Consider the following 57,470-nt stretch of genomic DNA (forward strand, 5'->3'; position numbering starts at 1 on the left):
AACACTGGACTAGCCATTGCACCAGCGCCTCAGATTATGCCCATTTTTTCGGCATCAAGGTGTGAATAAGATGGGGGAGAGTTGCGCTAGCTCAGTGGTATCAAGGGCTATAGAAAACTGCTTAAAAAACAAACAGCTGATTAAACTCATGCCCAATTGCGCGGTATCAGCCTGTGTATAACCTGCGGATACTGGGCGCAAAGCTAGACTAATACAGGTGTTGCTGCGTTTGTATAAATTTTAACCAGTTAACCTAACTCAGCTAGCAGCTTTGGATTGGGCTAAAACAGCTTGCCAAGTTTTACCCAATTGGCGGGGAAGCCTGTGTGGAAGCGGTGTGGATAAAGTGGGGGCAGTTAGCGCTAGCCCACAGCCAGTCTGGCGGCTAGCTAATTTGTTTATAAAATAGTCAATCACCGCTGGCCGCGTCTCATAACTTAGGGGCACAGTGCATAGTGCAAAAGGGTTTAGGCGAGTGCTGGTGTCTGGCTAAACTTTCTTGCAGCCTAGGAATCCGAGCTTAAATCATTGGCTTATTGTGTATGAGGATGCCTAAATGCAAATTTTTTCGCAGGTTATTCAGCAGCTAAAACTAACCGTGGTTGCCTTGGTGGTGGCCGGCTCGGCGATGGCCGTAACTGAGGCGTTGGCTGCTGAACCTATCCAGTTAGAAACCTACAAACCTACTGCTGCAGAGACAATTTTTCCCGTCACCAGTAATTTAATCTGGGCTGAAAATGAGGTGTTATTAATTGATGCTCAGTTTGCCGCGCGGGATGCTCAGGCCCTGGTGAAAAAAATTAAAGACAGCGGAAAATCGCTCAACACTATCTATATCAGCCACGGCGATCCAGACTTTTATTTTGGTCTGGCGGTGATTACTGATGCATTCCCTGAGGCTAAGGTAGTGGCCACCCCAGCAGTAGTGCAGCATATCCAGCAAACCCAAGCCGCTAAATTAGCCCATTGGGGGCCAGAATTAGGCACCCAAGCACCTGTACGAATTGTTACGCCAGAGCCCTTAACCGAAGATCATCTGCAGTTTGCCGGTCACCGCATTGATATTATTGGCTTAACTAGTGCTACTCCAGAGCGTACTAGTCTATGGTTGCCCGAGTTAAAAACCGTGCTGGGTGGGGTGCTGGTTGATGCTGGTGAACATGTTTGGCTGGCCGATACCCAAACCCTAGAGTCACGCAAAACCTGGGTACAATTATTAGATCAGCTACTGGCCTTGCAACCCGAGCAAGTTATTCCTGGGCATTACAGCGGTACTTTACCCCAAGGCGATGCCGCCTTACGCTTCACTAAAGAGTATTTGACCACCTTTGAGCAAGAGCTGACCCAAGCAAGCAATGCCGATCAATTAATCCAGGCCATGCAGCAACATTATCCACAACTACCGGGCAAAGAGGCGTTGGCCTTAAGTGCTAAAGTATTAAAAGGTGAGATGGAGTGGGAGTGATGTAGCTACTTTCTATCGCTGCGACTATTTAACAGCTAGTAAAAAAGAGCAATCTGCTTTAGAAGGGATGCTCTTTTTTATTGGTCGGAGAAATAACCATGGGTGAGTCAGCGGTAAACCAAGATAATGCAAAAACCGAACAGCTAGCCTTCCAAGACTGCTATGCCGAGGATTTTAGTCATTGTTATGGTTGTGGGCGCAATAATAGTGCTGGGCACCAGCTTAAAAGTTATTGGGATGGTGAAACCACTGTGGCCTACTTTACGCCTCAGCCTTATCACACAGGCGGTGTGCCAGATAAAGTCTATGGCGGATTAATTGCTTCGTTACTGGATTGCCACGGCACTGCCTCGGCGGCCGCCGCCGCTTATCGGGCAGAAGGGCGCGATATGCACAGTCTACCGGCTATGCGTTTTGTTACGGGTAACTTGAATGTTAGCTTTGTCGCGCCGACGCCTTTAGATACGCAATTGGAAATACGGGGTGAAATTGTTGAGATCAAACCGCGTAAAGTAATTGTCGATTTAACCTTAAGTGCACAAGGCAAAGTCTGTGCTAAAGGCCAGATGATTGCCGTTAAGCTGCCTGATTGCGCTTGGTAACTGTTAAGCTGGCAGGTTTTTTTGACTAAAGGTGGCGATGGCTATGCGCGATGATCCAATATTAAACCTGAACTTGACCCAGCGTTATGCCCAGTTGGGCAGTCAGTTTTATGCTGAGCAGCCGCCTAAGCCACTGGCTGATCCACAGCTGGTGGTTGCCAGTGAGTCGGCGTTAGCTTTATTAGGGCTAACTGTAGCCGAGGCCCAAACCCCAGCATTTTTAGCGCTGACAGCTGGACAGTGGTTGCCTAGTAATGCGCGCCCCTTAGCGATGGTTTACGCCGGGCATCAGTTTGGTGGTTACTCACCAAGATTGGGGGATGGGCGTGGATTATTGCTCGGTGAGATAGAACACCCCGCCGGCGAGGTGTGGGAGCTGCATTTAAAAGGTGCAGGGCTTACGCCATTTTCCCGGATGGGCGATGGTCGTGCTGTGCTGCGCAGCTCAATACGTGAGTTTTTAGCCAGTGAATATTTATTTGCTTTAGGTATTCCCACCAGCCGCGCTGCTACTGTCACTGCCTCGGCAACGCCCGTATGGCGCGAGCAGCAAGAAACCGCAGCCACCCTGTTACGCCTAGCCCCAAGCCATATTCGCTTTGGTCACTTTGAATATTTTTACTACACCCGGCAACTGGATGAATTGCAGCAGCTGCTGGATTTTACGATCCAGCAGCATTTTGCCGAGTGTTTAGCTGTTGATAATCCAGTGGCGGCCTTTTTTTCGGAGGTGGTGGTATCCACTGCGCGGATGATCGCCGAGTGGCAGGCTTATGGCTTTTGTCATGGGGTGATGAATACCGACAATATGTCGATTCTCGGCTTGACCTTTGATTACGGGCCTTATGCCTTTTTAGAGCAGTATCGGCCTGAGTACATTTGTAATGCCTCTGATCATCAGGGGCGTTATCGCTTCAGCCAACAACCGGCGATTGCCGAGTGGAACCTGACCGCGTTAGCTGAAACCTTAACCGAACATATTCCATTAGCTACCTTGCGTCAGGAGTTAGCGCGCTTTATGCCGCTGCAGCAAGAGTTTTACCTGCAGCGGATGCGTCAACGCTTGGGCTGGCAGGGCGAGCAGGCGCAGGACAGTGCCCGTATTGAACAGTTACTGGGGTTATTGGCAACCACTGAGTTGGATTATTCTCGGTTTTTCCGCGATTTAAGTGAGCGACCTGCAGCTGCGTATTTGACTGATCTACAAGCGCAGCTTGAACAGGAACTAGGCGTTGATCTGGAGAGCTTTAACCAGTGGTGTGATTATTATGTACAGCGCACCGCAACAGTTGATGAGCAGCAGCGTCAAGCCCAGATGCAGGCGGTTAATCCGTTGTATGTATTGCGTAATTATTTAGCACAGTTAGCGATCGAAGCAGCAGAACAGGGAGACTATCAGCCAACTCAGCGGCTGCATCAGCTCTTAACCCAACCCTTTGTTCAGCAAGCAAATGCTGATGCCTATGCAGCGCCTGCTCCTGCCTGGGGCCGCGCTTTATCTATCAGTTGCTCGTCGTAACAGCTCAAAGCGCTTAGCGCCAGACAGTTAGCATTAGAAAGAAAAGTGTTGTTGCTGGCGCTGCTTAAGACCGCGGTACAGTCGGTCCCAATTGGCCAGGGTGTGGATCCCTTGCTGCTCCGCTAGATGGAGTAAAATCAAGCTGAGTTCGGCGGTGGCTAAGGCATCGGCACTGGCATTATGGCGCTGTAAAATATTCAGTTTAAAGTGGCTTAGGCATTGATCAAGACTGCACGAGTTGGCTTCTAGCTGCGGGCTTAGCGCCGGCGCGAGTAATGCTAGATCATAAAATACATGTTCTAACTTATAGTTGAGTAGTTGTTTAGCTTCACGTACGAGTAGACGCTGATCAAAATCGGCATGAAAAGCCAAGAGTGGGCTATCGCCAACAAACTCTAAAAAGCGCAGTAAAGCAGTCGCAGGAGCAATACCCTTGGCGAGTTTACTAGGCGCTAACTGGTGGATTAGCACACTTTCGGTTACCTGTTGATCAGCCCGTTGGAGAGTACAGGCAAACTGCTTGCCTAACGGAATCCCACCTTGCTCAATGGCTACTGCCCCAATTGATAAAATACAATCTTTTAAGGTGTTGAGGCCGCTGGCTTCTAAGTCAACAATCACCCAGCGTTGTCGTTTAAGTGGCGTTTGGTCAATGGCTTTGCCAGGAGTCAAATTGGCCACGCGCCGCTGTTTGGCAAGCGACAGTTCGACTTGGGTTTTGCGCCAGGGATTCCACCAACTCACAACTTATACCTAAAGGTTAGACTACTTTGCAGACGCTGAGCTTGGCGAAAGGATTCGCGTAAAATTCGCCGATCTAAATGGTTAAGTTCGTCAGGGTAAATACGATTAGAGTAAGGCAATTGATGGCGCGATTGTTGCTGATGCTGCTGCATCCTAATCAGTTGAATAAAATGATAGGCCTCGGCGTAGGCATCGCCATCTAAGCGTTCAATAACTCGCTTTTGTACCAGTTCACGAATTCGCTCGAGGGTATTAGCCGTTTCAATACCGTGGCTTAAGGCTAGTACCCGAATGCCATCGACAAAGGGCGTGAGGCCTTTGGTTTTTAAGTCGAGGGTATCTTTTTCAGCACCTCGTTTACTCAACTCAAAGTCGCGGAACAGGCCACCTAAGGGGGGGCGATGTTGCAGCGCATTATTGGCTAATAAGCGTTGAAAGGCTTTGTTATGGCGAATGCTTTCCAGTAAGTCTTTGCGTAAGCGTTTAACCGCGCTGTCTTCGCCCCAAATCGCTCGAAAATCAAAGTAGATTGTGGAGTACAGTAAGTTTTCTGGCGTGGCATCGCGCACACATTTGCTAAAGCGCGTGGCCCACTCACTGGCCGATAAACACAGCTCAGGGTTGCCCGCCATGATATTGCCTTTGCATAGGGTGAAACCGCATTTATCTAACGCCAGATTAATTTCTTTGGCCAGTGGCAGCAATTTGCCGCGTATCGCATTGGCTTGTTCTTGGTTATCAGCGGCAAATAAAATCCCGTTATCTTGGTCTGTATGCAGGGTTTGCTCTTTACGGCCTTCACTGCCAAATACCAGCCAGGTAAAGGGAATGCCGGGATCGCCATATTGCTCAAGACACAGCTCGATGACTCGGCAGACACTGTGATCATTGAGTAAGGTGATGAGGTGTGTGATTTGCTCGGGGCTAGCGCCATGGGCAATCATGCGCTCGACCAGCACATTTACTTCTTGGCGTAGTTCAATCAACTTATCTAGGCTGGAAGCATGGCGAATGGTGCGAGCCAGATGGACCAAATCCATACGTTGTAAGGCAAACAAATCACGCTCGGAAATAACCCCAACTAACTTCCTGTGATCGACTACACAAATATGTGCAATGTGTCGTTCAGTCATAGCCAGTGCCGCATCAAAGGCACTGGTAGCAGAGGGCAGATAAAAAGGATCGGGCGTCATGACTTGGCTAATGGGTTGCTGTAAATCAGCCTCGCCGGTGGCAATCACCCGGCGCAGATCACGTAAAGTAAAGATGCCAATTGGGTAATCCTGTGCGTCGACAATGGCTAAGCTGCCAATTTGTTGCTCATGCATTCGCTGCACTGCACGATAGAGCGGAAAGTCAGGTGTGCAGCTAATCGGCGAGCGCAAGGTAAGCTCTGCTAAGGTAGCCTCCATGGTGTGTTGCGCACCCAAACTTTCTACCGCTTTCAGTTGCACTTGCTGGGTTGCTTGATCAAGCAAGCTGCTGATGCCGCGTACGCAAAACTCGCGAAACACCGTGCATTGTTTAACCAGCTCAACAAAGGCGGACTTTTCTAGAAGCAAACAAAAACTATCTTCTGCGGCTAGATGGGTGGTACGGGTTGGACGTTCAGCGAGTAATGCGGCAATCGGAAAACATTCGCCAGTGGTAATTTCAAAGGTAGTTTCAATGGCTGCTGCAGCAAGATCTTGGTCTTTTTGTGGGATCGAGCGGGCACCCACAATGCGCCCTTGTTGCACAATATAAAAGTGCTCAATTAAGCCGTCGTCAGGGGCGATAATAGGGTCGCCCTGGGCAAAAAAGCGTAACGTGCAGTGATTCACCAAGTAATTAAGGTGGGTGATATTCATCTGACTAAAAGGCGGATACTTGCGCAAAAATTCCAAAATACCTTGGATGTTTTGTTGCACTGCAGTACGTCCTGTCTGAGTAAAGCTATCACTGCTAGTCATGCTGCGCTCCGGATTATTGTTATGGTTTTTCTGCAGCGCAAGAGTGTAACAGCCTTCAGCTTTGGGCTGAAATACGCCAAAAGAATAAGCAGCTGTAACAAAAACAGCCGCAAAAGCGGCTGTTTTTTAACACCTAGGTGAGAACTTAGAGACCGTTTTTCTCTTTGAACTCACGGCGGCGGCGATGCAATACTGGCTCGGTGTAGCCGTTAGGCTGCGCTTTACCTTGCAGAACCAGCTCTAAAGAAGCTTGGAACGCAATATTGTCATCGAAGTTAGGTGCCATTGGGCGATAGATTGGATCGTTGGCGTTTTGACGGTCAACGACTTCAGCCATGCGCTTCATGGTCTCAACGATTTGCTCTTCAGTCACGATACCGTGGCGTAACCAGTTAGCCATGTGTTGGCTAGAGATACGCAGGGTGGCGCGGTCTTCCATTAAGCCGACATCGTTAATATCAGGTACTTTCGAGCAGCCGACGCTTTGGTCGATCCAACGTACTACGTAACCTAAGATACCTTGGGCGTTGTTATCCAACTCTTGCTGAATTTCTTCGGCAGTCCAATCGGTATTGGGTGCTAACGGAATAGTTAAAATATCGTCTAAAGAAGCAAACTTACGGGCTTTTAACTCGTTCTGACGGGCAAATACGTCAACTTTGTGGTAGTGCAGAGCGTGCAGTACCGCTGCTGTAGGTGAAGGAACCCAAGCAGTGTTTGCACCAGCCATCGGGTGGCCAATTTTCTGCTCTAACATGGCTGCCATCAGATCAGGCATAGCCCACATACCTTTACCAATCTGCGCTTTGCCTTGTAAACCTACTGCCAGACCGGTATCAACGTTCCAGTCTTCGTAAGCGCCGATCCACTTCTCACCGCGCATTGCAGTTTTGCGTACCATTGGGCCCGCTTCCATGGAGGTATGGATTTCGTCACCAGTACGATCTAAGAAACCGGTGTTAATGAATACCACACGCTCTTTGGCAGCAGCGATACAGGCTTTGAGGTTAACTGTGGTGCGGCGTTCTTCATCCATGATGCCCATTTTCAGGGTGTTGCGCTGCATGCCTAATACGTCTTCGACACGCTCGAATAGCTCGTTAGCAAAGGCCGCTTCTTCTGGGCCGTGCATTTTTGGTTTAACAATGTACACGCTACCGGTGCGGCTGTTGCCACGGCTGGTATTGCCATTGAGGTTATGCAGGGCAATTAAGCTGGTGAATAAGCCGTCCATGATGCCTTCAGGCATTTCGTTGCCTTGCTCATCGAGGATCGCAGGGTTAGTCATCAGGTGGCCAACGTTACGTACGAACAGTAACGAACGACCATGCAGTTTAACTTCTTCACCGTTTAAACCGGTGTAGACACGGTCTTCATTCATGGTACGGGTAAAGGTTTTGCCACCTTTGCTGACTTCTTCAGCTAGGTCACCTTTCATCAGGCCTAACCAGTTGCTGTAAACCAGAGTTTTATCGTCAGCGTCTACTGCAGCAATGGAGTCTTCACAGTCCATAATGGTAGTGATCGCAGCTTCCATCAGGATATCTTTAACCCCAGCGGCATCGGTTTGACCGATTGGGCTGTTGGCATCAATTTGAATCTCAAAGTGCATGCCGTTATTTTTCAGCAGGATCGTCGTTGGAGCTGTGGCTTCGCCTTGGAATGCGATCAGTTGTTGATCGTCGCGTAAACCGGTATTGCTGCCGCCTTTAAGGCTAACGATCAGCTTGCCATCTTCGATGCGATAGCTAGTGGCTTCAGCGTGTGAACCTGCAGCTAAAGGTGCGGCTTCGTCTAAAAAGGCACGACCAAAAGCAATAACTTTGTCACCGCGTACTTTGTTATAGCCTTGACCTTTTTCAGCGCCGTCGGCTTCGCTGATTGCATCAGTGCCGTACAGTGCATCATATAAAGAGCCCCAGCGCGCGTTGGCTGCGTTGAGCGCAAAACGTGCGTTAGTAATTGGCACCACCAGTTGTGGGCCAGCCATACGGGCAATTTCTTCATCTACGTTTTGCGTAGTGGCTTGGAAATCTTCGGCTTCGGGTAGTAAGTAGCCGATTTCCTCTAAGAATGCTTTGTAAGCAACAGGATCGTGTGCTTGACCTTTACGCGCGAGATGCCACTCGTCAATTTGTGCTTGTAGCGCATCACGCTTTTCTAAAAGAGCACGGTTTTTTGGTGCTAAGTCTTTTAAAACTTGGGTTGCACCTTCCCAAAACGCTTCGGCGGTTAGGCCGGTGCCTGGGATAGCTTGATTATTGATAAAGTCGTACAGGACTTTGGCGACTTGAAGGCCACCTACTTGAACGCGATCTGTCATTGTTGTCTCACTTTGCTGTGGAAACGCCGGAAAAAATAATTAACGACCCAAACAGGCCATGTAGTGACGTAAAAAGCATACTACAGGAAATAATATGAAAAAACAGCGACTAAGCAGGAAGCGCAACAAACTGACAGGGATTGTCAAAAAACAGGCAAAAAAAACTCCGAACTTCAAATTGGGGAGGAAAGTCCGGAGTTAAGCCGAACCACTAGGGGATTGGTTCGGTATCTGCCAACATTAAACACATCAAGGAGCTTAAGCATTAATCCGTAACACTCAGGTAGTAAGAAAAGCAAAGTTAGAAAAGGTTCAGCAGCTTTATAAAAAGTTACATTTGTCCCGATTAACGGATTAAATGCAGCGATTTGACCCTGTAGCTAAGCTAAAATGATATTAATTTAATTCGTATCTAATGGAGGTAGCGGCATGCAGAGTAGTCAATTAGTAGGTGCGCTGCTAGCGCAATTAAAAGGGCAGCCATTGGCTGAAATGGCGCAAAGTTTAGGGATAAGTAGTGAGCAAACTGAATCTGCCGTTGCTACGGCGCTGCCGCTATTGGTGGCCGCTTTAGGACAAAATGCCAGTCAGCCGCAAGGAGCTGCAGAGTTATTTAGTGCGTTGACTAAAGACCATAGTCAAGTAGCTAGTGGTAATGGCTTAGGCGAGTTATTGGGTGGTTTAGCTCAGCAGCTATTAGCCGGTAACTCAGGACAGAACCAAGCAGCGGGCGGTATTTTAGGGCATATCTTTGGCAATAAACTACCCCAAGCTGAAGCCCAATTAGGCCAAGCCACAGGTTTGAGTACGGGCTTGGTTGATCAGTTATTGAAGCTGCTGGCGCCAGTGGTTATGGCATTTTTAGCCAAGCAGGTAATGTCGGGCGGCATGGATGCGAATGATCTAGGTAAAACCCTAGGCGCAGAGAAGGCGCAAATTCAACAACAGGGTGGTTTAGGCAGTGTATTGGGCAGCTTGTTGGATCAAGACGGTGATGGCCAGTTTGGATTAAGTGATCTAGTTAAGCTGGGTTCGAGTTTTCTGAGTAAACGTTAAGTTATTAATCCTAGCCGCTACCAACACGCGGTGTCGCCTGGTAGCGGCTAGGCCAGTTTAAGGTGTTGCTTGAGTTCTGGCTTGCAGTGCCAAAGGAACTTTGTTGGTTAAGGTTTTGTTTAGCTTTTTGCGGTTTAGTCGCTGATAACCACCCAGTTGTTGGGGGGTGAGTCCTGTATTTGTGATTGGCTGATCGGCTGCAGCTTTAACCATCAATTGGCTGGCTGCTGTGACTGCTTGTTGATAGCTTTTTAGGCTATTTAAGTCGTATTGGCGCAGATCCAATTGCGGACGTAACCAGTTGCCCCAATAAAACTCTAAATACTCAATAGGCGTATTGCCTGATCGAGGTTTTTCATAGGCGGCGCCTCGGGTGAAATACACTAAGGCGCGGTAGGAATCATTGTCTAGCTGTTGTAGCCCTAATTGTTTGGGTAACTGCTGGGGCTCAATCGCTTGATTAGTGCCTGAACGTAGCCAGACTTTATTGGCTTGTTGCATGCGCTGCCAAAAGTGCTCAAGGTCTGGGCTGTCGCTAAAGTCGGCACTGACTCTAACGTGCATCGTTAATTCAGGCCCTGCGTCTGGGTGCTCCCATAAACTAGTAAAAGTATGGTGGCCATCGGTCAGATAGAGTTGTTGCTGAGGGCCGATCACCACGGTTTTCATCGATTGTGGATCGCTACCTACAGCGGCCTGACAACCAAAGCTAGTCGGATCTTGTAGGCTGGCTTTGTTGCTGGCGTGGCTGAGTCCTAACTGACCATTGGTTTCACAGTATTCCTCAAGGACTGCCTGTGGCGCTTGGGCAAAGCGGGCCAGTTTGTAATACACCTGATCGTAGCCAATGGCCGCTTGTGTTGGCAGCAACTGGTTAAGTTGCACCTGAATAATTGTTTCGCTGGCCGAATGGCTTGAGTCAGTAACGCTGGCGTAAAGCGGTAACGTGCTTAAACTGCCGGTTAAGAGGATGGCAAGAGTCAGGTAACGCATGGGGGTTTCCTTAGTTTAAGCAGTGAATCAAAACACATACTGTGCACGTAAACTGAGGGCATCGCCGGTCTTATCTCCGACTTTATTGCTAGGCTCAGAGGTTTTAACCTTGACGTAATTTGCCGAAATTTTAACCGCTTCATTGGCGTACCAGTTAACACCAAAGGTGTGACCTTTTACCTTGTTATCTAAGAAGTCGCTTTCTTTAACTTTGATCTGATCATGGCGATAGAATACTTCCCACGCGCCTAAGGATTTATCGTTGGGTTTTATTTTGTCAAATTTACCACCGTCCAATTTATAACCGCGCGACTCGCCGGTTAGGGTATAAGCGATTTGGCCATAGTAACCATCTGCTTTGCGGTCATTGCGTTTAACTTTGTTGCTATTGTCGGCCTTTAGGTCACGGCGCAAGTACTCACCTTGGAGCGATAAAGGACCATGGGCCCAGGCTAACTCTAAGCCCCATGCACGATCACTATCAAAGTTGGCGTTTTTAATTTTCGGCGCCAGCTCTAGGCGATTACCATTGGCACTGTCTTCAGAGGTGCCGCGTACACCAAGACGGGTTCGGATGCGTCCGTCAAACTCATTGCCTTGGCTATTGGCGTAACTGGCGCCAAAGTGTAAGACATTGCCAGCACTAGCAAAGGGCGCATACACCACGCGCAAGCCATAATTATTTTTGTTTTTACCATTAGTGTCTTCTTGGTTTTTAGGGCGATTGACACTGGCTGAACCATAGAGCACTTGATTACTCGCACTGATTTGTAACCCCATGCCTTCTTGGTGGTCATTCACCCAAGGTGCTAGGTCATAGATCATTGAGCGCTCAATAGCGGTAATCCATTTGGAGCTGGTGGCCGACTCAAGACCAAAATCTGGATCAAAGCGGCCAAACTTGAGGGTCACCGGATCAAGGCCTAGGTAACTAATCGAGGCCTCTTTCCATGAGGTCTCACCATCGTCAGCAAAGCTCACACTAAAGTCATAGCCCCAAACACTATAAACTTTACCGGAGGCCTCAAGACGCGCACGGCGAAGATAAGCTTCATCGGCGCGTTTACCATTTTTAGTCATGACTCCATTAAAGGAGTCCATGTCTAGTTGTAAGCGGCCACCGAGCTGAAAGCTAAAGGCATCATCAACTGTTTTTACTTCAAAACCGCCTTTCGTTTTAATCACTAAATCTACGCCATCGGTGCTTACTGTGCCAGCATAGAGTGGGCTAACAATGGCGAGTGTCAGCAATGAAAGTGGTAGACGACAATGGGCAAAGCGGAACATACAGCATCCTTAGAATAGTTATCAGGCAGATAAAATTTTAGATGCTGATGCTGCAGGGAAAAGATGACGCGAGGGTGACGTTTAGATGTCAGTTGAATGACAGTCCGCCATTGCCCCACCGCTAACAGCGCGGTGAGGCAAGTTGAGTTAAGCGTTAGACTAGGCTTTTACCTTTCTTTTTGGCTTTGCGGATATCTTTAATGAGTCCTGCGCACAAAACGATCAGAACGCCGGTGGCCAGCACCGGCCACATTAAGACGTAAATAGTTAATCCTAAAGTTGACATGTTAGCTACTCCTTATGCGTTGTTTTGCTCTTGGTGAAATTCAATGACTCTTTGATCAATGGTCGCAAAATCAAATGGTTCGGCTTTGCTGAGTAAGGTGATTAGCGTACAGACGACGGCACTGGCGCCATAGGCCGTAAGGGAGCTGAGCAGCACTGTGTATTCACGCAAAAAGTTAACTGAGTAAGGGGCAAAAATGGCCGCCGCGAGCACACCGCAAATCAGGCCAACGGTTTTGCCGAAAAAGCCAAAGGTCATGAGGCCAATCACTACCCCACCGCCAATCGCTGCCATTAACTCAAAAAACACGCCCGTGGCACCGGTAATCGGTAGCCAGTTAAAGCGTACGATCAAAAAGAGTAAGAAAGAGACCGCAACCGATAGGGTGAACGCTTTGTTAGTGACCTTGTTCCAGTACAGGCTCACAATCACTGGGAACACGATAGAACCCCAGAGGGCGCCAACAAAAATGAGCATGGATAAAATATCTAGCTTTAAGCTAGCAAACACCACACCCAAGGTGGTGGCGATAATCATGGTCATGCGTCCAATCCAGAGCATTTTTTTCGGACACGGACGATTTTTGGTGATTTGCTTACCATAAATGTCGGTCATGACGATGGCTGATAATGCTGATAAGTCAGAGTCTGCAGTGGAGGACAGAGAGCCAATTACCATGATAAACAGCAGGGCCACCATGAAGGGGGGTAAATAGGTTGCAGCCATTTGTGGAATTAGGTTGTTGAGGTCGCCATCTACTGGAATTACGCCAGCAAATAAGGCCAATAGCCCCAACATTCCAAGCCCAATGACAATTGCGCCATAGCCGATGGTGGCAGTAATAAAGCTGGGTTTAATTAGGTCTTCACGCACAGCAAATAGGCGCTGTGCGATGGTTTGGTTACCAATGGCATAGGCCAGAACGGCGACAAAAAATGGCGCGCCTTGTTCTAAAATAGCGGTGGTAGAGAAGAAGTTGGCTTGATCAGCGGTGAGGTTTGGCATACCGGCCTCAAATAGTGAGGGGCCACCTAGTTTAAAAAATAGCACCGGAATAATAATTACCGCTGCTGCAATCATCGCGACTAGTTGGCCAAAGTCGGTAAAAACAGAGGATCTAAAGCCAGACCACAGGGTATAAGACAATACGCCAAAGCCGGCAATCATAACGCCTTGGGTAAAGCTTAAGGGGGAAAGAATATCGACTAAGGCACCGGCAGCAGTAAAGTTCACCATGAGGCTAATCACGCTACCGACAATGTTAGAGCCGGCGAGGACCATTTGGCTGGCCGTACCGTGGCGGGCGTGCATAATTTCAGCCAAGGTGTGGGCATCAGGGGCTAATTTCCGAAAGCGCATGCCAAACGGGTAAATAAATAAAATCATTAGGGCACCCCAGAAACCGTAATGAATAGCTCCCGACAAGCCATATTTGTAGCCTGAGCTAGCGGCAGCGTAGAACGAGGCGGCCCAGATCCAGGTGGCGGTCATACTGGCGGCAGACATACCAAAACCAACGGAACCATTGGAAACCATGTAGCCATCCACATTTTCTTCTTTTTTACCAATGCGTAGCGTGAGTAAAAAAGTTATGCCATAAAAGGCGAGTAACAACAGCAAAGCGCCGGTTGTAGAAAATTGAAACATTTTCCATCACTCCTTAAATACCGCGTTCATCCAAGCAGGATGTATTCTGCGTGCGGTAACACGTAGAGCTGTCCTAAAGCGCCAAGGCGCGCCAGGAAGCATAAAGAAGTTACAGAAAGCTGAAGTTGCAAGCGGTTAGCCTACGGATTCAGAAAGAGGCAGTAAAAAAGGCTTCACACCCAACTGTGAGCAAAATGGCTAACTAGCACTTAGCTAGTATTAGCAGGTGGTGGGCTTAAGGGATGTTATTGGTGGCGCCGCGGGCGACTTTATTAATCTCTCTTAAGCAAAAGTATTCCCTATCCATTTTACCGGTAGCTGCTAAGACCTTTTTTAGTATCTCTAAAACTACACAAAGGTAGGCAGTTTTCCTGTAACGGTTAGCTGGATTTAACCAGTAAACACGCGAGCTTTATTCGTCAGTTATTGAGTCGCGAAGCGAAAAACTATACCAGCAAAAATCCGTGATGGCTAAAAAATGATCCTTGCTGGCAAGTTTTAGGCGGGAAAGTAACCAGTTAATTAAGCACTGTGCTGGCGCCAAGGGCGGGTCCAGCGTTCAGATAAAATGACGCCGAAAATGGTCATACCGCCGCCAATAAAGTGATATGTAGCCAGCTGCTCAGATAACATCAACCAAGCAATCACCGCCGTAATAATTGGGCCTAAATTAAAAAAACCGGCGGTGCTGCTTGGGCCTAAATGTTTAATCCCAGTCATCCATGCCAAGGGCGCGGCGATTGAGGCAAATACGCAGGCGTATAAAATCAGCGGCACGTTAGCGCTAGTTAATCCTACCTTAGGCGACCATAAAAACAGCGGGAATAAGATAATCACCGCCACTAACACCTGTAGGTAAAGCATGGTCATGGCTGACAGGGGAATTTGCCATTTTTTTAGCAAGGTGCTGTAGATCGCATAGGATAAAGTAGCGATTAACATCATGGCATCGCCCATGTTGATACCGTGGCTTAGCAGGGAGAGTAAGTCGCCTTCAGAGATAACGAGTAAGACCCCAAGAAACGACACAATTGAGCCAACTAATGCCCCCATCGTGAGTTTTTGACCAAGTGCCAAAATGGCTAAGGTTAAGGACATCATGGGCATTAACGAGAGGATAATTCCCATATTAGTCGCCGAGGTTTTAGGTGCGGCAAAATAGGCTAAGCTTTGATAAACCGCCATTCCCAGAAATCCTAAAATAAAAATTTTGCCCATATACGGTTTGGCTGTGGACCAGCTGCGTAGCGCGGGGCGCAGTAAAAAAGGGGTGAGCAACACGGCAGCAAATAACCAGCGATAAAATCCGATTTCCGCGGGATTAATTGCACCTACGGTGAGTTTGTTGACTACGGTGTTACCAGCCCAGAACAAGACCGCCAGCAAGGGAAATGCGTAATACATAGAGCCTCAGTTGTCATTAAAAGAAGAATGCCCGCTATTATGCGCCTGTCTTAATTAAAGCCTATACTGATTTTCAGACAGAGCAGCGTGAATTTAAGACAGTATGCAAAAAAAATACCTTAGCATCCCAGAAATCAGTGATTTACCCAGTACGGTATATTTTCGCTATGACGAGTTCGGTGCCGATACCCATGCCGCGCCTCATCAGCACAGTTGGGGACAGCTTAATTATACCGCGCGGGGCGTCATGCAACTGGAGGTGGAAGGCCAAGTGTATTTATCGCCGCCCAGTTATGCGGTCTGGGTGCCACCGCATCATCAGCACAGCTGTTATAACCGTGAGGCGGTAATTTATCGCTCGGTATATATTGCTGCCAGCGCCTGTGAGCAGCTGCCGCTTCAGCCCTGTGCGGTCGCAATGAGCGATATTTTAAAGGCAATTTTGAATGACTTTGCCCTGCGCGATGTGAAACAGCCAATGACTTTAGCTGATCAAAATTTAGCACAAGTGTTATTGGATCAACTGCAATTAGCGCCAATCGAACAGGCGTATTTACCCTATGGCAGCTCACCGCAGGTTAATCAGATTTTGCATAGCTTACGTTTGCAGCCAGCCAATAATGCCACCTTAGCTGACTGGGCTGAGCAAGTATTTGTCAGTGAGCGCACGCTGGCACGAACTTTTTTGCGTGAGCTGGGCATGAGTTTTGGTGAGTGGCGTCAACGTTTACGTTTTTTAGCCGCGTTAGAGGGTTTAGAGCAAGGGCAGAGCGTTAAAGCGTTAGCCTTTGACTTAGGCTATAGCAGCTCCTCAGCATTTATTAGTATGTTTCAGCGTCATGCAGGCTGTACTCCCGAGGCTTATCGGCGCCAACAAAACTAAGCGATGACTGCCGTCAGTGGACCAGAGGGTCTATACTGTTGGCGTTGTGTTGGGCGTTAATGCCTAACTGTTAAGTTGCCGTTAGCCCTTAGGAGTGAGTATGTCCTCAGAAATTTTATATCGCCCACGTCGATTAAGACGTACTGCGGCGATTCGTAACTTGGTGCGTGAGCAAAGTTTTAATCTGGATGATTTGATTCATCCCATTTTTATTGATGAAGGTTTAACTGAGCGTCAAGCAATTGACTCCTTGCCAGGTATTTGTCGCTTTCCTGAGTCTGAGTTAGCTGCAGAAGTCGATGAGCTGTATAACTTAGGCATTCGCTACATTATGCCGTTTGGTATTTCCCATAAAAAAGATGAAGTTGGCAGCGATACCTGGAATGACGATGGGTTGCTGGCACGAATGGTACGCACCATTAAACAAAGGCATCCGGATATGGTGGTCATTCCGGATATTTGTTTTTGCGAATACACCAGTCATGGGCACTGTGGTGTGGTGTGTGATGGCGAAGTAGATAACGACGCCACGGTGGCTAACTTAGTTAAGCAATCAGTAGCAGCCGCGCGGGCCGGTGCCGATATGCTGGCGCCATCGGCAATGATGGATGGTCAGGTAGCTGCTATTCGTCAGGGCTTAGATGAGGCAGGTTTTAGTCATGTGGGAATTTTAGCTCACGCGATTAAGTTTGCTTCGGCCTTTTATGGTCCTTTCCGTACCGCGGTGGATTGTAATCTATCGGGCGATCGAAATGGTTATCAGGCGGACTTTGCCAATGGTCGTCAGGCAATGGTAGAAGCCGCGATTGATGAGGCCGAAGGTGCAGATATTTTAATGGTTAAACCAGGTACACCGTATTTGGATATTGTGGCGCAACTGCGTCAGCGTACCGACCTGCCGATTGCCTCGTATCAGGTGGGGGGAGAATACGCAGCGATTAAGTTTGCCGCCTTAGCTGGTGTACTAGATGAAAAACGTACGGTTTTTGAAACCTTAATTGGTTTCAAGCGCGCTGGGGCTGACATGGTGGTGAGTTATTACACCAAGCAAGTCGCCGAGTGGTTAAAACAAGACCAAGCGTAAGTTGACGTTTAAGCAGCAAAAAGGCATCCATGTGATGCCTTTTTTATTAATCTAAGATTAGCGTTGATTATCTACGCTTTAGATAATGGGTAATGCGATTGAGCAACATACCATACAGCGGTACAAATAAGGTCATACTGATCGCCAGCTTAATTACATAATCGACTGCCGCGATTTCCACCCAGTGTTCCGCCATAAACGCATTGCTGCTTTGCCAAAAGGCGACCCAGAAGAACACAAAGGTATCAACTAAATTACCAATTAAAGTCGAAGCTGCAGGAGCAACCCACCATTGGGGCAGTTGCCGTAGTCGATCAAAAACAGTGATATCCAATAACTGGCCGACCACATACGCTGCGAAACTGGCCAGAGCGATACGGAACACAAAACTATTAAACTGCAACAAGGTGGCGGCTCCTTGAAAGCTGCCCTCATGAAACAGTGCCGAGACTAGGTAGGATGCCAAGAGAGCCGGCAGCATGGCCCAACCCACTATTTTGCGTGCGGGTTGTTTACCAATTAAACGCACTGTGAGATCAGTGGCAAGAAAAATAAAGGGAAAGCTAAACGCGCCCCAGGTGGTTTGCCAGCCCAGTAACTCCATGGGGAACTGCACCAAATAGTTGCTGGCAATAATAATGAGAATGTGCAGAGTAGCGAGTGCCAGAATTAACCGGCGTAAAGCAGCGTTATACATACCACAACCATTTTTAATGGGGGCGAGGGAACCCAGAATTGGCGCGCAGTATAACCAGTAACGGCTAAGTTGTTAATCGACAAAAATATAGACAGTTTATTTAAAGTTATTAACTAAGTTATCAACAGGGTTACAACGCTGAAGTTTAGCTGGCTGAGCTGGCATTAGTGGGAGAAAACTAAAAGACTGTGTATAAGTGTGTTGTGTATAAAATGGTAAAACTATTTAACGGCTGCGACAATTATTCACTGAGTGTAATTAAAGCTATATTGATCAGCGACTTACTGGTTTTGTACACAGTGTAGTTAACTAATTATAGGGCGGACTGGAGGCGAGTCTGCAAGCATTGCATGATTGGTTGTTTTTTGAGCGAATGCTAGGGAGGGCAGAGGATGTGGGCTGTTGCGATTTGTACTAAAGCTTTTAACAGAGTTATCCACAAAGAATAGGGATAACTCTGTTAACCGGTTACATTAGCTTATTTCTGTGGGATAGAGCGTGGTGCAATCATATTTTCTGGACGTAGAATTTCCGCCAGTAATTCTTCATCTAACAGGTTTTCTTCACGCACTAACTCGAGGACACCACGGCCAGTTTCTAAAGCGATTTTGGCGATGCGGGTAGAGTTTTCGTAACCAATATAGGGGTTAAGTGCGGTGACTAAGCCAATGGAGTGTTCTACTAGCTCACGGCAATGTTGCTCATTGGCGGTAATGCCTTCAATGCAATGCTCGCGCAGCATATCCATCGCACGCTTGAGTAAGCGAATCGAATCAAAGGTTTTCCACGCAATCAGGGGTTCCATCACGTTGAGCTGCAATTGTCCTGCTTCAGCGGCCATGGTGAGAGATAAGTCATTACCAATAATTTCATAGGCTACCTGATTTACAGCTTCTGGAATCACCGGGTTAACCTTGCCTGGCATAATAGAGCTGCCGGGTTGACGGGGCGGTAGGTTAATTTCGTTAATCCCAGTACGTGGGCCACTAGAGAGCAAGCGTAAGTCGTTACAGATCTTTGAAAGCTTCACTGCAGTGCGCTTGAGCATGCCGGATAACAGCACAAAGGCGCCCATGTCATAGGTGGCTTCAATTAAGTCTGTCGCGGCTTTTACCGGATGCCCACTGATTGCTGCAAGGCGTTGAACCGCTAAGCCTTGATAGCGAGGATCGGCATTAATCCCAGTGCCGATGGCGGTACCGCCTAAGTTAACCCAAGTTAACAGGTCGGGCACTAGCTTATCGAGGCGATTTAAGTCTTCCCCAAGGTTAGTGGCAAAGGCATTAAATTCTTGGCCAAGCGTCATAGGCACCGCATCTTGCAGTTGAGTGCGGCCCATTTTTAATACGCTGGAAAATTCTACGCCCTTGGCTTGAAAGGCATTCATTAAGGCTTTAAGGCTGGTCAGCAAGTCTTGATAGCCAAGCAGTAACCCTACGCGAATGGCCGTTGGATAGGCATCGTTGGTGGATTGCGCCATGTTGACGTCATTATTGGGGTGTAAAAACTGGTACTCGCCTTTAGCTTTGCCCATGGCTTCCAGGGCTAAGTTAGCAATGACCTCGTTGGCATTCATGTTGGTGGAGGTGCCGGCGCCACCTTGGATCATATCGACAATAAACTGATCGTGATGCTGGCCATCAATGAGTTGTTTACAGGCGAGGGTAATGGCTTTGTGCTTATCGGCTGATAAGTAACCGAGCTGATGGTTGGCATCAGCTGCGGCTTGCTTAACCATAGCTAAGGCGATAACAAAGTTAGGGTAGTGGGCCAGAGGAACGCCTGATAAGTTAAAGTTATTGCAGGCACGTAAGGTCTGAATGCCGTAATAAGCATCCGCGGGTACTTCTAGGGTACCCAGTAAGTCTTTTTCTAAGCGAGTATTGGCAGAAGACATGAAGCAACCTATTTCACGGTTAATAAGTAAGCCGCTATTTTACGTGAGCTACCAGAGAAAGGCTAAGCAACTCAGCGGCGGGTTGGGGCGTAACGTGTGAGTGTCGACCTGTATCAATAGAAAAACAACAACTAGGCGAAAAGTGCGCTGGTATTAGTTTTTTATTCGTCAGGGGTAAAGGGCTAGCGTAAAAACTCTTGGCTAAAGGTTTTAAAGGTCGGGTGTTTAGCATCACGTAGCCATTCAAAACCGACCATTTCTTTGGTTACCAGTACTGCACCTTGTTGCTGCATACGCTGCAGTGCGTAGTGAGTGTCTTGCGGCTGGCGTGCTGAAATGGCATCCACCACTACAAAGACCTGTTTGTTTTGCGCCAACAGCTGTAAGGCGGTTTGTAAAATACAGGCGTGGGCTTCAATACCGCAGAGCACAAACTGTTGGTACTGCGCCAGTGGATAGTGTTGGCTAAAGTCAGCGCTGGCTAGGCAAGAAAATACCGTTTTATCAACCACAGTGACCTGCTCTAGATAAGGTTGCAGAGCCGCAACCGTAGGTCCAATGCCTTTGGCGTATTGCTCGGTAGCGGCAATCGGCACCTTGAGCAATTGGCTGAGTTTTAGCAGCCATTGGCAATTAGCCACTAACTGTTGGGGCTGATCAACTGCGGCCACTAGTTTGTCTTGCATATCAATTAAGAGCAGTAAGCTTTGTTCGGTTGTCATTAACATGGGGCAGTCTCCGTAGATGATGGCTTAAGCGCGCTAGACATAAAAAAAGCGGTACCGTTTAGCACAGTACCGCTTTTGAGTCGCTGGTTGTTACCTGAGCACTGGTTTAGAACTGCTCGGCAGCAAGTTCGTATAGGCTGGTGCTACCGGCACAAATGCTCGCCTCTAGACCTAGAGTACGTGGCATTAAGCGCTGGAAGTAGAAAGAAGCAGTTGCCAGTTTGCCACTGTAGAATGCTTCGTCTTCCGCAAGTTTAGCTTGAGCTGCAGTCGCCATACGTGACCACATCCAAGCATAGGCGGTGTAACCAAACAGGTGTAGGTATTCAACTGAGGCTGCACCTACTTCGTTCGGATTTTGCGCCGCTTCATTGATTAACCAGTTGGTTACTTTTTCTAGACGCTCAAGGGCTTCTAGGGTCTCTTTAGCGTACAGCGTGCCAGGTTGGGCAACGCTTTCACGAACCAAGTTAGCGAAGATTTTTACAAACGCGCCGCCATTGGAGACGACTTTACGACCGGCTAAGTCTAAGGCTTGGATACCGTTGGTACCTTCGTAGATTTGCGCAATACGTACGTCACGTACTAGCTGCTCTTGGCCCCACTCGCGGATATAGCCGTGACCGCCGAATACTTGCTGACCGTGAACACAGCTTTCTAAACCGTTATCGGTGAAGAAGGCTTTAGCAATTGGAGTTAACAAGGCAACCATGTCAGCTGCTTGTTTTTGCTCTTCTACGTCAGTGCTGAACTTAGAGATGTCTAATTGTTCGCCCACTAAGCAAGCAAAAGCCCGACCACCTTCAGTTAAGGCTTTCATGGTGAGCAGCATACGACGCACATCTGGGTGCACCATGATTGGGTCAGCGGCTTGATCTTTGTTCTGTGGGCCAGTTGGCGCACGGCTTTGGATACGCTCGTTGGCGTATTCCACAGCACTTTGGTAAGAGGCTTCAGCACAACCGATACCTTGAATACCGATTGATAGACGCTCGTAGTTCATCATCGTGAACATTGCAGCCAAACCTTTGTTTACTTCACCAACGAGGTAACCGGTGGCACCATCAAAGTTCATCACGCAGGTGGCAGAAGCTTTAATACCCATTTTGTGCTCAATCGAGCCACAGCTCACTGCGTTTTGCTCACCCAGTGAACCGTCTTCTTTGACCATCACTTTAGGTACTAGGAACAAGGAAATACCACGGGCACCTGCAGGTGCATCCGGTAGTTTAGCTAGCACTAAGTGAATAATGTTTTCGGTCAGGTCTTGCTCACCACCGGTGATGAAAATTTTGCTCCCGGTAATTTTGTAGGTGCCATCAGCATGGGGTTCTGCACGGGTGCGAATAATACCTAAGTCAGTACCAGCGTGTGCTTCGGTTAAGCACATAGAACCTGCCCAGCGGCCTTCGTATAACGGCGGTAAGAATTTTTCTTTTAATTCTTGGCTGGCGTGTGCATCAATGGCTAAGCACGCACCAGAACTTAGGGCTGAGTACAGCGCAAAGCTGGAGTTAGCAGAGTACAGCATTTCTTCAAACTGTACGGATAGCATTTTTGGCATACCCATACCGTTAAATTCTGGGTTACCACCTAAACCAACCCAGCCACCTTCAATGTAGGTTTGGTAAGCTTCTTTAAAGCCGGCTGGCGTGGTTACTACGCCATCATTCCACTGTGCGCCTTCTTCGTCACCACTACGGTTTAATGGCGCAATCAGTTGACCAGTAACCTTTGCTGCTTCTTCTAAGATCGCATCGGCCGTATCCACATCAACGGTTTCTGCTAAGGCAGGTAAGCGAGCCCAAAGTTTTGGCGCATCAAATACTTCATGAAGAACAAAGCGCATGTCGCGTAGCGGAGCATTATATTCAGCCATAAATCATCCTACTTTTTTTCAGGTGCTGGTTAGTAATGGCCAGCACGTGGTACATAAGGCGCAGCTCATCTGCGCCTTTCGTATTAGTCTAGTTTAGCATCATCGGTTTCAGTTTTTGGCGCCGTGCTAAATTTTAATAGGTGGGTGCGTTCAACTAAGATATACAGCACCGCACCGGTCGCCAAGCCCCAACCCGCACCATAAACAGCCAATACCACACCCATGGTGCCGGCAATGCCGCGCTCGGTGTTATTGGTGAGCTGCTCAAAACCTACCATTAAACAGATGTAACCTGTTAGCAGCAAAGTCAATGATAAGGCGATGGGTAATACCGGTTGGAAGAAGGTGACCAAGGGCAGCAAAAACAGTGCAATAAAGCCAGAAATCCAGAACGTACCCGCGCCACTGTAGATCGACTCCATTGCGTGACGGCCATGCTTATAGCGCTCAGCCATGGTTGCTGCAATGGCAGTCCAGATCGGGCCAGCTAAACCTGGATAAGGCGCAAAGAAAGCGTGCAGGGCATTACGGATTGCGGTAACTAAGTGCACACGGTCAATGTTGTTCTCGATTTTTTCATCGCTACGTAGTTCATCAGCCCGCTGCATCAGCGACTGTCCGACAATAATGTCACCAAACGCAATCACGTAAGAAATAATCGCGGTTGGAATTGCCAGCATAAATACTTTGGCGTCTGGGAAACCAACAGTAAAGGGCAAGTAGTTCCACATTTCTTTGAAGTTAGGGGAGGTAATGCCAAATTGGATATCGGGCATTTTGTACTCACCCACGGCGATACCGATAAAGATCGCAATCAACATGCCGGGAACCATGCCGTAGTTAACGATTTTTTTCGCAAATGGAAAGCGATCGGTTAAGCCACGGAAAGAGACCGAGAACATCAGGTACAGACACACCAAGCTACCAATCACCAAGGAAATGGGGGTATTAGCTAGGCGGCCGCCAGTTGAAATTTCACCCATGAGCGCGGCAATACCTGCGCCAATAATGATGCCACTTTTCATTGAGTTAGGAATAAACCGCACCAAGGCACTGCCGAGTCGGGTGACACCTAACACTAAAAATATAATGAAAACCAAAAATTGTAGTGCAAACAATGCCTGAATGGCTTCAGGGCCTGGCTCATAGTTACCTAAAAACAGTAGGACTACCGGAATTCCAGGCGTAACCCAGCCAGGCACGTAGGGGGTACCTAATAATGCCGGTAGCATAAAACCAATTCCGCAGACCACGACGTAAGCGAGGGCAACGTCATAGGGTAAGCCGAGGTATTTTTCCAATAGTGGAATCATCCCCAAGCTAACCACAAACATAATCAAAGCTTGGAACATTTCCGCGGTTTCCCAGCGGTAATGCACAAAGGGTAAGCGTACCTTAAATGGGCCAGCTTTCCAGTAGGGTTGCTCTTCCCCGTGTTTGCGTTGATATAACTGCATATTCATCTCCATTTCTGCCTAGGCTAGTGGGTTACTAGCACTTGAGCCTTTATTGCTTATTGTTGGTTTGTTATTGAAGAGCTCACACAGAATTGCTTAAAGCTCTTTTGCGATTTCTCGCAACAGATACTTTTTCGTTTTGCCTGTGGAGGTTTTAGGTAAATCATCAAAAATGATGGTTTTTGGAACCTTGAACGCAGCTAAGTGTTGGCTGCAAAACTGTTTAATATGCTCACTGGTAATATGCGAAAACCCAGCTTTTAAGGTAATAAAAGCGCAGGGGATTTCCCCCCATTGAGCGTTGGGTTGGGCTACTACCGCCGTTTCTAGTACTGCAGGATGGCGGTACAGCACGCTTTCTATTTCTAGGCTGGAGATGTTCTCTCCGCCAGAAATAATAATATCTTTGAGTCGATCTTTAATCTCGATATAGCCATCAGGGTGACGCACGGCTAAGTCGCCACTGTTAAGCCAGCCATTGGCCAGTACTTGTTGAGTGGCTTTAGGGTTTTTTAGATAGCCCTTCATCACTGTATTGCCGCGCATAAAAATCTCGCCAATAGTTACGCCATCAGCAGGAGTAGGGGCTAAAGTTTTTGAGTCCGCGACCATTAAGTTTTCCATAGTCGGATAGCGCACTCCTTGGCGAGCCTTGACTTCGGCACGTTGATCGGCGGGGAGTAAATCCCAGTCGTTATTCCAAGCACAATAAGTGGCAGGACCATAAACTTCAGTCAGCCCATAAACGTGGGTGACTTGAATGCCCATTTGTTCGGCATCATGAATAATTTTGGCCGCAGGAGCAGCGCCAGCCACCATGACACTCACTGGATGCTCAATCGCCGCTTTGGCGGATTCAGGCATGCTGATGAGGGCATTTAAAATAATCGGCGCTCCACAAAAGTGGGTCACTTTTTCTTGGCGAATGAGGTGTAAGATCTTTTGTGGATCAACGCGGCGTAAACAGACATGTACGCCGGCCAACGCGGTAATAGTCCAGGGGTAGCACCAACCATTGCAATGAAACATGGGCAAGGTCCAGAGATACACGGGGTGCGTACCTAGGCTCCAAGACATTTGATTGCCCGTGGCATTTAAAAAGGCGCCGCGGTGATGATAAACCACGCCTTTAGGGTTGCCGGTAGTGCCGGAGGTGTAGTTTAGCGAAATTGCCTGCCATTCATTTTCTGGCAGTGACCATTGAAAGAGAGGGTCGCCTTCGGCTAAAAAAGCTTCGTAATTAAGGTCGCTAACTGGTAAGCCATCGCCATATTCAGGGTCATTCACATCGATAATTAAGGGCGGGTGCTGTAATTTAGCGCAGGCCGCTTTAACGGTGTGATGATATTCTCGGTCAGCAATCAGTACCTTCGACTCAGCGTGCTCTAGCATAAAGGCAATCGCATTGGCATCCAGTCTGACATTTAGAGGATTAAGCACTGCGCCAGCCATAGGAATTGCAAAATGAGCTTCGAGCATTTCTGGAATGTTCGGCAGTAATACCGAGACGGTATCGCCTAAGCCAATACCACGCTCAACTAAAGCCGAGGCCAGTTGTCGACAACGCTGATAGGTTTCAGACCAGGTACGGCGAAGCGCCCCGTGAACGACCGCAGGGTAGTGGGGGTAAATAGCAGCACTACGCTCAATAAAGCTGATCGGGCTTAATGCAAGGTAGTTGGCAGGGGTTTTCTCGAGACCTAGCTCGTACATCGACATAAAAAGCTCTAGGAACCTACTAGCAAAACAGCAGTTACTTCTATGGGATAACAGACTTCATACAGAGATTTCCGTAAAATCTATCTGGCCATAGGCTAAGAATAGGGTACTTATATGCTATTTTCGGTGCATTATGGTAGTTAAACCAAGGTTTTATAGGTGTTGTACTATAAGGTTTTTTAAGTGAGTAACCATGGATATTGAGTGCCCTGTAGCCGCTGAAAAACGCGCTGATAAGATGCTGGAATTTTTGCGTCTGCAACGCTCAGCCGCCGTGCCAACTCTATGTTTGGCCGCTTTAGAAAACTATTGTTTAGCCAGCCCAGCGGTGCAGCAGGCGGCGTATTATGTTTGGCAGCCAGAACAGAGTGACTATCTTCCAGTGACTAATCAGGCGCCACAATTACTTGAAGACTATGCCCCAGATTTATCTGCTGCCGAGCTTAGACAGCAGCTGCTAAATGCAGCGGCTACGAGCAATCAGGCGCCACAAAGTGAGTGCTTGGAGGCTAAAGGCTGGTTGTTACAGCGCTTTGAATTTGCCGCGTCTGGTGAAGGGTTGCTGGTGATTCAGTTAGTTAAGCCAGATCAGCGGCAATGGGTGCAAGGATTAGTCGCCAGTTTAGTCGCAGTTCAGCAAGCGAGTGAGCAGTTATTGCAGCAGCAGTGTGACTTGGTTAAAGATCCACAGCCAAGTTTGCGGGTGTTGGCTAATGGTGATCTGGCCGAGCAAAATGTGGCGCTGCAAGGCTTGTTAACACAAACCCAAGCCGAGTTAGCGCAGTTACTGCCCAGTAATCACCGCGCGTTAGTGCGCTCAAGTTTATTGCAAGAGCGCGCCATTGAAGAGGTGGAGTTCAGTTATCAAGATACAATACTGCACTGGACCTATATTCCAATCTTAGATCAGCAGCAGGTGCTGGTGCGGGGTAAGGATGTCAGCCAAACGGTCAAGGTGAATCGAGAGGCCGCCCAAGCTTGGCGTCTGTACCGATTGATTACTGAAAACAGTATGGACTTGATTTCGCGCCATGCGCCGGATGGTTGTTTTATTGATGCCTCACCTGCATCTTGGAGTTTACTTGGCTATTGGCCAGAAGAAATGCGCGGTATGCAAGGTTTATCGCTGTTTCACCCAGATGACGCGGCGCAGATGCACAGCGCCTATAACGCCTTAAGTCAGCAGGGCTATTACACCATGACTTGGCGTGCTCGGCATCGTGAGGGCCACTATGTCTGGTTTGAAACGGCAAGTCGGGCAATTCGCGAAACGTACACCGGCAGTGTGGTAGAAATTGTCAGCATTTCCCGTGATATTACGCGGCGAGTATTGATTGAAGAGCATCGTCAGCGGCTAGCTGAAGTGGTGCAGGCCAACACCGACTTAATTTTGTTTTTAGCCCCCGATGGTTGGGTCAGTGGGGCCAATCCCTCGGCGCAAAAAGCCTTGCAGGTTGCAGCCGAGCAAACCTTTGCCATTAAGCAGGTGTTAGCGGCGGAAGATTATCAGCGGCTACGCACCCTTGGCTGGCAGCAAGCAGAAACCACCGGGGTGTGGAGCGCTGAAGTGCGCTTACAGCCACTACAGGGGCGTACCAGTTTTCCTGCTTCCTTGGTGTTGTTGGCGCATCGTGGACGGACCGGTGAGCGCTATTATTCGTTGGTGGCACGGGATATGACTGAGCGTGAGCGCCATGAGGTGGCGCAGCGTAAACATCAAGAAGAGCTGGCCCATACCGCGCGCTTAATTACTTTAGGTGAGCTGACCTCTGGGATTGCCCATGAAATGAATCAGCCGTTGGCAGCCATTATGAATTACGCCAATGCCAGCTTGCGTTATCTACAGCAAGCTACAGAGGATGAGTCATTAGCAAAAGTGACCCAAGGTTTACAGCGGATTAACGAACATGCCCAACATGCCGCTGAGGTGATTAAGCAGTTGCGAGCTTTGTTGCGTAAAGAGCCAAGACGGTTGCAAGCGCTGTCGGTACAGCAAGTGGTGCATGAAGCGGTGCGCTTATGTCAGTGGCAGGCGGGCAGTTGGCTAATCAGTATTACCACCGAATTACCTGAGCAATTACCGGCGATCTATGCCGATCGAGTGTTATTGGAGCAAGTGCTGCTTAACTTAATTCGCAATGCCATGGAAGCGAACCATCAAGCCTTGCCCAATAGCGCCTCAGAGATTCAGGTGCGTGCCAGTTTAACTGAGCAGCAGCAAATTATGATTCAGGTCAGTGATCAAGGCGGTGGTGGGCAACAGGCGAATCTTGAGCAGTTATTTACTCCCTTTTATACGGAAAAAAAGGATGGATTAGGGCTTGGGTTATCAATGAGTCGTAGTATTGTTGAAGGCTTTGGCGGCGAGCTGAATGTGCGACGCTTGAACAGTGGCGGCTTAATGTTTAGTTGCTGTTTACCGCTACGTGAAAAGGCAACAACTGCGTCATTGCTGACAAAGTGACCTCTGTTGAAAATCAAGTACAATGGCAATAGATGTTATTTATCTCGCTGTCACCGGTCATAAGGACGCCGTAGGCTGGTACAGCGCTATCTTACTAATTGAGTAAAAGGTTAAGCATGACCCAACAAATAGTGTATGTCGTAGATGATGAGCAAGGAATGTTGGACTCCACCGTTTGGTTGTTAGAGTCCATCGGCCTAACAGTGCATGCTTTTACCAGTGGCCAAGAATTTTTGCAAAAGTGTGATCCTAACGCCTGTGCCTGTGTGATTTTAGATGTGCGGATGCCGGGGCTCGGCGGATTAAACGTACAAGAAAGCATGCGCCAACAAAATATTCACTTGCCGGTTATTTTTGTGAGCGGGCATGCGGATGTGCCGATAGTGGTACGCGCCTTTCGCGCCGGCGCTGTCGACTTTATTGAAAAACCCTATAACGAGCAATTATTGCTCGACAGTGTCCAGTCGGCTTTGACCGGTCAGGCCTATAGTTATACTGCCGATGCCCGTTTAGCAGTGATTCAGCAGCGTTTAGATAGCTTAACTCCAAGGGAGAAAGACGTCTTGCTGCCCTTGGTTAAAGGTTTTACTAACCGGGAAATTGCTGAGCAGTTATCGGTCAGTGTGAAAACCATTGATCTTTACCGCTCACGGGTGATGAAGCATATGCAAGCCAGCACTCTGCCTGATTTAGTGGGCATGGTGATTGCAGCAGGCTTAGTTGATCCGCTTAATTTGCGCGGCTAAGCATCGGGCTGTGCTGCCTTAAAGTCTTTCAATGCTGCTAAACGCGCGGCCTGCAAAGCTTCACCTAAGGCTGCGCCTTGATAGCCCTGGGTTAATAAGGCTTGGGGGCTTACCGCTTTGACCGCTTGAGCTGCGGCTAATAAATACTGGGCTTGTGGATAGGCGCGATCTTCAAAGGTATAGCGGCCCCTGGCATCCATTTCACAAGCTGCAACAAATTGCGCTAGGCGCTCTGGACGACGGTAAACATCAAAGGCTTGCAGTAGCTTTAGCAAGGTCTGCGGGCGCAGTTCTAGGGCGCGATGACAGTGGGTATGGTACTCACTGACTAAAAGCGCCATCTGGGCAATTTCGCTGGGCACTTTAAGTCGTTGATTCACTTGTTTGATTAACGCTAAGCCACGGCTTTCATGGCCTAGATGGCGAGGCAGAATATCAGCTGGGGTTAAGCCTTTGCCTAGGTCATGCAGTAAGCAAGCCCAGCGTACAATCAATGGTTGCGCAAAGCGTGCGCACTGTTGTAACACCAAAAGCGTATGCAAGCCGGTATCCACTTCTGGATGAAACTCGGCTCGTTGCGGAACGCCAAACAGTTGATCAACTTCCGGGAGCAGCACCTTAAGTGCGCCGCAGTCACGTAGTACCTGTAGATACACGTCTGGGCGTGGTTCCATCAGTGCGCGTCGAGTTTCTTGCCAGACTCGTTCTGCGGTTAGGTGATTGAGCTCACCTGATTCAGCGAGTTGCTGCATCAGATACAGGGTTTCTGGCGCCACTTGAAAGCCCAACTCGGCATAACGTGCAGCAAAGCGTGCTACCCGCAATACTCGCAAAGGGTCCTCAGTAAAGGCTGCGGAAACATGGCGTAATACACGCTGGGCTAAATCCTGCTGGCCATTGAAAGGATCAATAATGGTGCCATCGGCGGCTTGAGCCATGGCGTTAATAGTGAGGTCGCGGCGACTTAAATCTTGCTCCAGGCTAACATCGGGTGCGGCATGAAAGGTAAAACCGCCATAGCCATGCCCGGTTTTACGTTCGGTGCGGGCCAGGGCATATTCTTCTTGGGTGGTAGGGTGTAAAAACACAGGAAAATCACTGCCTACTGGCTTAAACCCCTGAGCTAGCATTTGTTCTGCACTGGCGCCGACCACCACCCAGTCAACATCTGTTACGGGGCGTTGCAATAAATAATCACGAACTGCGCCGCCCACCTTGAAAATTTGCATCCTCGCCCCCATATTGTGTGAACAGTCATCATAGAAAAAGATAATTTAAACCCAACTGTAGAAAAACTGTCATTGCAGGTTGTTATCTTGCTATAAATAGCTATGATGCTAAAAGTTTATCGATTGTTGGTTGTTGATAGTTTTAGCCTATTAAAGCGATGCCAACATTCAATTATCCAAAGCACGTTAGGTTAAGTAGTATAACTGCCATAACGTTCTTAACCCCAAAGGAGTCAGAAATGTCCTACATCAATAGCGAAGTAAAACCATTTAAAGCACAGGCTTACCACAACGGTGACTTCATTGAAGTAACTGAAGCTGACCTAAAAGGTAAGTGGTCTGTAGTTTTCTTCTACCCAGCAGACTTCACCTTTGTTTGCCCAACTGAATTAGGCGACTTAGCGGACAACTACGAAGAGTTCAAAAAACTAGGCGTAGAAATTTACTCAGTATCTACTGATACCCACTTCACCCACAAAGCGTGGCACGACACTTCAGACACTATTGGCAAGATCCAATACCCAATGATTGGTGACCCAACTGGTCTGATTACTCGCAACTTCAACGTCATGATTGAAGAAGCAGGTCTAGCAGATCGTGGTACCTTCGTGATTGATCCAGAAGGCAAAATCCAGATCGTTGAAGTGAACGCAGGGGGTATCGGCCGTGACGCTAAAGAGCTTCTGCGTAAAATCAAGGCGGCTCAGTACGTTGCTGCTCACCCAGGTGAGGTTTGCCCTGCTAAGTGGCAAGAAGGCGAAGAAACACTAGCACCTTCTTTAGACCTTGTAGGTAAGATCTAAGTAGGTCAGGTTGAGCTTAACCTAGGTTAACTTAATCTAACTTACTGATTTTCAGTAAGTGTCCGAATGCCCGGGCATGAATGGCTCGGGCATTTTTGTATCAAAAATTTGTGGATTGAAGACGAGGAGTCATCATGTTGGACGCTAATTTAAAAACTCAATTAAAGGCCTACCTAGAGAAGGTGACGCAGCCCTTCGAGATCGTTGCGTCCCTTGATGAAGGTGCCAAGTCTGCTGAACTAAAAAGCTTGCTTGAGGAAATCGCGAGCTTAAGTGACAAAATTACTCTGCGTTTAGATGGGCAGGATGCGCGTAAGCCATCGTTTAACTTAAATCGCATTAATGGCGATATCAGCTTAACGTTTGCTGGTATTCCTATGGGCCATGAATTCACTTCTTTGGTTCTGGCGCTGTTACAAGTGGGCGGTCATCCCTCTAAGTTGGCGCAAGATGTGATTGAGCAAATCAAAAATTTAGACACTGAGATGCAGTTTGAAACTTACTTCTCATTGTCCTGCCAGAACTGCCCTGATGTGGTACAGGCACTGAACTTAATGGCGGTGCTTAACCCAAAAATTAAGCATGTAGCGATTGATGGGGCATTGTTCCAAGAAGAAGTCGAGCAGCGTCAAGTGATGTCGGTGCCTATGATTTTCCTAAATGGCGAGATGTTTGGCCAAGGCCGAATGGGCGTCGAAGAAATTTTAGCCAAAGTAGATACCGGTGCCGTGGCCCGTGAAGCGGAAAAAATCAGCCAAAAAGAAGCCTTCGATGTATTGGTCGTTGGTGGTGGTCCTGCTGGTGCTGCTGCAGCAATTTACGCTGCGCGTAAAGGCATTCGTACCGGTGTTGCGGCTGAACGCTTTGGTGGACAGGTGCTCGATACGATGTCGATTGAGAACTTTATCTCAGTTCAAGAAACTGAGGGACCAAAGCTGGCGCGAGCAATGGAGGAACATGTGCGTCAGTACGAAGTGGATATTATGAATCTACAGCGTGCCACACGTTTAGTTCCAGCGGCTGAGAAAGGTGGCTTGCACACCCTTGAGTTTGAGTCGGGCGCTCAGTTACAGGCTAAGTCAGTGATTTTGTCCACGGGTGCTCGCTGGCGCGAAATGAATGTGCCGGGTGAGCAAGAGTATCGTACCCGCGGTGTAGCTTACTGCCCGCACTGTGACGGTCCTTTGTATAAAGGGAAGCGTGTTGCGGTGATTGGTGGTGGTAACTCGGGCGTTGAAGCGGCGATTGATTTAGCGGGTATTGTGTCTGAGGTGACGCTGATCGAGTTTGATACCAAACTGCGAGCGGATGAAGTATTGCAGAAAAAACTCGCCACCTTGCCAAACGTGACTGTGATTAAAAATGCCCTGACCACGGAAGTAAAAGGTGATGGCAGTAAAGTGACTGCGTTGGTTTACAAAGACCGTGCAACTGAAGAGTTACACAACATTGAGCTAGAAGGTATCTTCGTGCAGATTGGGTTGCTGCCAAATAGTGAGTGGTTGAAAGATACCGTAGAGCTGACCAATCGGGGTGAGATTGTGGTGAATGACCGTGCTGAAACCAGCATTCCTGGGGTATTTGCCGCAGGTGACGTGACTACTGTACCTTATAAGCAGATTGTGATTGCAGTAGGCCAAGGTGCAACTGCTTCTTTGAGTGCTTTTGACTACTTGATTCGCTCGTAACTCAACTAGCGTATTAATTAATCCCGCTACCTCTCGGTGGCGGGATTTTTTTGTAAACAATAATCGGCTTATAGTTTACGCAGGGTAAGAATTTGTTCACTGCGGCCAAAAGGGCCCTGACAGTCATGCAGTACCGAGCTGGTTAAGCCTGTGCCATCAGTGCCATATTGCTGCACGGTTTCTAGTCCGAGCCACTGACCTTGGGGCAAGCGGTGCAGATGAATTTGCAAGTCTAAGTTTGGAAAACCCCACACAAATTCACCTTCTTGGCGCGGAACTATGCCATTAGCGGTGTCAACTAGGCCCATTAGATGGCTAAAATCTGAGGTGTTTTGCCCAGCGACCATGGCCACGGGAGTGTTAATCCAAACAATACCTTTACCGGCACGGCGTTCAGGGTTCGCACGTGTTTCTATCGACTGAATAAAACCACCTGCCCAGCGCTCCATCCCTTGCCATGCAGGATAATCTTCAGGCTGTAAAATAGCTGGATCCTCTAAGCCGGCTACGTTGCTGCTATCTTGAATCTGAATTCGCCAGGCGCGGGCGACAATACAGGTGCGGCCATTGGCGGCCATGGTCGATTCCAAGAGCTCAATGGTTTTACCTGGGCGAATCACCTCGGTAGTAATGGTAAATTCAGTGAAGGGAATTAAGCCAAAAATATCTAAGCTAATACGAGCAATCCGTAAGTCATGATTGCTCGAAAATTGCTCCAGTTCTGTGCATAAAATCCCGGTAGCCGGCGCCATATGTTGCTCGTGGGGATTCCATGCACCTTGGGCATGTGTAGTCGGTTGATAGTGGGCAATCACTTGAGATTGGTCTGCATTGGTTTCACGTTGAATAAGCTGATAGTAAGCCGCCATCTAGTAGATCCTTATTGTTATTGGAAAAAGCCTATAAAAGGCTAGCAACTATCCTAGAGCTTAACCTTAACGTAAGCAGGGAGGTATTGGCGGAAAGTAAAAGCGCGGGTGCAAGCAGGCAGGGCTGCAAGTAATGCTAAATTAGCTGGCGTGAAATATGATAAGAGATTAAAACAGGCGAGAGGTATCGCTAAACATTGCCAGAATTGGCTTTGAGATGGTGGGCCCACACGGACTTGAACCGTGGACCAAGGGATTATGAGTCCCCTGCTCTAACCAACTGAGCTATAGGCCCAACTCAGGGCGTAGATTATACAGACTGCTAGAAAAGACGCAAATAAAAAACCCTCGACGAGTCGAGGGTTTTGACACTGCAGAGAGTGGCTGCAGGCTAGCGCAGCAAAGGGCTGCCTACAGTTTAACTCTTAGCTTTCTTCAATGAAGGTACGTAGGTGTTCACTGCGTGAAGGGTGGCGCAATTTACGCAAGGCTTTAGCCTCAATTTGACGAATCCGCTCGCGGGTAACATCGAATTGCTTACCTACTTCCTCTAGGGTGTGGTCAGTATTCATGTCGATCCCAAAGCGCATGCGTAACACCTTAGCTTCACGCTCGGTTAGGCCTTCTAATACGTCACGGGTGGCTTCTTTAAGGTTCTCAATGGTCGCCACATCAATTGGCGACTGCATGGTAACGTCTTCAATAAAGTCACCTAAGTGTGAGTCTTCATCATCACCAATCGGAGTTTCCATAGAAATGGGCTCTTTAGCGATTTTTAGGACTTTACGTACGCGATCTTCACTCATTTCCATACGTTCGCCTAACTCTTCAGGAGTAGGCTCGCGGCCCATCTCTTGTAGCATTTGGCGGGACACACGGTTGAGCTTATTGATTGTCTCAATCATGTGCACTGGAATTCGAATGGTGCGTGCTTGGTCCGCAATAGAGCGCGTAATGGCTTGGCGAATCCACCAGGTAGCGTAAGTTGAGAATTTGTAACCACGACGGTATTCGAACTTATCCACTGCCTTCATCAGACCGATGTTACCTTCTTGGATCAGGTCCAAGAACTGTAGGCCACGGTTGGTGTATTTTTTTGCAATCGAAATTACCAGACGTAAGTTGGCTTCCACCATGTCTTTTTTTGCTCGGCGAGCTTTGGCTTCACCAATGGACATGCGGCGGTTGATGTCTTTGATTTCCGCGATAGAAAGACCGGTTTCAGTTTCAATATCAATCAGTAACTGCTGATGGCGACGAATATCTTCTTGCAACTCAGCAATAGCTTCAGCGTATTTGGCTTTGCTATTGGCAAACTTGTCGCTCCACTCTAAGTTGGTTTCGTTATTAGGGAAACCTTTGAGGAAGTCAGCGCGTGGCATCCGAGCATCACGTACACACAGCTGAGCAATTGCACGCTCTTGGCTACGAATATTCGTCAGTGATTCGCGTACGGTTTCAACCAGTGCGTCGTATTGCTTAGGAACCAGCTTAATTGGCATAAATAGCTCGCCCAGCAAAGCTAAGGCTTCATTGGCCGCTTTCGTTCCGCGTTTGTGCTTTTTCAGCACTTTATAAACTTGTGCCAGTTGCTCTTCAATTGCACCAAAGCGCTCTTTGGCAACTTCAGGATCAGGACCGCCATCGGTGGCTTCTTCTTCCTCTTCGGCTTCTTCCTCTTCGTCCTCATCTTCATCATCGCTGTCAGCTTTTTCTTTGCTAGGCGACTTTTCAGCGGGCGCTTGGGTAGCAGGTTCAGGAATGCTATCGTCCGGATCGATATAGCCATTGAAGATATCGGTTAGCTTAGTGCCTTCTTCAATGGCGCGATTAAAGTCTGCGAGTACGCCATCGACGGTGCCGGGGAAGTGGGCAATGGCTGCCATCACTTCGCGAATGCCTTCTTCGATGCGTTTAGCGATTTCAATTTCGCCTTCGCGAGTTAGTAGGTCAACCGTACCCATTTCGCGCATATACATACGCACAGGGTCGGTGGTGCGGCCAAGCTCTGAATCTACAGCCGCTAACGCAGCCGCGGCTTCTTCAGCGGCTGCTTCATCAGTACTACCCTCAGCAAGGAGTAACGCATCGGCATCGGGTGCTGTTTCAAACACATTGATGCCCATGTCGTTAATCATGCGAATAATATCTTCAACCTGTTCTGGATCAGAGATATCTTCAGGTAAATGGTCATTCACCTCAGCGTAAGTCAGGTATCCCTGCTCACGACCACGGGCGATTAGTTCTTTAAGACGTGATTGTTGGGCTTGTGAGGACATATCACCCTATCCAAAGTCGGTTGGCCGATAAAAATGTATAAAAGCATTTTACCATAAAAGCTTATAAATTTCCATTTGGGCCAGCGTGAGTAAAAGAAGCGCGTCGCTCAAGTAGCGTGCGTAATTCATTTTTTTCATCAGCACTTAATTGGTTAAAAGATTTGAGCAAGAGCTGATTTAAACGTTGCTCTTCTTGTTTGCGTGATAACTGATTGATGGTGTCAAAAAAAAGTTGTTCAAGGCTTTCATCAGAAATTAACCATTCTTTTTCAGCTAAGTTTTTCAGTAGGCGGCCTTGTTCAGTGCCATGCCAGCGAGCAATGAGTTGAAAGCTGGTGAGTTCAGGCTTTTTCTGTAACGCGCTGAGCAGCGACAAGAGTAACTGCCCATAAAAATCATCAGCGTGAGTTGTGCGCTCTTGTTGCTCTAGCTTTTGTGCTAGTTCTGGGCGATGTAGTAACGCACGTAAGGCCATAATTTCTGGCGGATCTACTAGCTTTTGTGAGGGGGCGCGATAATTAGAAGCCCGTGGGCGATAGTTGACTCTCTGTGGGGTTGTAGGCTCTGCTGGCATCTCTTGGGATGCTTGCCAGTATTGACTGTAATCGTGATAGTCCGCGCTAGGTGGCAGCTCGTTCTGTGACGAGTCTGTGTGTTGATTGATTATCGATGAGCCAGTAGCAGGCAGAACCGATGACTCCATTGGTAGGCCGGTTAGCTGCTGCAGTTGTTGTTGCAGAAGAAGCTGTAAGTTAGGGCTGGCCACTTTAGCGATTAAAGGATTAGCCAGCGCTGCCAAGTGCGACTTTCCTTCGGGCGTGCTGGGGTCTGCTTCTTGTTGCAGGTGCTGAAAAAAATATTCCGAAAGTGATTGTGCCTGTAAGTTGAGTCGTTGCTTAAAACTGTCTAAGCCTTCTTGACGAATCATGGTGTCAGGATCTTGGCCTTCAGGTAAAAACAAAAAGCGTACATAGCGCCCATCAGTTAGGCTAGCTAAACTAGCTTCTAGTGCGCGCCAAGCGGCTTTGCGACCGGCTTGATCGCCATCAAAACAGAAAATAATGGTCGGTACTAAGCGAAACAAACGCTTAATGTGTTCTTCGCTGGTGGCGGTGCCTAGCGTTGCCACTGCATTGCGTAATCCTTGCTGGGCGAGGGCAATGACATCCATATAGCCTTCAACCACAATAATTTCATTCAGGTTGCGGCTGTATTGGCGCGCCTCGTATAGCCCATAGAGTTCTTGATTTTTATGGAATACAGGGGTTTCAGGTGAGTTAAGGTATTTAGGCTTGTCGTCACCGAGAACTCGGCCACCAAACCCAATAATCCGCCCGCGGCTGTCGCGAATAGGAAACATAATCCGGTCACGAAAGCGATCATAGCTGCGTTGGCTGTCAGGATTATGAACCACTAGTCCTGCTTCAATCAAAAGGCTGCGTTGGCTTTCATCGTTAGCCAGCGCTTTGCTTAGATTGTCCCAGCCAGGCGGTGCTAAGCCAATGGCAAAGTCACGGGCAATCAGGCCTGACAGGCCGCGCTGTTTTAAATAATTAATCGCTGCTTGGCGTGCTGGATGTTGTCGCAGAGCAGTTTTGTAAAATTCATTGGCTTGCTCTAATAGGCCGTAGAGCGGTGAGGTTTTAGGCTGCTTTGGCGTCTGGGACTGGCTGCCAGCGGCCTCACGCTCAACCTCTACGCCAGCACGGCGCGCCAGTTCTTCTACTGCTTCGGGAAACTCTAAGTGATCATGTTCCATCAAAAAAGTTAGGGCATTTCCGCCTGCGCCGCAGCCAAAGCAGTGGTAAAACTGTTTGTCAGGGCTGACGCTAAAGGACGGTGTTTTTTCTTGATGGAAGGGGCAGCAGGCGCTGTAGTTTTTCCCGGTTTTTTTTAGGGCTACACGAGAATCAATAATCTCTACAATATCGGTGCGATTAAGAAGGTCATCAATAAAGCTTTGTGTGATTAAACCAGCCATAGCTCACCTAAATTGATAATGAATAGCCTGTAGTTGCGAGAAATATAACAATAAAATAGAGCCGTTGGTTCAGCCGATTAGTGGCGCACAGCTACTTGAGTGTATTGTGAATAGTAACGGAGGAAGGAGGAAAAGCCATTGTGGAACTGGCCATTCGCTTGGTTTATTGAGCGCTATAAACGCCAAAAACCCGGACTAAGCCGGGCCTTTAGTGTGTCTCGAGGACGCTCTATTAATAGAGGCGCTCGCGACGACGTTGTTCGCGCTGAACCTTTTTCGCGTGACGCTTAACTGCGGCGGCTGCTTTACGCTTGCGCTCTGCGGTTGGCTTCTCGTAAAACTCGCGGCTGCGTACTTCAGCAAGCACACCGGCTTTTTCGCAGGCGCGTTTGAAGCGACGCAGGGCTACGTCAAAGGGTTCGTTGTCTTTTAGTTTGACAGCTGGCATCCAGATCGTACCTTCATCTAATTTAACCGGTGGGAAGTGTAATGTTTTGTATAGAAAAACATACACCGTGTATTTAAGGATGCAAATTCTACCTAGCTTTTTTACTAAATGCAAAGAACTCGATAAATAAAGCGGTAGCTTGCAGCGCAGTGGCGGCTTATTATGCCTATTTATTTCATTGAGTAGGCAAAATAGAACCATGTTGGTTTTAGGTATCGAAACATCCTGTGATGAAACAGGGGTGGCGCTGTACGACAGTCAGCAAGGGTTATTGGCTGATGCGCTGTTTAGTCAAATTGATTTGCACCGCGTGTATGGCGGTGTCGTACCTGAATTGGCATCCCGTGATCATGTGAAGCGCTTGTTACCTTTAATTAAGCAGGTGTTAGCCGAGGCCAATAAACAAGCACAGCAAATAGACGCTATCGCTTATACCGCAGGCCCAGGTTTAGTGGGGGCGCTGTTGGTAGGTGCTTCTTGTGCTAAGGCTTTAGCTTTTGCTTGGCAGGTGCCAGTTTTGGGTGTGCATCATATGGAAGGTCATTTATTGGCCCCGATGCTGGAGTCTAAACCGCCGCAATTTCCGTTTATTGCATTACTGGTTTCAGGTGGACATACCCAGTTAGTACGAGTAGATGGTATTGGTCAGTACCGCGTCCTAGGGGAGTCAATTGATGATGCGGCCGGTGAAGCTTTTGATAAAACCGCCAAAATGCTGGGATTACGTTATCCCGGTGGTCCTGAAATCGCTAAGCTCGCTGAACAAGGCCAGCCAGGGCGCTTTAAGTTACCGCGGCCAATGACGGATCGTCCGGGTTTGGACTTTAGCTTTAGTGGTTTAAAAACCTCAACCTTAACTGCATGGCATAAGGCTGAGCAGTCAGGTGTTGCCAATCAGCAAGCCAAGGCGGATCTAGCCTATGCTTTCCAAGAAGCCGTGGTGAAAACCTTAACCATTAAGTGTGAGCGCGCTTTAGAGCAAGAAGGATTAAAGCGCTTAGTAATTGCCGGTGGGGTCAGTGCTAATCAGGCGTTACGCCAAGAGTTAGAAGCCATACTTGCTGCCCGTCAAGGTGAAGTATTTTATGCCAGACCGCGTTTTTGTACCGATAATGGGGCGATGATTGCCTATGCTGGATGCCAGCGTTTATTGGCTGGACAAGTTGATGCACCGGGCACTAATGTGCGAGCCCGTTGGCCGATGGAAGAGTTGCCTGCGCTTTAAAAGCGTCGTTCAGCACCATGCAATAAATCTTTAAGGTTTTGTCGGTGTCGCCAGACAATCAGTAGACTGAGTAAGGTGACTGGCACTAAGGCTTCTGGTTGGCGCCAAGCCAGAAATGGCAAGCTTAAGGGCAGCGTTGACATGGAAGCCAGTGAGCTGGTGCGGGTTAAATGAAAGGTTAAAATCCAAGCCAGGATTGCAATCAACGCTGCGGGCGGATAAAGGCCAAGCAGCATACCAGCACCGGTTGAAATTCCTTTACCACCGCGAAAATTAAAAAATATTGGATAGAGATGGCCAACGACTGCGGCTAGTCCAACCCAGGCTTGGGCTTGAGTGGAATAGCCAGATAAATAAGCTAAAAATACCGGTAATAAACCTTTGCTGATATCACCAAGCAGGGTCAAAATAGCGATACGTTTACCAGAAACACGAAATACATTAGTGGCGCCTGGGTTGCCTGAGCCTTTGAGACGCGGATCAAAGCCGCCATAATGCTGACTCAGCAAAATAGCAAAAGACACAGATCCAAACAGATAGGCAAATACGATCAGTAGCCAGAACATGTATAACTCAGGGGTTAGCCCTCTACATTAATTAACCAATATATTTTAACGAGAACCTAGTGGCGTGGATATCATCTTTATTGAACGTTTAGCCGTAGATACCGTGATAGGTGTATATGACTGGGAGCGGACTGCAACCCAGAAATTGTATCTAGATGTACAGATGGCTTGGGATATTAAGCCAGCTGCTAGCAGCGATAATATTGCACTCACCTTAGATTACGCAGCTGTCAGTGAATATATTCAGCAGTTTGCACAAGCCAAACAGTATGAACTGGTGGAAACTTTTGCTGAGGTGCTGACTCGCGAAATTATGGACCGTTTTAATGTGCCTTGGTTGCGTTTAAAGATCACCAAGCCGGCTGCAGTGCCTGCGGCAGCTGGCGTTGGGGTGGAGATCGAGCGCGGATGCCGATAAACCACTGCGTTTATTTGGGGCTAGGGAGTAACACTCACCCCAAACACCATCTGCCTCAAGGACTCAATCTATTACAGCAGCGAGTTGGCCCAGTTGAGTGCTCGCCGGTGTTTGAAAGTGAAGCGATAGGGATCAATACGGCTAATTTTTACAACTTAGTGGTGAGGGTATTGACGCCACTATCACTAGTAGAATTGGTGGCAGAGCTAAAAGCAATCGAGCGGCGCGCAGGGCGTGAGGCGGCAGAAAAACAGCGAATTCCCTTAGATATTGATATTCTACTGTTCGATCAGCAGATAACTCAGCAGCCAGTGGTGATACCCCATGCTGATATTATCACTCGGGCTTTTGTGTTATGGCCCTTGGCGTTATTGGCGGGTGAGGTTATGCATCCACTGTTGCAGCAATCCATGGCACAGCTTTGGGCAGAAAACCAACTTAAGCAACAGTTATGGCCCATTCAATTACATTGGCAAGGGCAGGCATTAACCCCAGAGCCACTCTTGCAGCAGGGCAGAGCAGCTGTGACAGCAAACTCATAGAGGAAGCACAACAAATGTTATTACGCGGTTTAAGTATGTTGATTCTGTTTCAGTTACTGGGAACAGCAATAAATGTGTTGTTCTTACCCATGCTGCCGGGGCCGATCTTGGGCTTTGTCTTAATGTTTGTGTATCTCTTGCTGCGAGGTGGGGTGAGTGAAAATATCAATCTTGCCAGTAGTAGCTTATTAAAATATTTGCCGTTGTTGCTGACGCCGCCAGCGGTTGGGATTATGGCGCACACCGATGCTGTGATGGCTGATTTTTGGGCAATTTTTGGCTCATTGGTGATTTCGGTACTGGTTTCTGTAGTGGTTATTGGCTTATTGATGCAGTTTTTGATCCGTCGCCAACAACAAAAACAGGAGCAATCCCATGACGCTTGATTGGAACGCCGCTTTACAAGCTGTAGTAGCGCACCCTTTATTTGGTGTGAGTTTAACGCTGTTGGCTTATCAAATTGCTTTAACCCTGTATGAAAAAACTAAGTGGATTATTTTCCAGCCGGTATTGGTGTCGTGCGTAATTATTATCAGTATTTTAGTCACCTTTAATATTGATTATGCCGCCTATAAAGAAGGCACCTTTTTGCTGTCGGTATTATTAGGGCCAGCCACTGTGGCCTTGGCGATTCCTTTGTATTTAAACCTAAAACGGATTCGCCAGGTGTTTTGGCCAACGATTTTTACCCTGTTAGTTGGCGGCAGTTTAGCGACGGTGCTGGGCGTGGGGTTAGCCTGGTTATTTGGTGCTGAGCCTTTTATTTTAAGCACGATGGCGCCTAAGTCAGTGACTAGTCCGATTGCGATGTTAGTGGCTGATGAAATTGGTGGATCAGCCTCGTTGGCAGCGGTGTTTGTGATGATTACCGGGATTGTCGGTGCCATGGTCGGGGTTGAGTTACTGCGTTTATTTAACGTGACGCATCCGGCGGCAGTCGGTTTAACCATGGGGATTACCGCGCACGCGGTAGGTACTGCACGCTCACTGCAAGAGGGTGAAGAGCAAGGAGCCTTTGCCGCGCTGGCCATGAGTATTATGGGCTTATTGACTGCGGTCTTAATGCCATTGGTTTATATGTTAATTAGTTAGTTATTCAATTATTTGCCTGTTTTGGAGTTTCTATGAGTCAGTCGTTACCGGCGTTTGCTAATGCACCTGTGCTGGTGGTGGGCGATGTCATGTTGGATCGTTACTGGTATGGCGCCACTTCCCGGATCTCACCTGAGGCGCCGGTACCGGTGGTGAAAGTCGGGCAAATTGAAGATCGCCCAGGTGGAGCGGCTAACGTAGCACTTAATATTGCTGCACTGGGAGCACCGGTTAAATTGCTTGGCGTTACGGGCGCTGACGAGGCAGCTTCAGCACTCACCGAGCGTTTAAACTCAGTTGGAGTGGAGACGCACTTTCAAGTCTGTACTGAACAGCCAACCATTGTTAAGTTACGCGTAATGAGCCGCCATCAGCAGTTACTACGCATGGATTTTGAAGAGCCTTTTGCGACGGATCAGGCCGCTTTTTTAGCCGCCACTGAGACCTTGCTGCAGGGGGTAAAGGTGCTGATTTTGTCCGACTATGGCAAAGGGGCTGTAGCTAATCATCAGGCCCTGATCCAAGCAGCAAAGCAGCAAGGGGTAGCAGTGTTAGTGGATCCCAAAGGGACAGACTTCTCGATTTATCAGGGCGCTACCTTGCTAACACCCAACTTAGCAGAGTTTGAGGCAATTGTTGGACCTTGTCAGGATGAGCATCAGCTAGTGGCAAAAGGTGCTGAGTTGATGCAAGCGTTAGATCTCGAGGCGTTATTGGTGACTCGGGGAGAACAAGGGATGACCTTGCTACGCCCCCAATTACCGGCGCTACACTTACCAGCGAAAGCCCGTGAAGTGTTTGATGTGACGGGGGCTGGAGATACAGTCATTTCAACTCTGGCCGCTGCTTTAGCCGCTGGTGAGTCCTTACCTAAGGCAATGGTATTGGCCAATATTGCTGCGGGTATTGTGGTGGCTAAACTGGGTACCGCCACCGTAAGTGCGCCTGAATTACGCCGCGTCTTACAGCGGGAAAATGGTGCTGGACGTGGAGTTTTAAGCTTGCAGCAACTACAAGCTGCAGTAGAAGACGCTAAAGCTCAAGGCGAAAAAGTGGTGTTTACTAATGGCTGCTTTGATATTTTGCATGCTGGGCATGTGACGTATTTAGAGCAAGCCAGAGCCCAAGGTGATCGCTTGGTGGTAGCGATTAACGGTGATGCCTCGGTAACCCGCCTCAAAGGACCTGGTCGGCCAATTAACGCCGTCGATCGCCGTATGGCGGTGCTGGCTGGTTTAGGCGCAGTGGATTGGGTCGTGAGCTTTAACGAAGACACGCCGGAAAATCTGTTGCGCTTACTAAAGCCCGATGTGCTGGTAAAAGGCGGCGATTATGCGGTTGATCAAGTGGTCGGCGCCGAGATTGTGCGTGCCAATGGTGGCGAGGTAAGGGTGTTAGGCTTAGTCGAAAACAGCTCAACCACTGCGATTGTCGAGAAAATCCGCAGCGAGTAACTGCTGAGTATCTTGTGAGACTAAGCCCTTAGTCAGTGCGTGAGTAAAGGGCTATTAGGTGCTAGCGGCTAAGCACTGCTAGCGCATGTGCAGCATTTTCGGCAAGGTGCTTGGGGGTGATGGTGCCTATAACTGCACTGGTAACGCCCGGCTGGTTAAAGATTAGCTCAAAGCTAGCACGTACTGGATCAATCGCAGGATCTAAGCAAATATGACCGCTCGCCAGGGCCTTTTTAATCAAAATGGCTTTGCCTTGCTTGGCTGCTTGTTCAATCACTGGCAGCTCGTGCTGTTCATTTAGGTTAAAGGTCACCATCGCACAGTCGCCTTGCTCAAGGGCCATTAAGCCGCCAGCAACGGTTTTGCCGGAGAAACCAAATTGACCAATTTTCCCCTCTTGCTTAAGCGCAGCAAGGGTTTGGTAAACCTCATGCTCTTGTAAAATAGCCAGATCATTGCCGTCAGAATGTACCAATACCATTTCTAAGTGATCGGTTTTGAGGCGTTGTAAGCTGCGCTCGACCGAAAAGCGCGTATGTTTAGCCGAGAAATCAAACCAAGATTTTCCCTGCTCAAACTCTTCGCCAACCTTGCTGACAATGACCCAGTTTTGACGTTGTCCTTGCAGTAACTGGCCTAAGCGCTGCTCACTGAGGCCGTAGGCAGGCGCTGTATCCAGTAGATTAATGCCTAGATCTTGCGCTTGGGCTAAGAGGTTAAGCGCTTGCCTATCATCGGGAATGCGAAAGCCATTGGGGTATTTAACGCCTTGATCGCGTCCTAGTTTTACGGTGCCTAAACCCAGCGTCGAAACCAAGGGGCCATCTTGGCCAAGTGGGCGATAAAAGTCATGTAGGCTACGAGTCAAAATAAAGTCTCCCAAGCTGGCTGCGCAACTACAGGGCGCGGTAAATCAGGATAAGTTTGAGTAGCCGTTGGCTGGATCGCGTGTTGCGTTAAGTGGTGCAGTACGCGATCGCTTAGATCAGGTGCCAACGCCAGTTTAGTCGGCCAGCCTACTAATAGCCGATCTTGTTCGGCTAAAAAGGCATTATCTGGGCGCACTAAGCCCGATTGAGCCGGTTCGGCACGATTAACCCTCAGGGTTTGCCAGCTGAGTTGGGTTTGATCAAGCCAGGGTACTAGCTCGGCTAATTCTTGTTGGGCGTGGCTAATTTGCTCGTCTGCTGAGCGTGCAACACCCTCGGCTTCGGCGAGGTTACCACCTAAATACCACACCCACTCACCATCAGTTGTAGGATGAGTAGTAATGGTAATCCGCGGTTTACTGCCGCCACCTAAACAGTGGGCATACAGCGGTTTTAGTGCTTGGCCTTTTACTAGAACCATATGTAACGGGCGCAGTTGTTGCTTGGGCTGCTGTAGTTGCAATGCGTTCAGTAGCTCAGCTGTGCCCTCACCGGCGCAGAGTACCACCTGCTGAGCTTGCACTAGATAGTTATCAGCCTGCATGCCGATCAGTTGTGCGTGATTGTTATACAGCGGCTTTAGTTGCTTAGCCTGTAATAAGCTATCGCCCGCCAACTCAGCTAAGCGTTGAATCAAGCTGGGGACATTCAGCACTAGCTCAGCTAAGCGATAAACTCGGCCTTTAAATTGCGGATGCTGTAGCGCTGGGGGAAGTGCTGCGCCCTTAACTTGATCAACGCGGCCACGCATAGCTTTACTAGCAAAAAAACTGGTGATATTGCCGGCAATCGAACCAGGTGACCATAAATAGTGAGCATTAGATAATAGTTCTACTCCTTGTAAGTCGAGTTCGCCGGTGCCGTTTAGGGCGGCTCGCCAGCGCTCGGGCATGTTAGCAATGGCTTCAGAAGAGCCAGTTAGCGCGCCTTGGAGTGCATATTTAGTGCCGCCATGAATAATTCCTTGGGATTTAACGGTTTGTTCGCCACCTAGAGACTGCTGTTCGATGAGTAAGGTGTTATAGCCTTGTTGGCGTAAGCGCGCGTTGAGCCATAAGCCGGCAATCCCGCCGCCGACAATAAGCACATCCGTAGTTAATAATTGGGACATAGCAGCCTCTGGTAAAAAAACTGCCGTTAGTATAGCTGACTCATGCCAAGGGCTGAATGTTATCGGTTAGCAGTTTTCTGCCCCTAAATCCGTCGATTGTCTTTATAATGCTGCGCCATCAGCTAAGCAGGTAACGCCTGACTTAGTACTCTTCCTTTATTGTGTCAGCGCTTAGGTGATCCCTAGGCTTGGCAAATATTATATTTTTCACTACAAAGTGAATGCTTTGAGGTCGTTATGGTGCAGTCAACTAACAGCGAGCACGCGCTTAGTTTATGGGCAAAATGGGTGCAAATGGATTTGTGGAAGAAGATCTTTATAGGTTTGGCCTTGGGGTTAGTGTTAGGGATTACCTTGAACCAAACGGGGTATGCCGAGTACGCAGAAAAGATTAAGCCACTAGGTGACTTATTTATTAACGGGATCAAAATGCTGATTGTACCGTTAATTTTTGTTTCTTTAGTCAGCGGTATTACTTCGTTAAAAAGCATGGCCACCATGGGCCGCTACAGTGTCAAAACCATTATGTGGTATCTATTAACCACTGCCGTAGCGATTACCATTGGCTTGATTTTAGGAGCTATTTTTCAGCCCGGTGTAGGTGTAGATTTAGGCGCTGCAGCCGCCGCTACCGCGAAAGAGGCACCAAGCTTAGTTTCAACCATTGTGGCTATGGTACCGGTCAACCCTATTGCTTCAATGGCTGAGGGAAATATTCTGCAAGTAATTGTGTTTGCAGTTTTTTTTGGCGTATCCATCACCTTGGCAGGCGATGCAGCTAAACCGGTCAAAGATTTAATGGATGGCTTAGCAGAAGTGTTTTATAAGCTGACCAATATTATTATTTCCTTTGCTCCCTATGGTGTTTTTGCCTTGATTACTTGGGTGTCGGGCACCTACGGCTTAGATATGCTCATGCCGTTGGCTAAAGTCATTGGCGTGGTGTATTTAGGTTGCGTCATCCACGCGGTAGTTACTTATATGGGCTTGATTAAGTTTGTCGCTAAGCTCAATCCAGTTCGTTACGCGCAAGGTGTATTAGAGCCAGCAATTGTTGCCTTTAGTAGTGCGTCCAGCGCTGGTACCTTGCCAGTGACGATGATGTCTGCGGAGCGTAACTTAGGTGTTTCGCGTAGTGTATCGAGCTTTGTATTACCATTGGGTACCACGATTAATATGGATGGTACGGCGCTCTATCAGGGGGTTTGTGTGCTGTTTATTGCCCAAGCCTATGGTATTGATTTATCAATGGCGCAATATATCACCATCATTCTTACGGCTACCTTGGCTTCAATTGGTACCGCTGGGGTGCCTGGTGCTGGCTTAATTATGTTGTCGTTGGTGTTAACCTCGGTTGGTTTACCGTTAGAAGGGGTGGCGATTATTGCTGGAATTGATCGTATTCTAGATATGGCTCGCACCACTTTGAATATTACTGGCGATAGTGCGGTAGCAGTGCTGATAGCTAAGAGTGAAGGTCAGCTTGATCAAGCGCTTTATGATACGCCCCACGTTCTAAAAACTGTGGATATTCGCAATAGTTAAGCGGCTGTAGCCTCTTAATTACCGCAACTGTTTATCGCCGCTCAATTGAGCGGCGATTTTTTAGCGAATATTTTATCGTTTTTGGCGTCTGATGCAGGGTAAAAGTTAAAAGATTAAGGGGTTGGCCGACTAACCCACAGGAGCGCAAGATGACACCTGAGCAAAAAAATCAATGCCGTAAAATTATTCACTCATCAGCCGTGCTAGCGGGTGCAGGTAACTTAGTGCCAGTCCCTGGCTTAGGCTTTGCAGCCGATACAGCAGCTTTAACCACTATGGCGGTACGCCTGGCGGGCGTCTTTGGCAGCAGTCTAACTCGCAGCGCTGGAAAAGCGATGGCCTTAGCAGCGCTCAAGCGAGCGATGTTGCAACAGCCGATTAAGATGGTAGGTAAAGAGGTTTCTAAGTTGGTGCCGGTGTTGGGTCAATTAGTGGCACCAACCATTTCAGTGGCGATTTTAGAAACTACGGGGTGGGCACTGGCTGCTGAGCTGGCGGGAGAAGCCACGTTAGGCAGCTAATAGCGCTAAAGTTAGGGGCAGACTGACAAACATGGCTCCTAGCACGGCAAGACACTAGAAGCCAATAATTGTGGTTTACTCAATGACTCCGGTAACCCGTACTCGGCGATCTGCCGCACTGGCTTCTGGTGTGCTTTGCACGCTGCGGGCAGCAATAAAATCATCAATCGCATTTTTTAGAGCGATTAATAAGCCCAGTACAATAAAAGCCCCTGGTGGCAAGATCGCCAATAAAAAACCTTGATAGTTAGGAAAAACCACCCAGCGCCATTGTTCCGCTTGGCCACCCAGTAGTAGGTGCATATTATCAAACAGCACGCCTGTTCCCAGTAACTCGCGGGTAGCGCCAATGATAATCAGCACTAGCCCAAAACCAACGCCCATAATAAAACCATCATAGCTAGCACTAAGCACATCATTTTTTGCGGCAAAAGCTTCAGCACGACCTAAAATAATGCAGTTGGTTGTAATCAGCGGAATAAAAATCCCTAAAATTTGGTACAGCTCATAGGTAAAGGCTTGCATCAATAATTCAATACAGGTGGTAAGTGCAGCAATAATCATCACAAAAGCAGGCAAGCGTACCGCAGGCGTTACCGAGTGGCGAATTAATGAGACGGCAGCGTTAGAGAACATTAAAACTAGGGCGGTAGCAATCGCCAGTCCAAGGGCATTCACTGTTGAGTTGCTGGTGCCTAACAGCGGGCAAAGCCCTAGTAGTTGCACTAAGCCTGGGTTGTTATGCCATAGGCCGTTTAGCGTGAGCTGTTTAAAGTTGACGCTCATATTATTCCTCCTCAGGCACCCCTTGCTGGGCTAAATAGGTGTTGAAAATATCCTGTTGGCGCTGATCAAAAAACACTAGCGCTTGTTGGGTGGCCTTAACGACTGCACGTGGCGTAATGGTTGCACCGGCAAACTGATCAAATTCACCTTGATCTTTTTTAACGCCCCAGTGCTCGATAGCGGGCTGGGTGAGGCTTTTACCATTAAAGCTTAAAATCCATGGGCTTTTAGCTAACTCGATTTTATCCCCTAGGCCTGGCGTTTCTTTATGTTGAATGACCCGCACGCCACTGATTTGGCCGTTGGCCAGCACCGCAATCAGTAAACGAATCGAGCCGCTGTAGCCATCTGGCGCAGTTGCATTAAACACCAAAGCACTAGGCTTACCGTTTAGGGTGGCGACATATAGGGGGGAGGGCTGAATGTTGCTGAGCAGCGGATCATCCACCAATGTCATCGAATCGAGCAACGCATTATCGTATAGACTCGGTGGTAATACCTCAGCTAAGGCCAGCTCACGGGCTTGTTGGATGGATTGCTCGATACGCTCGGCAGTTGAAAGTTGGGTAAAAGCGACTACGGCCACGGTAATTGCGGCAAAGACAGCTAATACGCTGCTGTTTTTTAGCATAGAGCGGCTCAGTTCTGGCAACATTATTGCTCTCCTGAGGTGTTAAAGCTGCGCTTAGCTTGGGTGTGCCCGTAAGTGCGCGGCTTAGTAAAGTAATCAATGGTTGGAGCGCACATGTTCATTAAGAGTACGGCAAAGGCAAGGGCATCTGGATAACTGCCCCAGGCACGGATGATGTACAGCAAGATACCTACCCCAGCACCAAAGATAAGGCGACCTAAGTTGCTGGTAGCACCTGATACGGGGTCAGTAACAATAAAAAAAGCTCCGAGCATGGTGGCGCCGGTTAGTAGATGAAATAAAGGTGAGCCATGGGAAGCAGAGCCTGTTCCATTCCAGAACACTAAACTCATTAGGCTAAGGGCGGCTAGCATGGCGATGGGAGCCTGCCAACGAATAATATTTTTAGCCAGTAATAAAATACCACCGACTAAAAAAGCAAGGTTAACCCACTCACTGGCAACCCCACCCCAATGGCCAAAGGCTGAAGATTGTTGCTGAAGTTCAGCGATGGTTAGGCTTTGATTGGTTTTTAATACATCTAAGGCGGTGGCTTGGCTCCAGCCATCAATGACTGGGGCTAAGCCCAAGCTATAGGTAAGACCGCTGTGCCAATCACTGTTGCTGTGGGGCCAGGTGGTCATTTCAATCGGAAACGAGACCAGCACCACCACATAGCCCAACATCGCAGGGTTAAATGGGTTTTGACCAAGGCCGCCAAATAAATGTTTACCGATTAATAGCGCAAAACCTACCGCCACTAGTACCAGCCACCAAGGAGCGTAGGGGGGGAGTGCCAGCGCTAGCAGCAGTGCGGTGACTAGGGCGCTGCCGTCGGAGAGAAAAAATCGAATGGGTCGTTGCCGTATTGCTAATACCGTAGCTTCAAAAGCGAGCGCAAATACACTGGCGAACAGAAGATTAAGCAGTGGTCCAATGCCATAAAAATAACATAGGGTGAACAGCCCGGGTAAGGCAGCAGCTAGCACCCATAGCATCACGCGTTGGGTTCGGTTGCTGTTTTTAGCATGGGGTGAGGTGATTCGTGGCAAGGCCATTGAAACTCCAAAAATATCAAAAGCACCGTAAAGTCAGGGTGCAGCAGGCATTACGGTGTTAGCTCGGTTAAACGCCGTTCGGCCTGGGTTAGTTCTGTTTGTAATTGCGTTAACGTCTCGGCATCGGCTTGATTGCGTTCAGCTTTGCGCAGATTAGCCTTGGCCATGGCCAGAGCAATTTTAGCCTGCTTTAGCGGATCAGGTGCCGGGGGCTTGCGAGCGCTGCCTGCACTACTGCTTGTGTTTTCTGCTGTACTGTGTTGCTTAAGTGCGGCTTCAGCTGCAGTGAGCAGTGTTTGCAGTCTAGTTATTTCTGCAGGGTCTGCTTCGGCCCGCTCGGCTTTACGCAGATTGGCTTTAGCCATGGCGACTTCAATTTTGGCTTTTTTTAGGGCATCTGTTGTTGCATTGGTGGCCTTTGGCTGAGGTGTTGCCTCAGTGGTGGTCAGCGCCTTTACTTGCTGTTCGGCTGCTATAAGAGTTTGGCTTAAAGAATCAAGGGTAACTTGATCAGCGTTAGCGCGTTCAGCTTTGCGTAAGTTGGCTTTGGCCATTGCCAGATCAATTTTGGCTTTTTTCAAGGTCGCATCGTCTTGACTGGTAATGCTGGCTTTAGCTGTGGTAGCACTGGTGCTGGTCAGAGCGGCTAAGGCTTGCTCTGCTTGATCAAGTAGCTGTTGTAGTGGGACTAGCTCTTCTGCGGGCGCCTGATTGCGTTCGGCTTTGCGCAGATTGGCTTTGGCCATGGCTACATCGATTTTAGCTTTTTTCAACTCAGCATCTGACGGTGACTGGCTGCTGGGCGCTGCGCTTGGCTGTTTAGCCGCTGCTTGTTGATAAGCTGCTTGGGCCGCGCTGGCTACCTGTTCGAGCTGTTGCACTTGCGCCTGTAGCGCTTCGGTGCCATGTTCGGCAAGCTGTTTTTGCGCTTTAGTGAGAGCTACCCGAGCCATGCTGGCTTCAATTTTTAAGCGCTTAAGCTGCTCATCATGATCGGTGCTAGGTGCTTGACTGGCCGTGGGTGCCACTTTGCTGCTTGCGGCACGGGCTTGAGCGGCCCGTTCGGCACGGGCTTGGCGCTCAGCTTCTTTGCGCTCTTCTTCTAAGCGTAAGCGTTCTTGGCGCTGCTCAAAACGAATGCGGGCATGTTCGGCTTTTTGTAGTTTACGCTCTGCATCGCGAATCTCGGCTTTAGCTGCACGATAGTACTGCACCAAAGGAATGCTCGAGGGGCACACGTAGGCACAGGCTCCACACTCAATGCAATCAAAGAGATCATGGGCTTGCAGTTGTTCGTGGTCATTACCTAGTGCATAAAAATGTAGCTGCTGGGGCAAGAGGCTCACAGGGCACACCTGCGCACAGTCACCGCAACGAATACAAGGCATAGCAGGTGCAGGAGCAGGTAGTTCGTCAGCGGTAGCGGCCAGTAAACAGTTAGTGGTTTTAATGACTGGAGCCTGAGTATTAAGCAGTGTAAAGCCCATCATTGGGCCGCCCATGATCAAACGATGTAAACGTTGTTGATTTAAGCCGGCAAAGTTCAGCAGGTGCTCAATCGGGGTGCCGATTAAGGCTTCAACGTTGGTGGGGCTGTAAAAGGCGTCACCGGTTAAGGTAGTGATCCGCGAGATTAAGGGCTTGCCCTGATTGATCGCTTCAGCAATGGCGACCGCTGTTCCCACATTTTGACAGAGCACGCCAATATCCGCAGGCAGTTGACCATGGGGCACTTCTTGACCGAGCAGAATTTGAATCAGCTGTTTTTCTCCGCCGGATGGGTATTTAGTTGGAAAACTCACCACCTGTATGGGGCGCTCTGCCACGGCGGCGCGGACTGCAGCGATAGCCTCAGGCTTATTGTCTTCGATTCCCAACAGAATCTGCTGGGGCTCAATTAAATGGGCCAAAATCTCAATGCCTTGCACTAATAAGTCCGCACGCTCACGCATTAAGCGGTCATCAGCGGTAATGTAAGGTTCGCACTCAGCGCCATTGATAATGAGGGTATGGATCGGCTGGTTACTGGCGACTTTAACGGCCGTAGGAAAGCCTGCACCACCCAAACCACTGATCCCGGCCCAACGGATTCGCTCAAGTAACTCGGCTTTATCGAGCAGCTGATAATTAGTAATAGGCTGTAACTCGGCCCACTGATCGTGGCCATCGGCATCCAACACAATGGCCAAGCTGTCCTCGCCAGAGGGATGTGGGTAAGGGCGCGCTTCAATGGCCTGAATTGTACCTGAGGTTGGCGCATGGGCGGCAGCACTGACTAAGCCATTGGGCGTGGCCAATAATTGACCTTTGAGTACTTTCTGACCAACGGTGACACAGGGTTTAGCCGGTGCACCGAGGGATTGCTGTAAAGGAATAATATAGTGTTTAGCCAAAGGTACCGGCTGAATAGGGGCATGATTGGACAGTGTTTTACGTTCGGGCGGATAAATGCCGCCGGTCAGAGGATACGTTTTCATTGAATTACTGCTGGCTACACTCATAACACAGCCTTATCGGTCGCAATTAACTGACCGGGCGCTAAAGGTTGCTCCCATTTCCAAGAGTGCAGAGAAACACCCACTGGGATCATATCAATACAGTCGACCGGGCAAGGCTCAACACAGAGATCGCAGCCCGTGCATTCGCTGACAATCACGGTATGCATTTGCCGTGCCGCGCCCAAAATAGCGTCTACTGGACAGGCCTGAATACATTTCGTGCAACCAATACATTCCGCTTCACGAATATAAGCCACCATTTCGGGCTTTTCACCTTCAACTGCATCCAGAGGTTCAGGCTCTACGTCTAACAAATCGGCCAAGGCTTGAATGGTTGCTTCGCCGCCAGGGGGGCACTTGTTAATTTTATCGCCTGCGGCAATCGCTTCGGCATAGGGTTTGCAGCCAGGATAACCACACTGGCCACACTGGGTTTGTGGTAACAGGGCGTTGATCTGTTCAGCAATCGGATCGCCTTCGACTTTAAAGCGAACGGCAGCAAACCCTAGAATAGCGCCAAAGATCAGACATAGACCCACTAGGGCCAGCACTGCGATCAGTAACAAACTCATAGCTTAATTAACCCACTAAAGCCCATAAAAGCTAATGACATTAGGCCCGCTGTGATCATGCCGATCGCTGCCCCTTGGAAGGGTTTAGGCACATCGGCAATCGCAATTCGTTCACGCATCGCAGCAAATAACACTAACACCAGTGAGAAGCCTAAGCCTGCGGCAAAGCCATTTAGGGTGGCGGTAACGAAAGTGTATTCGCTGTGATTGGCATTCAATAAAGCGACCCCTAGCACAATGCAGTTGGTGGTAATCAGTGGTAAGAAAATACCGAGTACGCGATACAGCATCGGGCTGGTTTTGTTTACCACCATTTCGGTAAATTGCACTACCACGGCAATCACTAAAATAAAGCTAATGGTTCGTAAGAATTCGATATTCAAGGGCTTGAGCACGTACTGTTGTAGCAAGTAACTACTCATCGCCGCCAAGGTGAGCACAAAGGTAGTGGCAAGAGCTAAGCCAATCGCGGTTTCTACTTTTTTAGATACGCCCATAAAGGGGCAAAGACCTAAAAACTGCACCAGTACAAAGTTATTTACCAGAATGGCACTGATCATTATCAGAGCAAGTTCAGTCATGCTGCGCCTGTCTATCAAAGCAAAATTAAATAAAGAGTGGCCATTATCCTGCAGCCCTAGAAGGGGTACAAGGGATAAGCCGTGATTAAGCTATTTCTGTCAGTACTCATAAGCACTGCCAAGGGCAACTGCTGTTGAAGCGAGTTAACAGGTGTAACAGATTGATACATTGGTCGCATTATTCGACCAAGGTCGGCTGCATCTAACCCTTGCAGGAATTACATTTGCAGCTTGTTACCTATACCCAGTGTTGCCCTAGTTTTAGTGGCGATAAATCTGTTTTCAGTTAAGGAGTACTGACCGACCCACAGCACATTTATTTCGCTTATCCAGCGATAACTCTAGCCATTAATAAAAAGCTGAATGCTGTTCACCGCAGCCTTATTCAGAAACAAAAGGCAATCGTTTGCTCATCATGGCAGACGAAGCCCCAAAAAGGGAAACATTGTTATGCAAAAAGACATTGTAGCAGAGGTGCTAAAACACCCTAAGTATCACGAGCTAGTACGGAGACGCACTCGCCTAAGTAACCTGTTTTTTGGTATCGCGCTGGCGTTATATGCAAGCTTTATTTTAACGCTTGCCTATATGCCACATATGTTTGCACGCCCAGTGGCTGCAGGCTGGACCATGAGTATCGGGGTATTACTAGGTGTATTAATTATTGTGGTGGCAGTCATCATGATTGCGATTTATGTGTACTTCTCTAATAAGGTATTTGATCCTTTATTAGACCAGGTGGTGAGGGATGTAGAATGAAAAAATCTCTAGTGGCGACCAGTCTACTCGCCTTATTCTCGACACCTGTATGGGCTGAATCCGGCGGTGCGCAAGCCAACACTTCAGCCATTGTAATGTTTTTATTATTTATTGCCGGAACCATGGTTATTACCTGGTGGGCCGCCCGTAAAACTCAAACTACGTCGGATTTCTATACGGCCGGTGGCGGTATTTCGGGCTTCCAAAACGGCTTAGCGATTGCTGGTGACTATATCTCGGCGGCTTCGTTCTTAGGAATTGCCGGTATGGTCTACGTCAGTGGTTTTGATGGCGTAATTTATGCGATTGGCTTCTTGTTTGGTTGGCCAGTGGTTATGTTCTTGGTCGCAGAGCGGCTACGTAACCTGGGACGTTTTAACTTTGCGGATGTAACGGCATTCCGTTTAAAGCAAACCCCGATGCGTATTCTTGCTGCCAGTGCTTCGTTGCTGATTATTGCCCTGTACTTAATTGCGCAGATGGTAGGTGCCGGTAAATTGATCGTGCTGCTGTTTGGTATTGAGTACAAGATGGCAGTAGTGATTATCGGCGTGCTGATGATGATTTATGTATTCTTTGGCGGTATGACAGCTACTACCTGGGTACAAATCATTAAAGCGGTACTGATGCTGTTTGGTGCTACCTTACTGTCAGCGCTGGTGCTCTACGCCTTTAACTGGAGTCCAGATGCCATGTTGGCGGAAGCGGTGCGAGTACACCCAACCCATAGCGAACTAATGGCCCCTGGTGCGGCGGTGAGTAGCAATCCTTTGAATGCTTTGTCATTAGGTATTGCCTTAGCCTTCGGTACAGCAGGTTTGCCGCACATCTTAATGCGCTTCTTCACCGTATCCAGCGCGCAAGAAGCACGTAAGTCGGTAATTTGGGCGAGTGGTTTCATTGGTTACTTCTATGTACTTACCTTTATTATTGGTTTCGGTGCGATTGCGTTATTAGTACGTCACCCTGAGTACTTCCATACCGGCCCAGATGGTTCTTTTGATCTGATCAACGGCTTGATAGGTGGAACCAACATGGCGGCCGTACACTTATCCAACGCGGTGGGTGGTAGCTTGTTATTAGGCTTCTTAGCGGCTGTTACTTTCGCTACCATTGTTGCAGTAGTCGCTGGGTTAGCCTTGGCTGGTGCGGCAACTATTGCCCATGACCTGTATGCCAACGTGATTGCCCGTGGCCGTTCAACTGAAGCGCAAGAAATGCGGATTTCTAAAATCTCGATTCTGGTGTTAGGTGGTTTGGCAATTTTACTGGGCATTGTGTTTGAGAATCAAAACGTTGCCTTCATGGTGGGCTTAGCCTTTGCTATTGCTGCAAGTGCTAACTTCCCAGTGCTGGTGCTGTCGATCTCATGGCGCGGTTGTACGACTCGTGGAGCCACTATCGGCGGTTTCTTAGGCTTAATTTTCGCTACCGTATGGGTAGTATTAAGTAAAACCGTGTGGGTGGATGTGTTTGGTAATGCTGAGCCAGTCGCACCTTTCCCGAATCCCGGTATCTTTTCGATTCCATTAGCTTTCTTAGCTATTTGGTTCTTCTCAGTAACCGATAAAGGTAAGAGTGCCCAAGCCGAGCGTGATGCCTTTGATGCACTGACTGTGCGTAGCCAAACGGGTATTGGCCGAACTGGAGCGGTTGATCATTAATCATCAGTAGCTTAAACCGTAAAAGGGCGATCCATGGGTCGCCCTTTTTTATGGGCACTATTTATTAGTGAATCTAATTAAGATTGGTTTGCATTTGTAATTAACTGCTGGTAAATTTTGTCGGGTAAATTATTCTTATTCACAAGTAGGACTTGTTATGAAAAAAATGCTTAATACTGCAGTGCTCGCAGCAGGTTTAATGATGGGTGCAGGTGCCGTGGTTGCAGATGATCGCGTGGATCATTTTAAAGGTGAGCCATCACCTACCTTAGAAGCTGCAGTAAAGAACTTCTCTGAGTACAACAATCGCCTAGAAGCTATCGTTAAAAAAGGTGAGTACACAGATGAAGATCTAGTGCAAATTCATCAGTTAACCTACACCTTAGAAGTTGCTTTAGAGAAAATGGAAGAAGAGCTGGATGATCTAGCTGATGTATTAGAAGAAGTGCACGTTGCTTCTGAAACCTTCGACCGTGAAAAGCTGAAAAAGAACGCGCCTTTGTACTTAGAAACTTCGCGTAAAATCGTTAAGTAGGTTTTAGGCTAGAGAGCTTATTACTGAGCGTTTAACAAAGCCCTGGTAGGTGACTATCAGGGCTTTGTGCATTTTGCAGCAGGCATTAACCTGGCTGTTTGGGTGCAGATAAAGTGTTAGATGGGTGTAATTACCTGCTAAATATGGTAAAACGCACAGCGAACTGTTAACAGTTCAAACGTTCTCAGGGCGGGGTGTAAGTCCCCACCGGCGGTAAAGTCTTAGACTCAGCCCGCGAGCGCTTGCTTCCCCAGCAAGGTCAGCAGATTTGGTGAAAAGCCAAAGCCGACGGTTATAGTCCGGATGAGAGAGAGCGGGAAAGTCAGCAAGGTGTGCTTAACCAGTGCTGCCGGTTGATGCCAGCAGTGAAGGGTGAGTAGAGCCGAGCGAATTTCCCTTTCGATCCAATTTTGCCCTGTTTTATTAAACAGGAGATCGATAGATGTTTACTGGAATAATTGAAGCGGTTGGCCAAATACGTAGCATTACGCCGAAAGGCGGAGACGTGCGTGTAGAAGTCGCCACAGGAAAGCTTGATTTATCAGATGTGAAGCTTGGCGATAGCATTGCGGTAAATGGGATTTGCTTAACAGCGGTCGCGTTACCAGGTGATGGTTTTGCCGCTGATGTAAGCCGCGAAACCTTAGAGCGCACAGGCTTTGTTAATCTTAAGCAGGGCAGCCAAGTCAATTTAGAAAAAGCCCTAACTCCCACCACTCGTCTAGGGGGACACTTAGTCAGTGGCCACGTCGATGGTGTGGGTGAAATTATTAGCCGTGAAGACAATGCGCGTGCGATTCAGTTTAAGGTACGGGCACCCAAAGAACTGGCGCGTTATATCGCGATGAAAGGCT

Annotated in this window: 50 protein-coding genes, 1 tRNA gene and 1 riboswitch (1 of these 52 cut by a window edge); of the genes, 22 read left to right on the forward strand and 29 right to left on the reverse strand. The window is 48.4% G+C overall.

Going from position 1 to position 57,470, the window contains the following annotated elements; genetic code table 11:
- The first annotated feature begins 556 nt into the window (after positions 1-556).
- The 3 genes from AKN87_RS10200 to AKN87_RS10210 all read left to right on the forward strand — a co-directional run bounded on the left by AKN87_RS10200 (position 557) and on the right by AKN87_RS10210 (position 3,586).
- Positions 557-1,465, forward strand: a complete 909-nt coding sequence (locus AKN87_RS10200) for an MBL fold metallo-hydrolase (RefSeq protein ID WP_053103349.1) — start codon at positions 557-559, stop codon at positions 1,463-1,465.
- A 98-nt stretch (positions 1,466-1,563) separates the two neighbouring features.
- Positions 1,564-2,067 carry a PaaI family thioesterase gene (locus AKN87_RS10205; RefSeq protein ID WP_053103350.1) on the forward strand — a complete coding sequence of 168 codons (504 nt, stop codon included), beginning with the start codon at positions 1,564-1,566 and terminating at the stop codon, positions 2,065-2,067.
- Between the two features lie 43 nt (positions 2,068-2,110).
- On the forward strand, positions 2,111-3,586 hold the full coding sequence (locus tag AKN87_RS10210) for a protein adenylyltransferase SelO (RefSeq protein WP_096334883.1): 1,476 nt from the start codon (positions 2,111-2,113) through the stop codon (positions 3,584-3,586).
- 33 nt (positions 3,587-3,619) lie between these two features.
- Here AKN87_RS10210 and AKN87_RS10215 read toward each other — a convergent pair whose 3' ends face one another.
- The 3 genes from AKN87_RS10215 to AKN87_RS10225 form a co-directional block, all read right to left on the reverse strand.
- Positions 3,620-4,330, reverse strand: a complete 711-nt coding sequence (locus tag AKN87_RS10215; RefSeq protein ID WP_053103352.1) for a 3'-5' exonuclease — start codon at positions 4,328-4,330, stop codon at positions 3,620-3,622.
- Entirely contained in the window at positions 4,327-6,282 is a 1,956-nt protein-coding gene (locus tag AKN87_RS10220; RefSeq protein ID WP_053101018.1) for a putative nucleotidyltransferase substrate binding domain-containing protein, read from the reverse strand. The genes AKN87_RS10215 and AKN87_RS10220 overlap by 4 nt, the downstream gene beginning before the upstream one ends.
- 145 nt (positions 6,283-6,427) lie before the next feature.
- Positions 6,428-8,605, reverse strand: a complete 2,178-nt coding sequence (locus AKN87_RS10225) for a malate synthase G (protein WP_053103353.1) — start codon at positions 8,603-8,605, stop codon at positions 6,428-6,430.
- A gap of 429 nt (positions 8,606-9,034) precedes the next feature.
- Here AKN87_RS10225 and AKN87_RS10230 point away from each other — a divergent pair, with 429 nt between their 5' ends.
- Complete coding sequence (locus AKN87_RS10230) at positions 9,035-9,661, forward strand: DUF937 domain-containing protein (RefSeq protein WP_053103354.1); 627 nt, start codon at positions 9,035-9,037, stop codon at positions 9,659-9,661.
- A gap of 57 nt (positions 9,662-9,718) precedes the next feature.
- On the opposite strand, the gene AKN87_RS10235 is transcribed toward AKN87_RS10230, so the two are convergent.
- The 5 genes from AKN87_RS10235 to AKN87_RS10250 form a co-directional block, all read right to left on the reverse strand.
- A complete protein-coding gene (locus AKN87_RS10235) occupies positions 9,719-10,654 on the reverse strand; it encodes a ParB/Srx family N-terminal domain-containing protein (protein WP_053103355.1) in 936 nt (311 codons plus the stop codon).
- A gap of 27 nt (positions 10,655-10,681) precedes the next feature.
- Positions 10,682-11,941 carry an OprO/OprP family phosphate-selective porin gene (locus AKN87_RS10240; protein WP_053103356.1) on the reverse strand — a complete coding sequence of 420 codons (1,260 nt, stop codon included), beginning with the start codon at positions 11,939-11,941 and terminating at the stop codon, positions 10,682-10,684.
- 154 nt (positions 11,942-12,095) lie between these two features.
- Entirely contained in the window at positions 12,096-12,227 is a 132-nt protein-coding gene (locus tag AKN87_RS12460; RefSeq protein ID WP_231692541.1) for a putative transporter small subunit, read from the reverse strand.
- A gap of 12 nt (positions 12,228-12,239) precedes the next feature.
- Positions 12,240-13,874, reverse strand: coding sequence for a sodium:solute symporter family transporter (locus AKN87_RS10245; protein WP_053103357.1), 1,635 nt, complete (start codon positions 13,872-13,874; stop codon positions 12,240-12,242).
- 522 nt (positions 13,875-14,396) lie between these two features.
- On the reverse strand, positions 14,397-15,278 hold the full coding sequence (locus tag AKN87_RS10250; protein ID WP_053103358.1) for a DMT family transporter: 882 nt from the start codon (positions 15,276-15,278) through the stop codon (positions 14,397-14,399).
- 103 nt (positions 15,279-15,381) lie between these two features.
- On the opposite strand from AKN87_RS10250, the gene AKN87_RS10255 reads away from it, so the two are divergent.
- A complete protein-coding gene (locus AKN87_RS10255) occupies positions 15,382-16,161 on the forward strand; it encodes an AraC family transcriptional regulator (protein ID WP_053103359.1) in 780 nt (259 codons plus the stop codon).
- Positions 16,162-16,261: 100 nt separating this feature from the next.
- Positions 16,262-17,245: a porphobilinogen synthase gene (gene hemB, locus AKN87_RS10260; RefSeq protein ID WP_053101026.1), complete on the forward strand. Its 984-nt coding sequence runs from the start codon at positions 16,262-16,264 to the stop codon at positions 17,243-17,245.
- A 67-nt stretch (positions 17,246-17,312) separates the two neighbouring features.
- On the opposite strand, the gene AKN87_RS10265 is transcribed toward hemB, so the two are convergent.
- The 6 genes from AKN87_RS10265 to AKN87_RS10290 form a co-directional block, all read right to left on the reverse strand.
- Complete coding sequence (locus AKN87_RS10265; protein ID WP_053101027.1) at positions 17,313-17,942, reverse strand: 7-cyano-7-deazaguanine/7-aminomethyl-7-deazaguanine transporter; 630 nt, start codon at positions 17,940-17,942, stop codon at positions 17,313-17,315.
- Positions 17,943-18,420: 478 nt separating this feature from the next.
- Positions 18,421-19,839, reverse strand: a complete 1,419-nt coding sequence (locus AKN87_RS10270) for an aspartate ammonia-lyase (protein WP_053101028.1) — start codon at positions 19,837-19,839, stop codon at positions 18,421-18,423.
- A gap of 182 nt (positions 19,840-20,021) precedes the next feature.
- A complete protein-coding gene (locus AKN87_RS10275) occupies positions 20,022-20,567 on the reverse strand; it encodes a hydrolase (protein WP_053103360.1) in 546 nt (181 codons plus the stop codon).
- Between the two features lie 106 nt (positions 20,568-20,673).
- Entirely contained in the window at positions 20,674-22,446 is a 1,773-nt protein-coding gene (locus AKN87_RS10280; RefSeq protein ID WP_053103361.1) for an acyl-CoA dehydrogenase C-terminal domain-containing protein, read from the reverse strand.
- Between the two features lie 83 nt (positions 22,447-22,529).
- Positions 22,530-23,903, reverse strand: a complete 1,374-nt coding sequence (locus AKN87_RS10285) for a solute carrier family 23 protein (protein WP_053103362.1) — start codon at positions 23,901-23,903, stop codon at positions 22,530-22,532.
- Positions 23,904-23,999: 96 nt separating this feature from the next.
- Positions 24,000-25,622, reverse strand: a complete 1,623-nt coding sequence (locus tag AKN87_RS10290) for an acyl-CoA synthetase (protein ID WP_053101032.1) — start codon at positions 25,620-25,622, stop codon at positions 24,000-24,002.
- Positions 25,623-25,815: 193 nt separating this feature from the next.
- On the opposite strand from AKN87_RS10290, the gene AKN87_RS10295 reads away from it, so the two are divergent.
- Both AKN87_RS10295 and AKN87_RS10300 read left to right on the forward strand, forming a co-directional pair.
- On the forward strand, positions 25,816-28,086 hold the full coding sequence (locus AKN87_RS10295; protein ID WP_231692602.1) for a PAS domain-containing sensor histidine kinase: 2,271 nt from the start codon (positions 25,816-25,818) through the stop codon (positions 28,084-28,086).
- Positions 28,087-28,202: 116 nt separating this feature from the next.
- Positions 28,203-28,832: a response regulator transcription factor gene (locus AKN87_RS10300; RefSeq protein WP_053103363.1), complete on the forward strand. Its 630-nt coding sequence runs from the start codon at positions 28,203-28,205 to the stop codon at positions 28,830-28,832.
- On the opposite strand, the gene AKN87_RS10305 is transcribed toward AKN87_RS10300, so the two are convergent.
- Positions 28,829-30,061 carry a multifunctional CCA addition/repair protein gene (locus AKN87_RS10305; RefSeq protein ID WP_053103364.1) on the reverse strand — a complete coding sequence of 411 codons (1,233 nt, stop codon included), beginning with the start codon at positions 30,059-30,061 and terminating at the stop codon, positions 28,829-28,831. The two genes, AKN87_RS10300 and AKN87_RS10305, sit on opposite strands and share 4 nt — an antisense overlap.
- A 239-nt stretch (positions 30,062-30,300) precedes the next feature.
- On the opposite strand from AKN87_RS10305, the gene ahpC reads away from it, so the two are divergent.
- Together ahpC and ahpF are read left to right on the forward strand one after the other, a co-directional pair.
- Positions 30,301-30,864 (forward strand): alkyl hydroperoxide reductase subunit C, encoded by a 564-nt coding sequence (gene ahpC / locus AKN87_RS10310; RefSeq protein ID WP_053101035.1) that lies wholly within the window; start codon positions 30,301-30,303, stop codon positions 30,862-30,864.
- A 134-nt stretch (positions 30,865-30,998) separates the two neighbouring features.
- Positions 30,999-32,552 carry an alkyl hydroperoxide reductase subunit F gene (gene ahpF, locus AKN87_RS10315; protein ID WP_053103365.1) on the forward strand — a complete coding sequence of 518 codons (1,554 nt, stop codon included), beginning with the start codon at positions 30,999-31,001 and terminating at the stop codon, positions 32,550-32,552.
- Between the two features lie 68 nt (positions 32,553-32,620).
- Here ahpF and AKN87_RS10320 read toward each other — a convergent pair whose 3' ends face one another.
- The 5 genes from AKN87_RS10320 to rpsU form a co-directional block, all read right to left on the reverse strand.
- On the reverse strand, positions 32,621-33,421 hold the full coding sequence (locus AKN87_RS10320; RefSeq protein ID WP_053101037.1) for a thioesterase family protein: 801 nt from the start codon (positions 33,419-33,421) through the stop codon (positions 32,621-32,623).
- Between the two features lie 218 nt (positions 33,422-33,639).
- Positions 33,640-33,716, reverse strand: a tRNA-Ile gene (locus AKN87_RS10325).
- A 130-nt stretch (positions 33,717-33,846) separates the two neighbouring features.
- Positions 33,847-35,700: an RNA polymerase sigma factor RpoD gene (rpoD, locus tag AKN87_RS10330; RefSeq protein ID WP_053103366.1), complete on the reverse strand. Its 1,854-nt coding sequence runs from the start codon at positions 35,698-35,700 to the stop codon at positions 33,847-33,849.
- Between the two features lie 61 nt (positions 35,701-35,761).
- Positions 35,762-37,681 carry a DNA primase gene (dnaG, locus tag AKN87_RS10335; RefSeq protein ID WP_053103367.1) on the reverse strand — a complete coding sequence of 640 codons (1,920 nt, stop codon included), beginning with the start codon at positions 37,679-37,681 and terminating at the stop codon, positions 35,762-35,764.
- Between the two features lie 232 nt (positions 37,682-37,913).
- A complete protein-coding gene (gene rpsU / locus AKN87_RS10340) occupies positions 37,914-38,129 on the reverse strand; it encodes a 30S ribosomal protein S21 (RefSeq protein WP_053101040.1) in 216 nt (71 codons plus the stop codon).
- 199 nt (positions 38,130-38,328) lie between these two features.
- Here rpsU and tsaD point away from each other — a divergent pair, with 199 nt between their 5' ends.
- Positions 38,329-39,354 (forward strand): tRNA (adenosine(37)-N6)-threonylcarbamoyltransferase complex transferase subunit TsaD, encoded by a 1,026-nt coding sequence (gene tsaD / locus AKN87_RS10345; RefSeq protein WP_053103368.1) that lies wholly within the window; start codon positions 38,329-38,331, stop codon positions 39,352-39,354.
- Here tsaD and plsY read toward each other — a convergent pair.
- Positions 39,351-39,920: a glycerol-3-phosphate 1-O-acyltransferase PlsY gene (gene plsY, locus AKN87_RS10350; RefSeq protein WP_053101042.1), complete on the reverse strand. Its 570-nt coding sequence runs from the start codon at positions 39,918-39,920 to the stop codon at positions 39,351-39,353. The genes tsaD and plsY overlap by 4 nt on opposite strands.
- Before the next feature lie 64 nt (positions 39,921-39,984).
- Here plsY and folB point away from each other — a divergent pair, with 64 nt between their 5' ends.
- The 5 genes from folB to hldE are packed head-to-tail and all read left to right on the forward strand — an operon-like array spanning position 39,985 to position 43,426.
- The gene (folB, locus tag AKN87_RS10355; protein ID WP_053101043.1) at positions 39,985-40,338 is read left to right on the forward strand and encodes a dihydroneopterin aldolase; all 354 of its coding nucleotides are present in this window, start codon (positions 39,985-39,987) and stop codon (positions 40,336-40,338) included.
- Positions 40,329-40,880: a 2-amino-4-hydroxy-6-hydroxymethyldihydropteridine diphosphokinase gene (gene folK / locus AKN87_RS10360; RefSeq protein ID WP_053103369.1), complete on the forward strand. Its 552-nt coding sequence runs from the start codon at positions 40,329-40,331 to the stop codon at positions 40,878-40,880. Before folB ends, folK begins: the two co-directional genes overlap by 10 nt.
- A 14-nt stretch (positions 40,881-40,894) precedes the next feature.
- Positions 40,895-41,266 (forward strand): CidA/LrgA family protein, encoded by a 372-nt coding sequence (locus AKN87_RS10365; protein WP_053101045.1) that lies wholly within the window; start codon positions 40,895-40,897, stop codon positions 41,264-41,266.
- Positions 41,256-41,972 carry an LrgB family protein gene (locus tag AKN87_RS10370; RefSeq protein ID WP_053103370.1) on the forward strand — a complete coding sequence of 239 codons (717 nt, stop codon included), beginning with the start codon at positions 41,256-41,258 and terminating at the stop codon, positions 41,970-41,972. Before AKN87_RS10365 ends, AKN87_RS10370 begins: the two co-directional genes overlap by 11 nt.
- A 32-nt stretch (positions 41,973-42,004) precedes the next feature.
- A complete protein-coding gene (gene hldE / locus AKN87_RS10375) occupies positions 42,005-43,426 on the forward strand; it encodes a bifunctional D-glycero-beta-D-manno-heptose-7-phosphate kinase/D-glycero-beta-D-manno-heptose 1-phosphate adenylyltransferase HldE (RefSeq protein ID WP_053103371.1) in 1,422 nt (473 codons plus the stop codon).
- A 61-nt stretch (positions 43,427-43,487) separates the two neighbouring features.
- On the opposite strand, the gene AKN87_RS10380 is transcribed toward hldE, so the two are convergent.
- Together AKN87_RS10380 and AKN87_RS10385 are read right to left on the reverse strand one after the other, a co-directional pair.
- Positions 43,488-44,294, reverse strand: a complete 807-nt coding sequence (locus AKN87_RS10380; RefSeq protein WP_408033265.1) for an aldo/keto reductase — start codon at positions 44,292-44,294, stop codon at positions 43,488-43,490.
- The gene (locus AKN87_RS10385) at positions 44,291-45,466 is read right to left on the reverse strand and encodes an FAD-dependent oxidoreductase (RefSeq protein WP_053103372.1); all 1,176 of its coding nucleotides are present in this window, start codon (positions 45,464-45,466) and stop codon (positions 44,291-44,293) included. Before AKN87_RS10385 ends, AKN87_RS10380 begins: the two co-directional genes overlap by 4 nt.
- Before the next feature lie 237 nt (positions 45,467-45,703).
- On the opposite strand from AKN87_RS10385, the gene AKN87_RS10390 reads away from it, so the two are divergent.
- Together AKN87_RS10390 and AKN87_RS10395 are read left to right on the forward strand one after the other, a co-directional pair.
- Complete coding sequence (locus AKN87_RS10390) at positions 45,704-47,011, forward strand: dicarboxylate/amino acid:cation symporter (RefSeq protein WP_096334866.1); 1,308 nt, start codon at positions 45,704-45,706, stop codon at positions 47,009-47,011.
- A 149-nt stretch (positions 47,012-47,160) separates the two neighbouring features.
- Positions 47,161-47,532 (forward strand): hypothetical protein, encoded by a 372-nt coding sequence (locus AKN87_RS10395; protein WP_053101054.1) that lies wholly within the window; start codon positions 47,161-47,163, stop codon positions 47,530-47,532.
- Positions 47,533-47,607: 75 nt separating this feature from the next.
- Here the strand turns inward: AKN87_RS10395 and AKN87_RS10400 are convergent, their stop codons facing one another.
- From AKN87_RS10400 to rsxA, 6 genes are read right to left on the reverse strand one after another with little or no spacing between them, the layout of a single operon-like run.
- Positions 47,608-48,318 carry an electron transport complex subunit E gene (locus AKN87_RS10400; protein WP_053101055.1) on the reverse strand — a complete coding sequence of 237 codons (711 nt, stop codon included), beginning with the start codon at positions 48,316-48,318 and terminating at the stop codon, positions 47,608-47,610.
- A gap of 1 nt (position 48,319) precedes the next feature.
- Positions 48,320-48,973: an electron transport complex subunit RsxG gene (rsxG, locus tag AKN87_RS10405; protein WP_231692603.1), complete on the reverse strand. Its 654-nt coding sequence runs from the start codon at positions 48,971-48,973 to the stop codon at positions 48,320-48,322.
- Complete coding sequence (locus tag AKN87_RS10410; RefSeq protein WP_053101057.1) at positions 48,973-50,007, reverse strand: RnfABCDGE type electron transport complex subunit D; 1,035 nt, start codon at positions 50,005-50,007, stop codon at positions 48,973-48,975. Before AKN87_RS10410 ends, rsxG begins: the two co-directional genes overlap by 1 nt.
- Before the next feature lie 50 nt (positions 50,008-50,057).
- A complete protein-coding gene (gene rsxC, locus AKN87_RS10415; RefSeq protein ID WP_231692604.1) occupies positions 50,058-52,484 on the reverse strand; it encodes an electron transport complex subunit RsxC in 2,427 nt (808 codons plus the stop codon).
- Between the two features lie 20 nt (positions 52,485-52,504).
- On the reverse strand, positions 52,505-53,077 hold the full coding sequence (gene rsxB / locus AKN87_RS10420) for an electron transport complex subunit RsxB (protein ID WP_053101059.1): 573 nt from the start codon (positions 53,075-53,077) through the stop codon (positions 52,505-52,507).
- Positions 53,074-53,658 carry an electron transport complex subunit RsxA gene (gene rsxA, locus AKN87_RS10425; protein ID WP_053101060.1) on the reverse strand — a complete coding sequence of 195 codons (585 nt, stop codon included), beginning with the start codon at positions 53,656-53,658 and terminating at the stop codon, positions 53,074-53,076. Before rsxA ends, rsxB begins: the two co-directional genes overlap by 4 nt.
- A 450-nt stretch (positions 53,659-54,108) precedes the next feature.
- On the opposite strand from rsxA, the gene AKN87_RS10430 reads away from it, so the two are divergent.
- The 4 genes from AKN87_RS10430 to AKN87_RS10445 form a co-directional block, all read left to right on the forward strand.
- On the forward strand, positions 54,109-54,417 hold the full coding sequence (locus tag AKN87_RS10430; RefSeq protein ID WP_053101061.1) for a DUF485 domain-containing protein: 309 nt from the start codon (positions 54,109-54,111) through the stop codon (positions 54,415-54,417).
- Positions 54,414-56,081, forward strand: a complete 1,668-nt coding sequence (gene actP / locus AKN87_RS10435) for a cation/acetate symporter ActP (protein ID WP_053103375.1) — start codon at positions 54,414-54,416, stop codon at positions 56,079-56,081. The genes AKN87_RS10430 and actP overlap by 4 nt, the downstream gene beginning before the upstream one ends.
- Before the next feature lie 157 nt (positions 56,082-56,238).
- Positions 56,239-56,616, forward strand: a complete 378-nt coding sequence (locus AKN87_RS10440) for a DUF6746 family protein (protein WP_199532711.1) — start codon at positions 56,239-56,241, stop codon at positions 56,614-56,616.
- A 176-nt stretch (positions 56,617-56,792) separates the two neighbouring features.
- Positions 56,793-56,935, forward strand: a riboswitch (FMN riboswitch).
- A 123-nt stretch (positions 56,936-57,058) separates the two neighbouring features.
- Positions 57,059-57,470, forward strand: partial view of a riboflavin synthase gene (locus AKN87_RS10445; protein ID WP_053101062.1) — the 5' portion only. 248 nt of this gene lie beyond the right edge of the window; 412 of the gene's 660 nt are visible here — the first part of the coding sequence; its start codon is at positions 57,059-57,061; its stop codon lies beyond the right edge, outside the window.

It is taken from the genome of Thiopseudomonas alkaliphila, assembly GCF_001267175.1.
Taxonomy (GTDB): Bacteria; Pseudomonadota; Gammaproteobacteria; order Pseudomonadales; family Pseudomonadaceae; genus Oblitimonas; species Oblitimonas alkaliphila.

Bases quoted from the DNA above. Each gene is read 5' to 3' on its own strand.
- AKN87_RS10200 (WP_053103349.1), top strand. From the start codon at position 557: ATGCAAATTTTTTCGCAGGTTATTCAGCAGCTAAAACTAACCGTGGTT.
- AKN87_RS10205 (WP_053103350.1), top strand. From the start codon at position 1,564: ATGGGTGAGTCAGCGGTAAACCAAGATAATGCAAAAACCGAACAGCTA.
- AKN87_RS10210 (WP_096334883.1), top strand. From the start codon at position 2,111: ATGCGCGATGATCCAATATTAAACCTGAACTTGACCCAGCGTTATGCC.
- AKN87_RS10220 (WP_053101018.1), bottom strand. From the start codon at position 6,282: ATGACTAGCAGTGATAGCTTTACTCAGACAGGACGTACTGCAGTGCAA.
- AKN87_RS10225 (WP_053103353.1), bottom strand. From the start codon at position 8,605: ATGACAGATCGCGTTCAAGTAGGTGGCCTTCAAGTCGCCAAAGTCCTG.
- AKN87_RS10230 (WP_053103354.1), top strand. From the start codon at position 9,035: ATGCAGAGTAGTCAATTAGTAGGTGCGCTGCTAGCGCAATTAAAAGGG.
- AKN87_RS10235 (WP_053103355.1), bottom strand. From the start codon at position 10,654: ATGCGTTACCTGACTCTTGCCATCCTCTTAACCGGCAGTTTAAGCACG.
- AKN87_RS10240 (WP_053103356.1), bottom strand. From the start codon at position 11,941: ATGTTCCGCTTTGCCCATTGTCGTCTACCACTTTCATTGCTGACACTC.
- AKN87_RS12460 (WP_231692541.1), bottom strand. From the start codon at position 12,227: ATGTCAACTTTAGGATTAACTATTTACGTCTTAATGTGGCCGGTGCTG.
- AKN87_RS10245 (WP_053103357.1), bottom strand. From the start codon at position 13,874: ATGTTTCAATTTTCTACAACCGGCGCTTTGCTGTTGTTACTCGCCTTT.
- AKN87_RS10250 (WP_053103358.1), bottom strand. From the start codon at position 15,278: ATGTATTACGCATTTCCCTTGCTGGCGGTCTTGTTCTGGGCTGGTAAC.
- AKN87_RS10255 (WP_053103359.1), top strand. From the start codon at position 15,382: ATGCAAAAAAAATACCTTAGCATCCCAGAAATCAGTGATTTACCCAGT.
- hemB (WP_053101026.1), top strand. From the start codon at position 16,262: ATGTCCTCAGAAATTTTATATCGCCCACGTCGATTAAGACGTACTGCG.
- AKN87_RS10265 (WP_053101027.1), bottom strand. From the start codon at position 17,942: ATGTATAACGCTGCTTTACGCCGGTTAATTCTGGCACTCGCTACTCTG.
- AKN87_RS10270 (WP_053101028.1), bottom strand. From the start codon at position 19,839: ATGTCTTCTGCCAATACTCGCTTAGAAAAAGACTTACTGGGTACCCTA.
- AKN87_RS10275 (WP_053103360.1), bottom strand. From the start codon at position 20,567: ATGTTAATGACAACCGAACAAAGCTTACTGCTCTTAATTGATATGCAA.
- AKN87_RS10280 (WP_053103361.1), bottom strand. From the start codon at position 22,446: ATGGCTGAATATAATGCTCCGCTACGCGACATGCGCTTTGTTCTTCAT.
- AKN87_RS10285 (WP_053103362.1), bottom strand. From the start codon at position 23,903: ATGCAGTTATATCAACGCAAACACGGGGAAGAGCAACCCTACTGGAAA.
- AKN87_RS10290 (WP_053101032.1), bottom strand. From the start codon at position 25,622: ATGTCGATGTACGAGCTAGGTCTCGAGAAAACCCCTGCCAACTACCTT.
- AKN87_RS10295 (WP_231692602.1), top strand. From the start codon at position 25,816: ATGGATATTGAGTGCCCTGTAGCCGCTGAAAAACGCGCTGATAAGATG.
- AKN87_RS10300 (WP_053103363.1), top strand. From the start codon at position 28,203: ATGACCCAACAAATAGTGTATGTCGTAGATGATGAGCAAGGAATGTTG.
- AKN87_RS10305 (WP_053103364.1), bottom strand. From the start codon at position 30,061: ATGCAAATTTTCAAGGTGGGCGGCGCAGTTCGTGATTATTTATTGCAA.
- ahpC (WP_053101035.1), top strand. From the start codon at position 30,301: ATGTCCTACATCAATAGCGAAGTAAAACCATTTAAAGCACAGGCTTAC.
- ahpF (WP_053103365.1), top strand. From the start codon at position 30,999: ATGTTGGACGCTAATTTAAAAACTCAATTAAAGGCCTACCTAGAGAAG.
- AKN87_RS10320 (WP_053101037.1), bottom strand. From the start codon at position 33,421: ATGGCGGCTTACTATCAGCTTATTCAACGTGAAACCAATGCAGACCAA.
- rpoD (WP_053103366.1), bottom strand. From the start codon at position 35,700: ATGTCCTCACAAGCCCAACAATCACGTCTTAAAGAACTAATCGCCCGT.
- dnaG (WP_053103367.1), bottom strand. From the start codon at position 37,681: ATGGCTGGTTTAATCACACAAAGCTTTATTGATGACCTTCTTAATCGC.
- rpsU (WP_053101040.1), bottom strand. From the start codon at position 38,129: ATGCCAGCTGTCAAACTAAAAGACAACGAACCCTTTGACGTAGCCCTG.
- tsaD (WP_053103368.1), top strand. From the start codon at position 38,329: ATGTTGGTTTTAGGTATCGAAACATCCTGTGATGAAACAGGGGTGGCG.
- plsY (WP_053101042.1), bottom strand. From the start codon at position 39,920: ATGTTCTGGCTACTGATCGTATTTGCCTATCTGTTTGGATCTGTGTCT.
- folK (WP_053103369.1), top strand. From the start codon at position 40,329: ATGCCGATAAACCACTGCGTTTATTTGGGGCTAGGGAGTAACACTCAC.
- AKN87_RS10365 (WP_053101045.1), top strand. From the start codon at position 40,895: ATGTTATTACGCGGTTTAAGTATGTTGATTCTGTTTCAGTTACTGGGA.
- AKN87_RS10370 (WP_053103370.1), top strand. From the start codon at position 41,256: ATGACGCTTGATTGGAACGCCGCTTTACAAGCTGTAGTAGCGCACCCT.
- hldE (WP_053103371.1), top strand. From the start codon at position 42,005: ATGAGTCAGTCGTTACCGGCGTTTGCTAATGCACCTGTGCTGGTGGTG.
- AKN87_RS10385 (WP_053103372.1), bottom strand. From the start codon at position 45,466: ATGTCCCAATTATTAACTACGGATGTGCTTATTGTCGGCGGCGGGATT.
- AKN87_RS10390 (WP_096334866.1), top strand. From the start codon at position 45,704: ATGGTGCAGTCAACTAACAGCGAGCACGCGCTTAGTTTATGGGCAAAA.
- AKN87_RS10395 (WP_053101054.1), top strand. From the start codon at position 47,161: ATGACACCTGAGCAAAAAAATCAATGCCGTAAAATTATTCACTCATCA.
- AKN87_RS10400 (WP_053101055.1), bottom strand. From the start codon at position 48,318: ATGAGCGTCAACTTTAAACAGCTCACGCTAAACGGCCTATGGCATAAC.
- rsxG (WP_231692603.1), bottom strand. From the start codon at position 48,973: ATGTTGCCAGAACTGAGCCGCTCTATGCTAAAAAACAGCAGCGTATTA.
- AKN87_RS10410 (WP_053101057.1), bottom strand. From the start codon at position 50,007: ATGGCCTTGCCACGAATCACCTCACCCCATGCTAAAAACAGCAACCGA.
- rsxC (WP_231692604.1), bottom strand. From the start codon at position 52,484: ATGAAAACGTATCCTCTGACCGGCGGCATTTATCCGCCCGAACGTAAA.
- rsxB (WP_053101059.1), bottom strand. From the start codon at position 53,077: ATGAGTTTGTTACTGATCGCAGTGCTGGCCCTAGTGGGTCTATGTCTG.
- rsxA (WP_053101060.1), bottom strand. From the start codon at position 53,658: ATGACTGAACTTGCTCTGATAATGATCAGTGCCATTCTGGTAAATAAC.
- AKN87_RS10430 (WP_053101061.1), top strand. From the start codon at position 54,109: ATGCAAAAAGACATTGTAGCAGAGGTGCTAAAACACCCTAAGTATCAC.
- actP (WP_053103375.1), top strand. From the start codon at position 54,414: ATGAAAAAATCTCTAGTGGCGACCAGTCTACTCGCCTTATTCTCGACA.
- AKN87_RS10440 (WP_199532711.1), top strand. From the start codon at position 56,239: ATGAAAAAAATGCTTAATACTGCAGTGCTCGCAGCAGGTTTAATGATG.